Annotated in this window: 47 protein-coding genes, 3 tRNA genes and 3 pseudogenes; 30 read left to right on the top strand and 23 right to left on the bottom strand. The window is 64.8% G+C overall.

Annotation, left to right across the window (positions count from 1 at the left end):
• Nucleotides 1–108: 108 nt before the first annotated feature.
• The 4 genes from ACFRMQ_RS06320 to hrcA form a co-directional block, all read right to left on the bottom strand.
• A complete protein-coding gene (locus tag ACFRMQ_RS06320) occupies nucleotides 109–3,372 on the bottom strand; it encodes a PDZ domain-containing protein (protein WP_380727518.1) in 3,264 nt (1,087 codons plus the stop codon).
• Nucleotides 3,373–3,479: 107 nt separating this feature from the next.
• On the bottom strand, nucleotides 3,480–4,229 hold the full coding sequence (locus ACFRMQ_RS06315; RefSeq protein ID WP_380727516.1) for a 16S rRNA (uracil(1498)-N(3))-methyltransferase: 750 nt from the start codon (nucleotides 4,227–4,229) through the stop codon (nucleotides 3,480–3,482).
• A gap of 77 nt (nucleotides 4,230–4,306) precedes the next feature.
• Nucleotides 4,307–5,446 (bottom strand): molecular chaperone DnaJ, encoded by a 1,140-nt coding sequence (gene dnaJ, locus ACFRMQ_RS06310; protein ID WP_380727514.1) that lies wholly within the window; start codon nucleotides 5,444–5,446, stop codon nucleotides 4,307–4,309.
• A 75-nt stretch (nucleotides 5,447–5,521) separates the two neighbouring features.
• Nucleotides 5,522–6,556: a heat-inducible transcriptional repressor HrcA gene (gene hrcA / locus ACFRMQ_RS06305; RefSeq protein WP_380727512.1), complete on the bottom strand. Its 1,035-nt coding sequence runs from the start codon at nucleotides 6,554–6,556 to the stop codon at nucleotides 5,522–5,524.
• A 284-nt stretch (nucleotides 6,557–6,840) separates the two neighbouring features.
• Here hrcA and htpX point away from each other — a divergent pair, with 284 nt between their 5' ends.
• Nucleotides 6,841–7,761, top strand: a complete 921-nt coding sequence (gene htpX / locus ACFRMQ_RS06300) for a zinc metalloprotease HtpX (protein ID WP_380727510.1) — start codon at nucleotides 6,841–6,843, stop codon at nucleotides 7,759–7,761.
• A gap of 22 nt (nucleotides 7,762–7,783) precedes the next feature.
• Entirely contained in the window at nucleotides 7,784–8,371 is a 588-nt protein-coding gene (locus tag ACFRMQ_RS06295; protein ID WP_380727508.1) for a hypothetical protein, read from the top strand.
• A gap of 249 nt (nucleotides 8,372–8,620) precedes the next feature.
• On the opposite strand, the gene ACFRMQ_RS06290 is transcribed toward ACFRMQ_RS06295, so the two are convergent.
• The 19 genes and pseudogenes from ACFRMQ_RS06290 to ACFRMQ_RS06200 form a co-directional block, all read right to left on the bottom strand.
• The gene (locus ACFRMQ_RS06290) at nucleotides 8,621–9,310 is read right to left on the bottom strand and encodes a deaminase (RefSeq protein ID WP_380727506.1); all 690 of its coding nucleotides are present in this window, start codon (nucleotides 9,308–9,310) and stop codon (nucleotides 8,621–8,623) included.
• Nucleotides 9,222–9,467: a hypothetical protein gene (locus ACFRMQ_RS06285; RefSeq protein WP_380727504.1), complete on the bottom strand. Its 246-nt coding sequence runs from the start codon at nucleotides 9,465–9,467 to the stop codon at nucleotides 9,222–9,224. Before ACFRMQ_RS06285 ends, ACFRMQ_RS06290 begins: the two co-directional genes overlap by 89 nt.
• 123 nt (nucleotides 9,468–9,590) lie before the next feature.
• Nucleotides 9,591–11,387, bottom strand: a complete 1,797-nt coding sequence (locus tag ACFRMQ_RS06280) for a DNA polymerase (RefSeq protein WP_380727502.1) — start codon at nucleotides 11,385–11,387, stop codon at nucleotides 9,591–9,593.
• 94 nt (nucleotides 11,388–11,481) lie between these two features.
• Nucleotides 11,482–11,664 (bottom strand): hypothetical protein, encoded by a 183-nt coding sequence (locus ACFRMQ_RS06275; RefSeq protein WP_380727500.1) that lies wholly within the window; start codon nucleotides 11,662–11,664, stop codon nucleotides 11,482–11,484.
• 323 nt (nucleotides 11,665–11,987) lie between these two features.
• Nucleotides 11,988–12,674, bottom strand: a complete 687-nt coding sequence (gene thyX, locus ACFRMQ_RS06270; protein ID WP_380727522.1) for an FAD-dependent thymidylate synthase — start codon at nucleotides 12,672–12,674, stop codon at nucleotides 11,988–11,990.
• A gap of 100 nt (nucleotides 12,675–12,774) precedes the next feature.
• Nucleotides 12,775–13,293 (bottom strand): hypothetical protein, encoded by a 519-nt coding sequence (locus tag ACFRMQ_RS06265; protein ID WP_380727498.1) that lies wholly within the window; start codon nucleotides 13,291–13,293, stop codon nucleotides 12,775–12,777.
• Nucleotides 13,294–13,369: 76 nt separating this feature from the next.
• Nucleotides 13,370–15,394, bottom strand: coding sequence for a ribonucleoside-triphosphate reductase, adenosylcobalamin-dependent (nrdJ, locus tag ACFRMQ_RS06260; RefSeq protein ID WP_380727496.1), 2,025 nt, complete (start codon nucleotides 15,392–15,394; stop codon nucleotides 13,370–13,372).
• 18 nt (nucleotides 15,395–15,412) lie between these two features.
• Entirely contained in the window at nucleotides 15,413–15,964 is a 552-nt protein-coding gene (locus tag ACFRMQ_RS06255; RefSeq protein ID WP_380727494.1) for a hypothetical protein, read from the bottom strand.
• Nucleotides 15,957–16,769 (bottom strand): metallophosphoesterase, encoded by an 813-nt coding sequence (locus ACFRMQ_RS06250; protein WP_380727492.1) that lies wholly within the window; start codon nucleotides 16,767–16,769, stop codon nucleotides 15,957–15,959. The genes ACFRMQ_RS06255 and ACFRMQ_RS06250 overlap by 8 nt, the downstream gene beginning before the upstream one ends.
• Entirely contained in the window at nucleotides 16,766–16,975 is a 210-nt protein-coding gene (locus ACFRMQ_RS06245) for a hypothetical protein (RefSeq protein WP_380727490.1), read from the bottom strand. The genes ACFRMQ_RS06250 and ACFRMQ_RS06245 overlap by 4 nt, the downstream gene beginning before the upstream one ends.
• On the bottom strand, nucleotides 16,972–17,193 hold the full coding sequence (locus ACFRMQ_RS06240; protein WP_380727488.1) for a DUF3310 domain-containing protein: 222 nt from the start codon (nucleotides 17,191–17,193) through the stop codon (nucleotides 16,972–16,974). Before ACFRMQ_RS06240 ends, ACFRMQ_RS06245 begins: the two co-directional genes overlap by 4 nt.
• Complete coding sequence (locus tag ACFRMQ_RS06235; RefSeq protein ID WP_380727486.1) at nucleotides 17,190–17,891, bottom strand: toprim domain-containing protein; 702 nt, start codon at nucleotides 17,889–17,891, stop codon at nucleotides 17,190–17,192. Before ACFRMQ_RS06235 ends, ACFRMQ_RS06240 begins: the two co-directional genes overlap by 4 nt.
• 28 nt (nucleotides 17,892–17,919) lie before the next feature.
• Nucleotides 17,920–18,105 (bottom strand): annotated as a pseudogene (locus ACFRMQ_RS06230) (CHC2 zinc finger domain-containing protein); the annotation flags it as partial.
• A gap of 112 nt (nucleotides 18,106–18,217) precedes the next feature.
• A complete protein-coding gene (locus tag ACFRMQ_RS06225; RefSeq protein ID WP_380727520.1) occupies nucleotides 18,218–18,601 on the bottom strand; it encodes an endonuclease VII domain-containing protein in 384 nt (127 codons plus the stop codon).
• Between the two features lie 34 nt (nucleotides 18,602–18,635).
• Nucleotides 18,636–18,986: a hypothetical protein gene (locus ACFRMQ_RS06220; protein ID WP_380727484.1), complete on the bottom strand. Its 351-nt coding sequence runs from the start codon at nucleotides 18,984–18,986 to the stop codon at nucleotides 18,636–18,638.
• A 24-nt stretch (nucleotides 18,987–19,010) separates the two neighbouring features.
• Nucleotides 19,011–19,826 (bottom strand): AAA family ATPase, encoded by an 816-nt coding sequence (locus ACFRMQ_RS06215; RefSeq protein WP_380727482.1) that lies wholly within the window; start codon nucleotides 19,824–19,826, stop codon nucleotides 19,011–19,013.
• A 122-nt stretch (nucleotides 19,827–19,948) separates the two neighbouring features.
• Nucleotides 19,949–20,722 (bottom strand): RecB family exonuclease, encoded by a 774-nt coding sequence (locus ACFRMQ_RS06210; RefSeq protein ID WP_380727480.1) that lies wholly within the window; start codon nucleotides 20,720–20,722, stop codon nucleotides 19,949–19,951.
• Entirely contained in the window at nucleotides 20,719–21,021 is a 303-nt protein-coding gene (locus ACFRMQ_RS06205) for a hypothetical protein (protein WP_380727478.1), read from the bottom strand. Before ACFRMQ_RS06205 ends, ACFRMQ_RS06210 begins: the two co-directional genes overlap by 4 nt.
• 279 nt (nucleotides 21,022–21,300) lie before the next feature.
• Complete coding sequence (locus ACFRMQ_RS06200; RefSeq protein ID WP_380727476.1) at nucleotides 21,301–21,798, bottom strand: hypothetical protein; 498 nt, start codon at nucleotides 21,796–21,798, stop codon at nucleotides 21,301–21,303.
• A gap of 393 nt (nucleotides 21,799–22,191) precedes the next feature.
• On the opposite strand from ACFRMQ_RS06200, the gene ACFRMQ_RS06195 reads away from it, so the two are divergent.
• The 28 genes and pseudogenes from ACFRMQ_RS06195 (at nucleotide 22,192) to ACFRMQ_RS06060 (ending at nucleotide 43,511) form a co-directional block, all read left to right on the top strand.
• On the top strand, nucleotides 22,192–22,521 hold the full coding sequence (locus tag ACFRMQ_RS06195) for an HNH endonuclease (protein WP_380727474.1): 330 nt from the start codon (nucleotides 22,192–22,194) through the stop codon (nucleotides 22,519–22,521).
• A 39-nt stretch (nucleotides 22,522–22,560) separates the two neighbouring features.
• Nucleotides 22,561–22,633, top strand: a tRNA-Pro gene (locus ACFRMQ_RS06190).
• Nucleotides 22,634–22,664: 31 nt separating this feature from the next.
• Nucleotides 22,665–22,739 (top strand) — tRNA-Trp (locus tag ACFRMQ_RS06185).
• Nucleotides 22,740–22,795: 56 nt separating this feature from the next.
• Nucleotides 22,796–22,869 (top strand) — tRNA-Ser (locus tag ACFRMQ_RS06180).
• A gap of 66 nt (nucleotides 22,870–22,935) precedes the next feature.
• The gene (locus ACFRMQ_RS06175) at nucleotides 22,936–23,109 is read left to right on the top strand and encodes a hypothetical protein (protein WP_380727472.1); all 174 of its coding nucleotides are present in this window, start codon (nucleotides 22,936–22,938) and stop codon (nucleotides 23,107–23,109) included.
• On the top strand, nucleotides 23,106–23,534 hold the full coding sequence (locus ACFRMQ_RS06170; protein ID WP_380727470.1) for a hypothetical protein: 429 nt from the start codon (nucleotides 23,106–23,108) through the stop codon (nucleotides 23,532–23,534). The genes ACFRMQ_RS06175 and ACFRMQ_RS06170 overlap by 4 nt, the downstream gene beginning before the upstream one ends.
• Nucleotides 23,535–23,893: 359 nt before the next feature.
• Nucleotides 23,894–25,126: a hypothetical protein gene (locus tag ACFRMQ_RS06165; RefSeq protein ID WP_380727468.1), complete on the top strand. Its 1,233-nt coding sequence runs from the start codon at nucleotides 23,894–23,896 to the stop codon at nucleotides 25,124–25,126.
• 9 nt (nucleotides 25,127–25,135) lie between these two features.
• Nucleotides 25,136–26,578, top strand: coding sequence for a phage portal protein (locus ACFRMQ_RS06160; protein ID WP_380727466.1), 1,443 nt, complete (start codon nucleotides 25,136–25,138; stop codon nucleotides 26,576–26,578).
• Between the two features lie 39 nt (nucleotides 26,579–26,617).
• The gene (locus ACFRMQ_RS06155) at nucleotides 26,618–27,139 is read left to right on the top strand and encodes a hypothetical protein (RefSeq protein WP_380727463.1); all 522 of its coding nucleotides are present in this window, start codon (nucleotides 26,618–26,620) and stop codon (nucleotides 27,137–27,139) included.
• A gap of 74 nt (nucleotides 27,140–27,213) precedes the next feature.
• The gene (locus ACFRMQ_RS06150; protein ID WP_380727460.1) at nucleotides 27,214–28,302 is read left to right on the top strand and encodes a hypothetical protein; all 1,089 of its coding nucleotides are present in this window, start codon (nucleotides 27,214–27,216) and stop codon (nucleotides 28,300–28,302) included.
• Complete coding sequence (locus tag ACFRMQ_RS06145) at nucleotides 28,302–28,679, top strand: hypothetical protein (protein WP_380727458.1); 378 nt, start codon at nucleotides 28,302–28,304, stop codon at nucleotides 28,677–28,679. The genes ACFRMQ_RS06150 and ACFRMQ_RS06145 overlap by 1 nt, the downstream gene beginning before the upstream one ends.
• The gene (locus ACFRMQ_RS06140; RefSeq protein ID WP_380727456.1) at nucleotides 28,655–28,981 is read left to right on the top strand and encodes a hypothetical protein; all 327 of its coding nucleotides are present in this window, start codon (nucleotides 28,655–28,657) and stop codon (nucleotides 28,979–28,981) included. The genes ACFRMQ_RS06145 and ACFRMQ_RS06140 overlap by 25 nt, the downstream gene beginning before the upstream one ends.
• Nucleotides 28,978–29,325 carry a hypothetical protein gene (locus tag ACFRMQ_RS06135; protein WP_380727454.1) on the top strand — a complete coding sequence of 116 codons (348 nt, stop codon included), beginning with the start codon at nucleotides 28,978–28,980 and terminating at the stop codon, nucleotides 29,323–29,325. The genes ACFRMQ_RS06140 and ACFRMQ_RS06135 overlap by 4 nt, the downstream gene beginning before the upstream one ends.
• 134 nt (nucleotides 29,326–29,459) lie before the next feature.
• On the top strand, nucleotides 29,460–29,705 hold the full coding sequence (locus tag ACFRMQ_RS06130) for a hypothetical protein (RefSeq protein WP_380727452.1): 246 nt from the start codon (nucleotides 29,460–29,462) through the stop codon (nucleotides 29,703–29,705).
• Between the two features lie 90 nt (nucleotides 29,706–29,795).
• Nucleotides 29,796–30,716: a hypothetical protein gene (locus ACFRMQ_RS06125; protein WP_380727450.1), complete on the top strand. Its 921-nt coding sequence runs from the start codon at nucleotides 29,796–29,798 to the stop codon at nucleotides 30,714–30,716.
• Between the two features lie 77 nt (nucleotides 30,717–30,793).
• Complete coding sequence (locus ACFRMQ_RS06120) at nucleotides 30,794–31,075, top strand: hypothetical protein (RefSeq protein WP_380727448.1); 282 nt, start codon at nucleotides 30,794–30,796, stop codon at nucleotides 31,073–31,075.
• A 68-nt stretch (nucleotides 31,076–31,143) separates the two neighbouring features.
• Nucleotides 31,144–31,485 carry a hypothetical protein gene (locus ACFRMQ_RS06115; protein ID WP_380727446.1) on the top strand — a complete coding sequence of 114 codons (342 nt, stop codon included), beginning with the start codon at nucleotides 31,144–31,146 and terminating at the stop codon, nucleotides 31,483–31,485.
• Nucleotides 31,486–31,498: 13 nt separating this feature from the next.
• Nucleotides 31,499–36,169, top strand: coding sequence for a hypothetical protein (locus ACFRMQ_RS06110; protein ID WP_380727444.1), 4,671 nt, complete (start codon nucleotides 31,499–31,501; stop codon nucleotides 36,167–36,169).
• A gap of 13 nt (nucleotides 36,170–36,182) precedes the next feature.
• On the top strand, nucleotides 36,183–37,181 hold the full coding sequence (locus ACFRMQ_RS06105) for a phage tail domain-containing protein (RefSeq protein ID WP_380727442.1): 999 nt from the start codon (nucleotides 36,183–36,185) through the stop codon (nucleotides 37,179–37,181).
• Between the two features lie 5 nt (nucleotides 37,182–37,186).
• Nucleotides 37,187–38,413 (top strand): siphovirus ReqiPepy6 Gp37-like family protein, encoded by a 1,227-nt coding sequence (locus ACFRMQ_RS06100; protein ID WP_380727440.1) that lies wholly within the window; start codon nucleotides 37,187–37,189, stop codon nucleotides 38,411–38,413.
• A 3-nt stretch (nucleotides 38,414–38,416) separates the two neighbouring features.
• A complete protein-coding gene (locus tag ACFRMQ_RS06095; RefSeq protein WP_380727438.1) occupies nucleotides 38,417–39,472 on the top strand; it encodes a hypothetical protein in 1,056 nt (351 codons plus the stop codon).
• A gap of 129 nt (nucleotides 39,473–39,601) precedes the next feature.
• The gene (locus ACFRMQ_RS06090; protein ID WP_380727436.1) at nucleotides 39,602–40,249 is read left to right on the top strand and encodes a hypothetical protein; all 648 of its coding nucleotides are present in this window, start codon (nucleotides 39,602–39,604) and stop codon (nucleotides 40,247–40,249) included.
• Entirely contained in the window at nucleotides 40,242–41,069 is an 828-nt protein-coding gene (locus ACFRMQ_RS06085; RefSeq protein ID WP_380727434.1) for a hypothetical protein, read from the top strand. The genes ACFRMQ_RS06090 and ACFRMQ_RS06085 overlap by 8 nt, the downstream gene beginning before the upstream one ends.
• 30 nt (nucleotides 41,070–41,099) lie before the next feature.
• A complete protein-coding gene (locus ACFRMQ_RS06080) occupies nucleotides 41,100–41,639 on the top strand; it encodes a hypothetical protein (RefSeq protein WP_380727432.1) in 540 nt (179 codons plus the stop codon).
• A gap of 9 nt (nucleotides 41,640–41,648) precedes the next feature.
• On the top strand, nucleotides 41,649–41,915 hold the full coding sequence (locus ACFRMQ_RS06075) for a hypothetical protein (RefSeq protein ID WP_380727430.1): 267 nt from the start codon (nucleotides 41,649–41,651) through the stop codon (nucleotides 41,913–41,915).
• A 7-nt stretch (nucleotides 41,916–41,922) separates the two neighbouring features.
• Nucleotides 41,923–42,582: pseudogene (locus ACFRMQ_RS06070) on the top strand (CHAP domain-containing protein); the annotation flags it as partial.
• A 114-nt stretch (nucleotides 42,583–42,696) separates the two neighbouring features.
• Nucleotides 42,697–43,224, top strand: a pseudogene (locus ACFRMQ_RS06065) (peptidoglycan-binding protein); the annotation flags it as partial.
• A 131-nt stretch (nucleotides 43,225–43,355) separates the two neighbouring features.
• Entirely contained in the window at nucleotides 43,356–43,511 is a 156-nt protein-coding gene (locus tag ACFRMQ_RS06060) for a hypothetical protein (RefSeq protein WP_380727428.1), read from the top strand.
• Nucleotides 43,512–43,543 lie beyond the last annotated feature (32 nt).

Raw genomic sequence — 43,543 nt, 5'->3', positions numbered from 1 at the left:
CCTGGCGTGGTTCCCCCGTGAGCTTTTGAAAAACAAACACCCCCGCATCCTACCCCCCCCCCCTGCCCCGGTCGCGGGATTGCGGCCTGGCCCACTCCCCGCTCCCGGTCACTGCTGCCAGGGCAGCCGCGGCCCCGTGCGGGCCGGGGTCCCGGCGAGCGCGGCCAGGGCCAGCCGGACGCCCTCGGACAGCTGCGGGTCCTCGCCGGCCGCCCAGTGGTGCGGGGCGTACGGCACCTCGACGTCCGGGTCGACGCCGTGGTTCTCCAGGCCCCAGCCGTAGTTCTCCACCCAGAACGCGTACTTGGGCTGGGTGACCAGGGTGCCGTCGACCAGCCGGTAGCGGCTGTCGATGCCGATCACCCCGCCCCAGGTGCGGGTGCCGACCACCGGACCGATGCCGAGCGCCTGGACGGCGGCGTTGACCACGTCGCCGTCCGAGCCGGAGAACTCGTCGGCGAGCGCGACCACCGGCCCGCGCGGGGCGTCCTCCGGGTAGGGCACCGGGTGGTCGGTGTCCCGGGCGACGTTCCAGCCGACGATCCGGCGGGCCAGCTTCTCGATCACCAGCTCCGAGGTGTGGCCGCCCCGGTTGCCCCGGATGTCGACGACCAGCCCCTCCCGGGCCATCTCGGTGCTCAGGTCCCGGTGCAGCTGGGCCCAGCCGGCCGTCTGCATGTCGGGCACGTGCAGGTAGCCCAGCCGCCCGCCGGACAGCTCGCGCACCGCTGCCCGCCGCCCGGCCACCCAGTCGTGGTAGCGCAGCGGCTCCTCGTCGGCGAGCGGGACGACCACCGGGTGACGGCGGTCGGTGCCGTCCTTCCCGGCCACGGTCAGCTCGACCGGCTGCCCGGCGGTGCCGGCCAGCAGCGGGGCCGGGCCGGTGACCGGGTCCACCGGGCGGCCGTTGACGGCGAGCAGCGCGTCGCCCGGGCGGATCGCGGCGCCGGGCGCGGCCAGCGGCGAGCGGGCCCTGGGGTCGGAGGACTCCCCGGGCAGGATGCGGGCGATCCGCCACTGCCCGCCGTCCCGGATCAGGTCGGCGCCGAGCAGGCCCTGGCGCCGGGCGGGCTCGGTGTACCGGCCGTACGGCAGCACGTAGGCGTGCGAGGTGCCGAGCTCGCCGTGCACCTCCCAGAGCAGGTCGACCAGTTCGTCGTGCGAGCCGACCCGCTCGACCAGCGGGCGGTAGCGCTCCAGCACCCCGTCCCAGTCGACGCCGGAGAGGTCGGGGCGCCAGAAGTTGTCCCGCATCAGCCGGCCGTTCTCGGCGTACATCTGCCGCCACTCGGCGGCCGGGTCGACGGTCACCCGCAGCCGGGCGAGGTCGACGGTGGTCTCCTCGTCGTCGCCGCCCTTGTGGTCGGCCGGGACGACCCGCAGCTCGCCCTCGTCCAGCACCGCCACCCGGGTGCCGTCCCCGCTGACCGCGAAGTCGTCCAGGCCGTGCACCAGTTGCTCGACCCGGCGCTTCCTCAGGTCGAACCGCTCCAGCACCGGTCGGGGCCGGTCGTCGTCCAACGAGGCCGCCTCGTCGCCGAGCTCGCCCAGCAGCGGGGCCCTGGTCCAGAGCACGCCGTCCTTGGCGGCGGCCAGCTCCTCGAAGCGCCCGCCCTCGACCGGGAAGGGGACGATCCGGTCCGCGATGCCGTCCAGGTCGACCCGGGTGACCGACGTGGCGTCGGCCGACTCCTCGCCGTCCGCCTTCCGGGCCTTCGGCTCGTCCTCCTCCCCGCCGAGCGGTCGCCCGGCCCGCTGCGGCCCGAACGGGGAGGGCGTGTCGGCGGCCAGGGTGACCAGGTAGGGGCGGCAGCCGTTCGGGAAGGCCAGGTCGAAGACGTGGGCGTCGTACACCGGGTCGAAGTTGCGCACCGACAGGAAGGCCAGGTAGCGGCCGTCCGCGGTGAAGGACGGCGAGGTGTCCACGAAGCGCGGCTGGGTGACCTCGCCGACCGTCCGGGTGGCCAGGTTGGCCAGCACGATCTGGCGCAGCGAGGACGGCCCCATCCCGCGCACCGGACGCGACCAGGCCAGCCAGGCCGAGTCCGGGCTGAAGGCCGGCCCGGAGACCTCGCCGTCGGCGCTGCGGTCCAGCTCGTGCACGGCGCCGTCGGCGAGCGTGACCAGCAGCACCCGGCCGTCGTGCGCGCCGATCGCGGCCTGCTTGCCGTCCGGGGAGACCACCAGCGCGTTGACCCGGCCGAGCTGCCCGGCGGCCAGCCGGCGGCGCTCGGCGCCGTGCGGGTCGGGGGCGAACTCCAAGGCGTCCTCGCCCTCGGCGTCGGACACCCAGAGCACCCCCTGGCCGCCGTCCTCGCCCGGCACCACCCGCACCAGGCGCCCGCGCACGCCCGGGGTCTCGTCCAGCACCCGGGCCGGGCCCTCGCGGTGGGTCAGCCAGTGCACGCCGCCGCGCACCACCACGGCGCTGCCCCGGCCGGTACGGTCGGGGGCGACCGAGTCCAGCCAGTGCGCGGCGGGCACCGGTCGGGGGCGGCGCCCGGCCCGCGGACCGGTCAGCCGGACGTCCAGCCGGCGCGGCTCGGCGCCCGCCAGGTCGTCCAGCAGCCAGAGGTCACCGGCCCGGTGGAAGACCACCCGGGTGCCGTCGGTGGCGGCGCCGCGGGCGTAGAAGCCGTCCGGGTCCGAGGTGTGGCGGCGCAGGTCGGTGCCGTCCGGGAGGCTGGACCACAACTCGCCGACGCCCTCGTGGTCGGACAGGAAGGCGATCCGGCCGGCCCGCCCGTCCTCCCCGGCCAGCCACATCGGCGAGTCCAGCTGCCCGTCCAACTCCGCGTGCACGCGGGCGAATTCGTCCCGGCCGAGCCACAGCTTGCCGGCCCGGCCGCCGCGGTAGCGCTTCCACCAGGCCGGGTCGCGGCCGTTGACGCTGCCCAGCAGTACCCGGTCCCCACCCGGCTCGAAGGCGATCCCGCCGACCGGCCCGTACGGCAGCCGCCGCGGTTCGCCGCCGTCCAGCGGCACGGCGTGCGCCCAGGTGCGGCGCGCGCTGGCCTCACCGGCGGCGGTGACCGCGATCGGACGGCCGTCGGCGGTCCAGCCGAGCACCCGGGTCTGGTGACTGCCCCAGTGGGTGAGCCGGCGCGACGGGCCGCCGTCCACCGGCACCACGTGCACCTCGGGGGCGCCGTCCCGGCTGGAGGTGAAGGCCAGGTGCCGGCCGTCCGGGGAGAACCGCGGGTGGTGGACCGGCAGGTGGTCGGCCGTCAGCCGCCAGGCCCGGCCGCCGTCCAGCGGGGCGAGCCAGAGGTCGTCCTCGGCGACGAAGGCGACCAGGTCGCCGTGCAGGTGGGGATGGCGCGGGTAGGCGCCCGCCGAGCCGGTCAGGGAGGTGCTCAGGGAGTCCGTCACCCGGTCAGCCTAGGCAGGTGCGCGTACGATCCGCTCCGATTTTCGCAGACTCCCGGCGCCGCCCGCGGACGGCCGTGACGACTGGTGCGGGCGGTGCCGCCGAGCCGTCACGACCAGCGGCCGGTGCGCCCCAGCAGCAGCGCGCCGGCGGCCACCCCGGCGGTCGAGGTGCGCAGCACCGAAGGGCCCAGCCGGTACGGCCTGGCGCCCGCCTCGGCGAAGGCCGCCAACTCCTCCGGGGAGACACCGCCCTCCGGACCGACCACCAGCACGATGTCCCCGGACCCGGGCAGCGCGGCGTGCGCCAGCGGCTCGGCGCCCTCCTCGTGCAGCACGGCGGCGAACGCGGCCTGTGCCAGGAGGGGCGCCAGCTGCCGGGTGGTCATCGGCTCGCGGACCTCGGGGAAGCGCACCCGGCGCGACTGCTTGCCCGCCTCCCGGGCGGTGGCCCGCCACTTGGCGAGCGCCTTGGCGCCGCGCTCGCCCTTCCACTGGGTGATGCAGCGCGAGGCGGCCCACGGGACGACCACGTCCACGCCGACCTCGGTCATGGTCTCCACGGCCAGTTCGCCGCGGTCGCCCTTGGGCAGCGCCTGGACGACGACGATCCGCGGCGCGGGCCGCGGCTCCCGGCGCACGGCGGTGACCGTCACGTCGATCGCGTCCTTGCCGAGCACCTCGGCGACCGTGCCGTCCACGCCCAGCCCCAGCCCGTCGGCCAGGGTCACCGCCTCGCCCGGCTCCAGCCGCTTCACCGCGGCCGCGTGCCGCCCCTCGGGGCCGTCCAGGCGCACCACGGCCCCGGGCTCGGCGGTGGCGATCCGCTCGGTCTCGACGACGAAGACGGGCGCGGTCATGACGGGTACCTCCAGGAATGGGACGAAAACGCGGAGGAGGTGCCGGGGTCCGGACCCCGGCACCTCCTCACGGACGGCTACCGGCCGTTGAAGGCGTCCTTCAGACGCGAGAACAGGCCCTGCTGGCCCGGCGCGAACTGGCCGGACGGCCGCTCCTCGCCGCGCAGCACCGCGAGGCGGCGCAGCAACTCCTCCTGCTCGGGGTCGAGCTTGCTGGGCGTCTTCACCTCGACGTGCACTATCAGGTCGCCCCGGCCGCCGCCGCGCAGGTGGGTGATGCCCCGGCCGTGCAGCGGGATCGACTGGCCGGACTGGGTGCCGGGCCGGATGTCGACCTCCTCCAGGCCGTCCAGGGTCTGCAGCGGCACCTGGGTGCCGAGCGCGGCCGCCGTCATCGGGATGGTGACGGTGCAGTGCAGGTCGTCCCCGCGCCGCTGGAAGATGGCGTGGCTGGTCTCGGCGATCTCGACGTACAGGTCGCCGGCCGGACCGCCGCCGGGGCCGACCTCGCCCTCGCCGGCCAGCTGGATCCGGGTGCCGTTGTCGACACCGGCCGGGATCTTGACCGTCAGCGTGCGGCGGGCGCGCACCCGGCCGTCGCCGGCGCACTCCGGGCACGGCGTCGGCACCACCGTGCCGAAGCCCTGGCACTGCGGGCAGGGGCGGGAGGTCATGACCTGGCCCAGGAAGGACCGGGTGACCTGGGAGACCTCGCCCTTGCCGCGGCACATGTCACAGGTCTGCGCCGAGGTGCCGGGGGCCGCGCCCTCGCCACTGCAGGTGGTGCAGGTGACGGCGGTGTCGACCTGGAGTTCCTTGGTGGTGCCGAAGGCGGCCTCCTCCAGGGTGATCTCCAGCCGGATCATGGCGTCCTGGCCGCGGCGGGTGCGCGAGCGCGGGCCGCGCTGGCCGGCCGCGGCGCCGAAGAAGGCGTCCATGATGTCGGAGAAGCCGAAGCCCGCCGCGCCCGCGCCGAAGCCGCCCGCACCGCCGCCGCCCGGGGACAGCGGGTCCCCGCCGAGGTCGTAGACCTGGCGCTTCTGCGGATCGGAGAGCACCTCGTAGGCGGCGTTGATCTCCTTGAACCGCTCCTGCGTCTTCGGGTCCGGGTTGACGTCCGGGTGCAGTTCGCGTGCCAGGCGCCGGAACGCCTTCTTGATCTCGTCCTGCCCCGCATCCCGTCGGACGCCGAGTACCGCGTAGTAGTCCGTGGCCACCAAATGCTCCGCTTGTTCCGCCTGTAGTAGTGCTGCGACTGGTAGCCGCCGTCAGGTTCCGACGACGGCCGACTGCTAGGACTCGGCCAGGATCTGGCCCACGTACCGCGCCACCGCCCGCACCGCCCCCATTGTGCCCGGGTAGTCCATCCGGGTCGGACCGATCACACCCAGTTTGGCCACGCTCTCGTCGCCCGAACCGTAGCCGACCGAAACGACCGAGGTGGAATTCAGCCCCTCGTACGCGTTCTCCCGGCCGATCCGGACCGTCATCGCGGCGTCCCCGGTCTCACCCAGGAGACGGAGCAGGATGACCTGCTCCTCCAGGGCCTCCAGCACCGGCTGGATGGTGAGCGGGAAGTCGTGTCCGAAGCGGGTCAGGTTGGCCGTGCCGGCCAGCATGATCCGCTCCTCGTTCTGTTCGGCGAGCGTCTCGAACAGGGTCGCCAGGACCGTGCTGACGGTCGGCCGGTCGGCCTGTTCGAACAGCGCCGGCAGTTCCTCCAGCAGTCCGGGGACCTCCGGGAGGCGCCGGCCGGCGGCTCTCGTGTTGATCCGGGCCCGCAGGTCCGACAGGAGCGTCTCGCCGACCGTGCCCGGGCAGTCGACCAGCCGCTGCTCGACCCGGCCGGTGTTGGTGATCAGCACCAGCATCACCTTGGCCGGGGCCAGCGCGACCAGTTCGATGTGCCGGACGGTGGAACGGGTCAGCGAGGGGTACTGCACCACCGCGACCTGCCTGGTCAGCTGGGCGAGCAGCCGCACCGTGCGGGCCACCACGTCGTCCAGGTCGACCGCGCCGTCCAGGAAGTGCCGGATGGCCCGGCGCTCGGGGGCGCTCATCGGCTTGATCTCGGCGAGCTTGTCGACGAAGAGGCGGTACCCCTTGTCGGTCGGGATGCGGCCGGCGCTGGTGTGCGGCTGGTGGATGTAGCCCTCCTCCTCCAGCGCCGCCATGTCGTTGCGGACGGTCGCCGGGGAGACCCCGAGGTTGTGCCGCTCCACCAGGGCCTTGGAGCCGACCGGCTCCTCGGTGCCCACGTAGTCCTGCACGATCGCGCGGAGCACGGCGAGCTTGCGTTCGTCCAGCTGGCGGACCTCACCGGCCATGGGGCACGCACCTCCGTCTTCGCACGTTGTCCGTCTGTGTCCCTTGCTGCGGACCGCTCCCGGCGGCCCCGGCCTTGGCACTCTGAACGCGCGAGTGCCAGAGCCGTACCTGCCAGTGTAAGGCCCGGGTCCTACGGCAGGAACGGCCCGGCCGGGGTGATCCTCCCCGCAGTTCCGGACCGGGCCCACTGGGTACGGCAGTTCGATCCTCCTGGCGCGGGGGTGGTGCCGGGAGGCCGTCCGGGTGGCAGCATCGAAAGCGACGGCGAACGGAGGAGCAAGCGATGTCGAGCTCGGGCCAGCACTCCCGATTCGCGCCCGACCGCGGCCTGACCGGCCGCATGGTCGCGACGATGTTCGTGATCGGGCTGCTGTACGTGGGTTTCACCGGCCTGCTGATCGTGCTGCTGCGCGGCGCCTGGCCACTGATCGTGCTGATCTCGGGCGGCCTGTTCGTGGCCCAGTTCTGGTTCAGCGACAAGATCACCGAACGGGCGATGGGCGCCCACCAGGTGTCCCCGGAGCAGTTCCCCCAGCTGCACGGCACCGTCGACCGGCTCTGCGCGCTGGCCGACATGCCCAAACCGCGGGTGGCCGTCGCCGACAACGACATGCCGAACGCCTTCGCCACCGGCCGCAACCCGCAGAACGCGGTGGTCTGCGTGACCACCGGGCTGCTGCGCCGGCTGGAGCCGGAGGAACTGGAGGGCGTCCTCGCCCACGAGCTGTCGCACGTCGCCCACCGGGACGTCGCGGTGATGACGATCGCCGGGTTCCTCGGCGTGCTCGCCGGGGCGATGACCCGGATCGCCGTGTACGGCGGGTTCATGGGCGGCGGACGCAGCAACAACGACCAGAACGCGGCCGTCCTGGCGCTGATCGTCCCGCTGGTGTCGATGCTCGTGTACGCGATCAGCTTCCTGCTGACCCGGCTGCTGTCCCGCTACCGCGAGCTGGCCGCGGACCGGGCCGCCGCCCAGCTCACCGGGCGGCCCAGCGCGCTGGCGTCCGCGCTCACCAAGGTGACCGGGCAGATCGCGGCCATCCCCAGCAAGGACCTGCGCCAGGCGCAGCCGTACAACGCCTTCTACTTCGCCCCCGCGCTGAGCGCCCGGGAGACCGCCTCCCAGCTGTTCTCCACCCACCCGACGCTGGAGAAGCGGCTGGAACAGCTGGCGAGGATCTCCGAGCAGCTGGGCCGCTGAGCCCCTTCCCGAAAGGACCGCCGTGGGATTCCTGGACACCCTGTTCGGCCGCAGCAAGCCCGTCAAGCCCGACCTCGACCAGCTGTTCGGCGTGCCGTCCGCCGCGCTGACCCTGGAGGCCGGGGCCGGGTTCACCCCCACCGGGCTCGGCTCGGTCTGCTTCGCGGCCGTCGAGGGCGCGGCCTTCGTCCAGGTCGAGCAGCAGGTCCGGGCCCTGCTGGACGCCGACACCGAGCGCGGCGGCGTCCCGGTGGAGGCCTCCAAGGACGGCTACGGCTACTCCTGGCTGCTCGCCCGGCACCGGCCCGAGGAACTGCCGGAGCTGGTGAACGACCTGCACGCGGTCAACAGCGAGCTGGAGGCGAACGGCTTCGGGCCGCAGCTGCTCTGCTCGCTCGTGGGCTTCCGCGACCCGGAGGGGCAGTCGCTGGCGCTGGTGTACCTCTACAAGCGGGGCACGTTCTACCCGGTGTGTAAACGCCCTGACCAGCAGGAACGGGACAACGCCTTGGAGATCGAGCTAGCTAACTTGCTCAAGAACGATCTTCGCATCGAGCCTGACCTCTCACGCTGGTTCCCGGTCTGGGGAGCCCCTGGGATGGAGGAGTAGGCGTGTTGACCCCCGAGAGCGAAAAGCTGCTACGAGTGCTGATCGAGCAGTCAGGCATCACCCCTGACCAGCTCCATGAGGCCTTGGGCCTCCTCACCCCGTTGACGTTGCCAGAGCTTCCACGGCAGAAGCCTCGTACGGAGGCTACTTGGCGGGCTTCCCCGCTCTATGACGAGATCCCCGTCATACGGGTAATAGAGGAAGGGTAGAAACACGTAGACGGACCCCCGCCTCGGCGGGGGTCCGTCGCTACCTCTGCATGAGGTGTTCGTGTTGCAGGCCAGCGGAGTCCTTCCAGACCACGCGGGTGATGCCCACCCCCGTAATCAGCTTTGTGCAGTCTCCGCAGGGTTCGAACGTCACGTACAGCGTTGCGCCGGCCCGGTCCTCAGGGCGGGACCAGAGGATTGCGTTCCACTCGGCGTGGTACTCGATGCAGTTCGCGTAATCGAAGCCTGGAGGGGCCGCTGAGAGGCACCGATCGCACCCACCCGCCTTGCAGCTCGGCTGTCCCGGCGCAGAGCCGTTGTAGCCCGTACCCAGGACCCTGCGGTCCGGGCTGACCAGGACGGCCCCCACCACCTTCCGCATGCAGTCCCCGCGGGTGCTGACAGCCTGTGCCAGGCCTAGGAAATAGCAGTCCCAGCAGGGACGGTGGTGGCAGCTCAAGGCCTCTCCTCGTATCGGTCGCAGACGGTCACTGGGATCAGTTGCACGTGGGTCTGCCCTTTCGGGCCTGCTACGACGGTCGTCATCAGGGTGGTGTGGGTTGCGAGACACCTCCGGTCGTCGCAACCCACCAGGGCCACCGCAGCGAGAGCCACGGCAGCCCCGATCAGGAGCGGTCGTCTCACTCCTCGTCGGCCTCCGGCTCGGCGCCGGCGGCCTGACTGGTCTCCGCGTCCCAGTACTCCGCCGCCATGGCCTGGGCCAGGTCATGCGGTACACCGGAGGAGACGGCTCGGGTGTAAACGAGGCCGGTAGCTTCGGCGGCCTGCGCGGCTGCGATTGCACGCCTCTCGAATAGAGCCTGACCGAACTCGGCCTCGATGCCGCTCAGAATCTCAGAAAAGGCGTTGTCCGGGTTCTCACTCATGGAAATACTCCTCAGCATCGGTGTCTTCAGCGCACTCGGCACACAGGCCGGTGTCCACGTCGTCAAGCCAGAAAAGCCCGATGGCCTCGGAGTTCTGGCAATACTCGCAGTCCTCGATATCGGTCAGTGCTTGCTCTCTTCGAGGTCCAGGATTGAGCCCCAGGACCGGTCGCCGATCTCGGCCTCGGCTGGCACCCGGACCCCCTTGACAGTGAATTCCATGATCCGAGCCGCCTTCTCAGCCAACTCGACTGCCCGCTCCTTCGGGAAAGAGAAAACGATCTCGTCATGAATTACCAAGCGAATCCAGGGGGTGTATCCGGCCCTGTGCAGTTCCAGCACGCCCCTAACCGTGATGTCCCGGCTCCCGCTCTGTACGTAGTAGTTCTGGGCCGCGTAGTCCCGCCCTCGGTCGACAGGGAGGCGTCGGCCGGTGGCGGTGAAGATATGGCCGTACTTACGGGCCTGCTGGGAAAGCTTGTCAGCCAGCTCTCCGACACGGACATAGGTTGAGTTGAAGGCGTCCAGGGTTCTCTTGGCGACCACCGAACTAATTCCGGCCTGCTGGGATAGGGCCTTCACACCTCCACCGAAGACCGTCAAAAAGTTCGCCATTTTGCCGATCTTGCGGGACACACCGGCGGCATCGCCGGTGATCTGGTGCAAGTCCTTGTTGTGAGTGAACGCGTCGATCATGGTCGGGTCTTCGGATTCCGCTGCCAGGAACCGGAGTTCCATGTTCGCGTAGTCGATAGAGACCGTGACATGGCCCTCTTCCGCGAGGAACATGTGTCGGACGTAGCCGGTCCCTGCGGGGAAGGTCTGTGCCGCGATGCTCCCGGAAATCGACATCCGGGCCGTCCGCGCGCCGACCGAATTTATCGACCCGTGCACCCGCCCTTCCGAGTCGCGCCCGTTAAGGGCGTTCTCAAACCAGGTACTCCGCCACTTTCCGGCCTTGGTCGCCCTCTTCACAGCCTCGGCGAGAGGGTGATCGATCGTGTCCAGGACTTCCGCATCCATCGACCAATTCCCCTTGGGGGTCCTCTTCGTGAGCTTGAATCCGAGCCCCTGGAAGGCCTCGATTAGCTGCCGGTCAGAGTTGACGTTCTCCACGCCATAGCTCCGGGCAACTTCCTTCCACTCCTTTTCCTCAGCGAGCAGTTCGGCGATTCGAGCCCTGGCGTACTCCTCGTCCACCAGATACCCGGTCCGCTCAACGAGGGCCATGACGAAGGCAATCCGGTGTTCCCAGCTAAAAAGACCCTTTCGCCGGCTGCGGAGCGGCATCAGTGGATAGAGGATATGGAATAGCCTGTAGGCGAGCACAGGGTCCATACCTGCGTACAACAGGTACTCGTAATCGAAGAGCTCCACCACCGGCCAGATATCGGCCTTCTTGGTCTTGTAGCGCTGAGCTATTCGAGTCATGGAGCCCTTGACTTCTTCGGCCAGCTCCGAAGAGATGTAGAACTTGGTCAGCTCTTCGAGCTTCAGGCCAGGGCCCTTTTCCTTGACCTGGCGCGGGTCAACGAGATGGGCGGTGATCTTCGTGCAGAGGAGCTTGGGCGCGAGTTCTTCGAGAGGAATTCCGAGCGCTACCTCAGTCACGTGGGCATCGAAATTCGCATTGTGGGCGATGACTCGCTCAGCCCTTCGCAGAGCCCAGGCCGCAGCCTCGCGGTACTCCTCGCTCAGCTCGGCGGGAAGGACCCAGGATTCATGGGCGTTTCCGAACTGGGCGAGGCGTATTCGGAAGCCCCGATCTGAATCCCACCAGTTTAGGCCCGAGGTCTCGGTGTCATAGCCCATGACCGGGTTGGCCTCTACCCAGTCGATGAAGCCCCAGAGGTCCATCACCGTTTCGACGACATTGATCCGTACCTCCTGCCGCCGAATCTTGTAGGTGATGACCTGCATGGCGCTCCTTACTTTCGGGATTCAAGGTAGATGTGCGCGATCAGATAGACCACTGCAAATGCGATCACTGCCCATGTGACGATGGCGCCGGCCATCAGCCGAGGATTCCCTCGTAGACGACCGAGACAATGTCGTCGTCGTACGCTTCGGGGTAGTGCCGAATATCGTTCTCGTCGGCATCAAGCCGTGCAGCGGCGTGCACGTCACCACATCCCGGGTAGTCCTCCATGTCCGGCGTGTACTCGTAAACGACGGTCACTCGGATCTTGTCAGCCACGCGTTTGCCCTTCACAGAGATGGTCTTTGGAGGCCTGTACGAGGTCGAAAAGGCGCACCATTTGCCCTTCACAGCAGGTGCACCCTCCGGAGGCCAACGGCTCCTTACAGGGGCCGTGAGTCAGCTCTACGCCCCCGTTTTCCAAGCCTTCGACGTAGAAATTCATGAGCCGACTCAACGGGACGACTCCATGAGGCAGCGTGCCGGCGTGTCGCCTGCCCGGGTCCAGGACCACAGGGAGCATGGGGCTGCCGCCCAAATCCAGAGAGCGACCACGGGAACCGCGAGGACGGCGACCAGGGCCACGAATGCGGCCAGGAGCTTCACGGGGCGACCCTTCCGTGCTTGTTGAATGCCTCGTAGGTAACGGGCATGAGCGTCTTGAACTGCTCTTCCATCTGCTCTGCGACCATCTCGATTTCCCGCTGTGGGAAGGACGGGACCTTGGCCGCGGAGTGCTTCGTTCGGAGGCTCAGGAAGTGCATCAGCGAGCGCGCGTTGCACGTCGCGTAGAACGAGGTATAGACACCGACGGGGAGTGCTGCCCGCGCTATCTCGCGAGAGATCCCACGATCGATCAGCAGCCAGTAGTGCCGAGAGGCCCAGGAATAGGCCGACGACAGGTGCGAGCGGACAGCAACTCGCTGTTCTTCCGTGCCGGCCTCGAACTCGTATGCCCCCGGCTTGCCGACCTGAATCAGCTTCCGGTGCTGGTCGGGCACGTAGAAGACCGGCTGAATTTCCTTATATCGACCGGACTCCTCGTTGTAACTCCACCCCGCTCGGTGCCGCATGAATTCACGGGCGACGAAAATGGGGGCCTCGATGTAGAAGGTCATGGTGGCGTGCTCGAAGGGGGAGCCGTGGCGGTCGCGCATCAGGAAGTTGATCAGGCCGGCGTCTTTGTCGGTGGCCTCGACGTACCGCGTCTCGCCTCCCAGGGTGGAGACGCGAGCGGCGGAGGTCACGTCAGCATCTTCGGCAGCGTGCTTGATAAGGCTCACGTGCATGTCGGAGCGGATTTCCACGACTCTCCAGGGGCCAAGGGGCCGGGCGCGAGGCCCGGCCCCGAGTTGCAAGTAAGAAGGCAAAAAAATAAGGCCCTACGGCCTACTTGGGCTTGAAAGTCCCGTCCTTCTGTCGCCAGAGTGGTGGGCACTGAGAGGACTTATCTCGGGCCTGGCAAAACATCGCCGCCCAATCGTCCTTCTCGAAGAGCTTCCGACCGTGCGGGCAGTCCATGGCATCGCCGGAGCTCTTGGGAGTTACCTTCCCGCCCTCGAATCGCTTCGGGGTCGTACCGCTGCCAGTTCCTCCCTTGTACTGCTCGCGGGTGTACTCCGCCGCCTTACTGGCCAGCTCGATCAGGCCGGCGGCCTTCATCGAATTCAGCAGCTCGGCGCCACGCTGAGCTGCCTCCTCAGCGGTATGCCCCTGGACTCGGGGCGTGAGCCATTCGGCCTCAAATCCGCTGGCCGCCTTCAGGGTGAACCCGATCGTGAATGGAGCGGGGATTGGGGGGGTAGTCACAGGCGCCTCCGAGGCGTTGGGGGTAGTGGGGTTCGTGGTGTCCGGCTGCGGCTCGTCCCACGGGGAGGTCTCATCAAAGGGGTTCGGGTAATTACTCACCGAATCAGTTCCTTCCCTCTATTAGCAGTATCGCTTGCGGATTTCCCCGAAGCAACTTGATAACTGGTGATGACCTTCACACAGGGCATGCGCCCGATGCGCAGATTTCGTCATAGCCGGTGTCCTCGACCTCAATGCCCAGGCGCTTCGCGTGGGCCTCGTACTCCATGGGAGAAATGCGCTCGTAAGGCGCCTGGTCCCGGGACACCTCCGGGAAGATCGTGGCTCCCTTGAGGGTGTCGAGGTATCCCTCTAGGGTCTGCATGAGGTCTTCGACGGTGTACCGGTCGGGGTCGATGTTCACGGTGTACGACACCGCCTGATCGGCCCAGGCCTGCTGATAGAGGCGCTGGACGCCCAGCATGTCTTCGATGGTGAGGTCGCCGGCGTCCTGGACACCCTCCTCCCCGACCTCCGCGACAAGCGGGTCACGGGTCGGAATCTCCACCACCGTTGTGTTCGCGGCGTACTGGCAGGGCTCCGTGTGATAGCCCCGAGCCTTGTAGTCCTTGACCTGTGCGACCTCACGAGGGTCCAGGTCCGAGAAGCGAATGCGGCGGAGGAAGTAGCGCCCGAAGACCGGATGAACGGCCTCGCCCGAGCTGCCGGCCAGCTTGCTGATGGTGCCGGTCGGGGCGATGACTCGCTTCTTCACGGGCGTCGGGATGCGGAGCTGATGCGCGTACTCCGCCGCGGCCTGGTCTACGACCTCGGCCAGCTCCTCCAGGTCCTCGATGACGTTCAGGTTGAACGCTGCCGCAGCGTATGGGACTCCGAGCCGGGCAAGGTAGTCGGCGAAGCCCAAGTGTCCGAGGCCGATCCGACGCATCCGGCTGATGGCCTGCTGAGACTCTGGGTCAGCCACCGGGGCGAAGGTCGCCCTGATCAGGTACCGGGTCATCAGGCGGTGAGCTTCGACCAGTTCGGCCCATTGAACACCGGTCTCCGTGTCCACGAAGGCCCCGAGATTGATGCTGCCGAGATTGCAGGGCTCTGCCGGTGTCAGCAGGGCCTCCGCGCACGGGTTCACGGTGAATACCCCGTCCGGTTCGCCTACGGCGCTCAGGGAGGAATTCCAGAACCCGGGCTCGCCGTCGTGGAGCATGCCTTCGCACAGGGCCCGGTAGACCTCTCGGGCGCGCTCCTCGTGCTCGAAGACGTTGGGCTTGTCTTCCAGGGCCTTGACGAACTCACTGTCGGTCTCAACCGAGATGTTGGTCGTCCAGTGCTTTGACATGTCCCGCTTGCAGGACAGGAAGTCGAAAATCTCGGGGTCATCCCAGTGCATGAGGCTCATCCGCGCAGACCGGCGGACGCCACCAGAGACGATGCACTGAGCGATTTCGTGATCGATCTCCATGCACTGGATACCGGACAGCCGGCGACCGGCCGGGGTGCCCTGGACGATCCGGCCGATGGCTCGGAGCATCTGGGCGAAGGGCTGGGGACCGCTCGCGGTGCCGCCGAAGGCCTTGAGAGCGGCGCCCTTGCGCCGGACCCGGCTCACGTCGTAGACACGAGCCGAGTGCTTGGTGCTCGGGTCATGAGCGGTGCGGATCAGGTCCGACAGCGCATCGGCCCATCCCTCGCGGGAGTCTTCGACGGGGAAGGCGCCGGCCCACTTGTGGCTGTAGGTGTCCGAGAGGAGGCCGGCCTTCTCCAGGTCCCCGTGGTCGGGGTGCTCCGGGTCGCACACAATGTGGACCTCGGTGGACACGGCCACGGCTGGCATATCGTCCAGGTAGCGCCCGGAATAGTTGGTCCCGACCCCGCCGCCTTCCGCCAGGCGCATCATCGTGAACGAGAAGTGCCGGGCGACGTCGTCTGTGTCCCACGGGGCCGCCCAACAGTTGTTCAGTGCGAAGTCGGCCACTCCGGAGGAGCGAAGGTGTCGACCTGCCGGGAGGGCCTTGAAGTCGAGCAGGAGCGCCGTCAGGGCCTCCCGCTCGCCAGGCTCGATGTAGCGCGCGGCGACCAGGGCGAGGTTACCGTCCACAACCCGGGTCACGGTCTGCGGCCACGTCTCCGACGTACCATCTGGCAGCTCGCGGGAGTAGGTACGCCGGAACACGGTCTCGGCCGTCTCAGTCTTGAAATTCATGCAATCTCGCTTCGTTGATTACTTCTTGCTGCGGATATGGCTATTCATTGCCACTGCGAGGGCATCGGCAGCGCGATACGAGGTCCGTCGCTCGGCATCGTCCCGAGGGGGTAGGCCCTGAATATAGATCCGCGTGAGGACTTCCCGGTATCGGTCGGTCAGCTTACGGAGGCCAGCCGACGCGTCCATTCGGGCCGCGAAAATGTTGTCGGAGATCCGGCACCGGGTGAGGTCGTCCTTCTTCCCGATCAGAGAGGAAATCTCTTCGTCGGTGTGCAAAAAGGACCGGAGTGCGGTACGGGCCTCCTCCGGCGTGTAGTAGTACTGGTCATCGAGCAAATCGCGCTGATTCTGCTCTCGACTGGCATACGACTTCGCGACCCGCCAGGAGAGCTGACGAATGAATTCGTCGTCATCGGCTCGCTTCGCCACGTGCTCGGCCTGCTCAACGATGTGCATCATGATTTCCTGGCGAACATCGTCAGCCTCGACCACGGGCCACTTCAGTGCCATTTCTCGGGCCACCTTGTGAGCGATCGCGTTCAGGCGCTCCCAATCCAGATCAGCCACTCTTGTTCTCCCCCTTGGCGAACTTCCCACCAACTCGCTTGATTGCCCCAAAGCGCTCGCCCTCGAAGACGAACGAGCCGTCATTCTCAACCGGAATAGCATGTGGAGTTGCCCCATGCTGACCGACGTAGAGAACGCCAAATCCCCGCTGCCAGTTGGCTGGGCCATTCCGGAGGTATCCGGCCTGTCGCACGTCCATGAGGTGGCCAACCTCGAAGCCGTAAAGGGTCTTGAGCTTCCCGCCATACCCGGTGGATTCTGGGGAGATGGCCAGCCGGTGAGTGTGCCCCATAATCACCGAGGCTCCCGCCTTCTTCGCCTTCGCCGCAGCAGTACGGCCCGCAACCTGATTCAATCCTGGGCTCTCATGGCCGTGAATCGCCACCCAGCCAGGCGCAATGGGGTGGTACGGCTCCACCCTCCGAATCCCGTACCCGTCGAAATCGAGAAGGCTCTCGAACCGGTAGAAAGAATCCTCCGCCGCGAGGGCCGGCGCACGGCTCTGGAGGTACTTCCGCGGCCTCTCGTCGTGGTTCCCCTCCAGAACCTCGACAGGGCCGTCATAGACGGCACGAAGGGGCTCCAGGAAGGCCTTCTTGCAGTACTCCGAGTCCCGGATCACCCCACCCTCGTACTCGGCCCGGGTGCCGGCCGTCCACCGGGACGGGGCCGGGTAGTCCATCAGGTCTCCGATCTGGAGAACCGAATCGGGCTGGTACTCCCCGACGAAGGCGAGGACGTTCCTTAGCGCCCGCTTATCCTCGTAAGGGATCTGGGTATCGCTGATGATGACAATTCGCTTCACGCATTCTCCTCTATTCGGTGGATGGCCTTCTTGAGCTCTCGGCGGAGCTTGCGCGCCTCCTCGACTGAGATGTTTGCCAGGCCGTGCTTCGGGCCAAATGGGCCATCTTCGACCAGGTCGATGCCGATGAAGGAATTGCCGTACGTCTGGATCGTGAAATAGCAGTAATCGGCGAGCGGGACGTCACCAAACTGAATGCGCTTCACTTCTGTTCCTCCAACTGACTGATCTCGTAATTGATGTACCAACGTGCCTTCTGAAGGTCCTGAAGGGCACTGCCCTTCCGACCAGCCCTCAGCAGGTATTTGAGGGCATTTCCCCGGACAAAGTTGAAATGCCGAGTGATCTCGATGACCTCGACCGGGAGCCAGGTGTAGTGATCGGGGTGGTTTACCGCGTCCGATTTTTCACGTTCAGGCGTCACAGACCCAGCGCCTTTCGGTACGCCTCAACCCCTTGGCTGTGGATGAATGAATTGATGTCGGTGCCCGGGTCACCGAGAATGATCACCTTGCCATTTGGCAGCTCGCTGGCGCGCTTGTCGGCTGCCGCGATCCCCGGTTCGTCGTGATCCGCGACAATGAACACAGTTTTGTAGCCGGCCAGAGCTGGATTGAAATGGGGGCGCCATGCGGAGGTTCCCTGAGACGCGATACACGGGACGCCAGCCAGTTCTGATGCCTGGGCGTCGAATTCACCCTCGCTCAGCACGATGTACGGGCTGGGGGCGATCAGGGCGGGAGTGTTGTAGAGACGAGGGTAGTCACCGGGAAGGCTCTGGTATTTCCCGTGCCCCTGGTGATTCTCCTTGCGGACCGGGGCCAGGTACTCCCCGTTCTCGTCCTTAACGCATTTGTCGGATATGCATCGGAACCGCATTGTCGCGACGCCGTGTTCTCCGCCTGCCGGCCGGGCGTACGGGATCACCAGCATGCCCCGGTAGCGTTCATGGCCCGTTCTGGCCGAACCGACGTAGCCGATTCCGAGCCGGCTCGCCACCTCCCCCAAACCGCGGGCTTCCATATACTTCTCGGCCGGGCTGTCGGCGAACTGCTGGAAGTAGTCCTTCGCTGCCTCCACCGAACCGGCTATGTGCGAGCTCTTGAGCTTTTCTGAAGCCAATTCCTTCCTCTCTTTGGATTACGTCGTAGCTGTCTTCGGAGACGTCACAGACGAAGCAACTCCACCGCTGATTTTCAGTGTTTGCACTTGCGCTCGGGTTCTCCTCAGGGTGGCGGGGGCAGAGGATTTTCTGCCAGCCTCCCCGGTCCCTGAGGGTTATGCCGTAGTAGTGCTGTAGGACTTCACTTATCGGTGGCTTCGGACTGGCGCTCATCCCCGACCCTCCGAATCGTCACCGGGAAGTCGTACCGCCGGAATGACCCGTTCTGGGTTTCGCGCTCTCCGCGCCACTTCCGGTAGTCAAACTGAATGCCTCTGGGCATGCGTCAGTCCTTGTCGAATGTGAACCTCGGCCCGAGTACCCTCCAGGCCGGATAGTCTTCGAGGTAATCAGCCGCCCTCCGAAGAACCTCCGGGCGGTCCCTCGCACCTCGGGCCAGGAGCTGTCCATTGCAGCGCTGACAAAGAAGGCCGCGGATTGCCTCTGTCTTGTGACAGTGGTCCACGGCCAAATTCGTACGGCGGGTTTCCAGGCAGATCGCGCACCGGCCGTCCTGAGCCTCGTAGAGGGCCTGATAGTCGTCGGCGCTGAGACCGTAGGTCGCTTGTAGCCGAGCGGCCCGAGAGGAGGCGCGACTAGTGGCCTTGCGGCACGTCGCACAGACCCGGCCTCTCGGGCCGGTGAAGAACCGAGAGGCCCGGCTCTTCATGCACTTCGAGCACTTCCGGTAGCCCTTGCGGGGCTCAGCCACGGGCCCTGAGCGACGATTCCAGGCGGAGCATGCGCCGCATGTCGTCCATGCCGTAGACCAGGTTTTGGAGGTAGTCCAGGCTGACGATGCGCCAATCGGTGTCTCCGGCCTGGTCCGCCAGGCCCACCGCCGCGACGTGGACACCTCGGCCCCCCGACTGGCTCAGGTCCCGCAGCATAGTCCTCAGGTTGAGCCGGCGGGGGTCCTGGACCTGGAGGACCACGGCCACGACTCCGCCGCCGGCCTCTTTGACCTCGTCGGCCGTGATCGCCGGGTTCTCCATCAGGAAGAGGTCCAGGATTTCCCTCTTGATGCTGTAGCCACCGGTGCAGGCGTAAGCCATTGCGCTTATCTCTCTCATGGTTGCTTAGAAGGCGAGGTCAACGTCCGTCAGGCGCATATTCGCCTTGTTGAAGTCGTAAGACGCGAAGGTCTGGCCAGAGGAGTCTTCGAACCCCTCACGGTTTTTCACCGGACTCACGTGGAGCACCCTGCCGTCCATCCCGTCGATTTCCTTGTGAATGGTCAGGATCAACGACGGGACGCGGCCGATCTTGCCCTTCACGCCGCTCAGCGGAATGGGGTTCATGCCGTCCGAGTGCTCGCCGGTCACATGGTGAAGAGCGAGGACATGAGCCCTGGTTTCCCGGGCCATCTCAGCGAGGTATTCGCAAAGACCCTCCAGCGAGAAAGTGAAACTCTCGGCATCTCCTACGCCCCCCACATCAATATTCGTGATGTTGTCGATCACGATCAAGTGAGGGTAGCAGCCGAAAACCTCGAAATATGCCGCAATGGTGACCTCAAGGTCGGCCAGTGTGGGCCTAGCCTCATAGACGAACCGGACCCACCACCTCTTTCCGAGGACTTCGGCGTAATCTTCGAAGTCATCTTCCAGCAGCCGGTGCTTGACCTCTTTCACGTCGGACCCGGCGATGATGGCCGTAGCCCTGCTGAGCTGCGTTGCCGCGCCGGAGTCCGCCGAGAAGTACAGGGCTGGGATGTTCCCGTGGAGCGCCAGATTCAGGGCGAACAGACTCTTACCGGTGCCAGGTCCCGCAACCACGAGGGAGAACGTCCCGCGAAGGAACTCAACCTCAAGCCGACTGAGCCCCTTGAATGGGTGCGGGAGCGGTTCACCGGCTGCACCTCTGATGTCCACTGACTGTGCCAGCGAATACATAGAACCCCTCTCCCATAACACTCCCCCAGTTGCAAGTAAGCGGAGAAAAAATAAACCCGCTTCAGCGGGCCATCTCTCACTTTGATCTTACGTCGGCAACTCCCCCAGTTGCAAGTTAGAAGTTAAAAAAAATCACACTTGTGCTTCACATCACAAAACCGACAAAGAAAGCCTGGCTTCGCCTCGAACCGTCCGGCCCTCACGCCAGCGTCCATGGCCGCGTAGCGCTCTCCCACTTGGTCCGCGGTGACCTGCCTGAGGTCTACGGGATTGGACAGGCCACCTTTCTGTGCGAGGTACCAGTCCCCCTGATTCACCGTGACGCCGAAGGCCTGGCGAACCGCGACCCCATACGTCTCCAGCTGGAACCGGCTCTTGGTACTCCCTGTCTTGAGGTCTCTGACTCGCACGGCGCCGGCCTCGGCGATGAGCTGGTCTATGTAACCCCTCACCATGACGCCACCCAGCTCGACCTGGAAGTACAACTCCAGGGCCTGCTTCTCCTCGGGCGTCCTCCAGATGGCCGGCTGGTGCTCCTGGGCCCACCTGACGTACTGGGCCGTCTGCTCCTGGCCCAGGACGTAACGCCGCTCGATGTCGTCGGCGCCAGATCCCGAGGCCGAGAGCCATCGATTCGTATCAGACTCCTGGTCCAGGGCCTTGTTCACCAGGACGCTGTACTCGTCGGAGAAGAGCTGTACGGCCGCCTCTTCGGTCATCAGCCGGCCCGAGCGTTCAACGGCCTCAGCCGCGCTGTGGAAGGCCGTCCCGTGGTGGCTCCAGGCCGCCGGCAGGGGCGTGACGCGCTCGATGCGCTGCAAGTAAAAGCGCCAGCCGCACTTTTCATACTGCTCAGTCTGGCTGACGCTTCGAGGCATCTTCTCAATATTGGTCACAAAGCCACCTTCGGGCAGAGTCTAGAGTATGTGTGGGATTTACTGCCAGGAAACCATGGATGCGGGTAGTCGTTCTCCTCGCGCGTGACAACCATATGTTCGGGACGGATGCCGTAGCGCATGAAGATCTGCTCCTCAAGATCCACCAGCTCCGCGATCTCCTCATCGGTAAGGCAGGGGGCGTACACGATGTCCCAGTATTCGGTCACCACCGTAGCTGTGTGGTGTGCGATCACCAGATTCTCCGCCTGGGTCAACCTCACCTCGATGGTCTTACTGTCCGCAATCTGTGCAGCCACTTCCTTCACCTTGCTAGGTGAGGTAAGGCTAAGCATTGCAGGCATCCAAAGCCTCCCCGACGCGGCCTCGCCAATAGACAGTTTGCGAGGTCATGGCACAACATATCCCATCCATATGGATAGTTCTCCCGAATAAATCGTGAGCTAAGTCACGTCCACGCGTCCTCAACATTTTCGATATCAAGTTGTGATCTGAGCTTCTTTAATGAATCGTCAGAAACACAAAACAGGCCCCGCTTCCTGTGCGGAGCCTGTGAAGTTCAGGGCATTGAGATTGAGTTAAGAGGTAGGCGCGTCAGGAAGGCTCAGGTACTTCTCAGCTTCGGGATCGCGCACGCCATCGGAGGTGAGGGCCGGCCACCTAACCACCAGTCGACCATCCTGAGGCTCCCTCTGCACGTAGGAAAACCCCTTGCTATTTGAAGGGTCGTACTGTAGGACAGTCCCCTCCCGCCGTATGCGCGCCTCGAAATTGATGGCCTCGGTTCTCTGTCTCGCGCTAAGGGAATCGTCTCCGAGACGTAGTCGCACCCATACTCTCAGCACCTGGATCGGATTCTCGTCCTGATGCCCTGTAGAGGTCTGCACTCGCCAGACGGCACCGATCAGGCTGTTTGCCCTATTGGAATACGGCCGGCGCGTGTACTTGAGCCTATTTCGCGCCAGGTTGACCGCTTGCCTGGAGCAGCCGTACTCCTCGGCGATCTCCTCATCGGTTTTGCCCTTAATAAATCTCTCACTAAGCACGCTGTCGCCCGGCAGCTTGTAGTCAGGCATCTGGAAACCTTCCTGCTCTGTCGGCCTCAGTCATTTCTGTTAATGATCAAGCTGAAGCGGAGTTTACGGCCCAATCTCCCCAGTTGCAAGTACCGTACCGTTCAGTCTGTTTGTTCGAACCCCAGTTCGAACTCTAGCTGTGAGCTGGGTCTCACTTCAATGAAGCATGGCCTACCTCCTAGGTCGTGGACACATACATCTTTAGTGAGAGAGCGAGTGAAACGATCGATCGAACAAGATCATAATCACTCTGTGTTCAAACTAGAGACTCATCTCCTAAGAAGTTTCCTCCAACCTTGTTGAGTACCTAATTGACTCCAAGGGACGCATGGAGGACGGCCCCGGCTGCCAGACCAGCATCCGGCCGGGGCCCTCACTCGACCACCCAGGGAGGTGCCCGTGCCCAGAGCCAAATCCATCTGTCTGAAGAGCGGCTGTACCTCCCCGACCGTGCGGGACGGGCGCTGTGAGGTTCACCAGGTCCGCCGGGCCTGGGATCGGGTCTCGCCCCGGAACGCCAGCCGTCCGAGTGACTGGGCGAGCCGGCGGTCCCGGGCCCTGGCTCGCGATAGGTTCACCTGCCAGCGGTGCGGGGCTCGCCAACACCTAGAAGTCGATCACCTGATTCCCGTATCCCGAGGCGGGTCCTGGGAGGCAGACAACCTCTGGACCCTGTGTCGTGACTGTCACCGCCACAAAACGCATAGCGACCGGCAGCTCTGATGTGTTCCCCCTCGCCGGCCGGAGTTTCCGGCCGGCCTCCTGGTCGTAGCGCAGTTGGTAGCGCACCCGGTTTGGGGCCGGGATGTCGCAGGTTCGAGTCCTGCCGATCAGACGAGGTGCCCGTGCCGCGTAACACGGGATTCAGGGGTGTAGCTCAGTTGGTAGAGCAGCGGTCTCCAAAACCGTGAGCGGAGGTTCGAGCCCTCCCATTCCTGCCATGCGGGTCGCTCCCGCAGGTCCCCGAACCTCCCCCTGATCAGGGGCCGGAAGGGCGGTGCTGGTCGTCCAGCGGCCTAGGACTCCCCCGTGAAGGGGGCAACGCCGGTTCGAATCCGGTCCAGCACACCACCACCACGTTCCCGGCCCGCTCCCCTTTATAGGGGAGCGGGCCTCACTCATTCTCGGAGGCCTGCCATGTCGTCTACCCGCTGCACTGGGGGCTGTGACGACTGCACGGCCAGTCGGTCGGCTCCGGCCTGGAACTCGCGTGCGGTCCGCCGGCGCGACTGGCGCCAGGACGCGCGTGACGAGCTGGAGGACCTGGCCGACCTCTACGAGGTCGACGTGAGCCGGGTGAGGCTCCAGTGACCCGAGGCCCCCGCCCCAAGGAGAACGCGGTTCGCCGCAACAAGCACGAGCACGCCCAGGAGCTCACCAACGAGGCCCGGCCCGGCCGGGAACTCCCCCGCGGCCTCGGGATCACCACGAGTGGTGCCCGCCGGTTCTGGAAGACCTGGGCCTCTGCTCCCCAGACCTCTGGTTGGACAGAGACCGACTGGGCTGAGCTGGAGATCACGGTGAAGCTCGTGGATGCCTTCTACCAGGGTGACGTGAAGTTGGCCGGGGAGATCCGTCAGCGAACTGCCAAGTGGGGCGGAACGGTTGAGGATCGCGCCCGCCTCCGCATGTCCATCAAGGACGAGGACCAGGACCAGGACGCCGACCAGGCGCCGGCCGAGATGACCACTCCCGCAGACCTCGATGAGGAGCTGTTCCGACTTTTGAACTCGTGAATGAGGTGAGCCCTTGCAGACAGGGAATCTGCCCGCAGGGGTACCTGCCCCACACGAAACGCTCGGCTACCAGGTCATCCGCTGGTGCCAGCGATACATCGTCCAGCCGGACGGTGAACGAGCTGGCGAGCCTTGGGAGTTCACTCCCGAGCAGCTGAGATTTGTACTCAACTTCTACCGAATAACCCCGGATGGGGGGTGGGTCTACTCAGCCGGCACGCTGCGGCGCGCAAAGGGCTGGGGCAAGTTAGACCCCACTCCTGGCGGCCCTGGCGATCGTTGAATTTATCGGCCCGTGCAGATTTTCCCACTGGGATGCCTTTGGGCTCCCGGTAGCCAAGAGAGTTCCGCTGCCGACGGTGCAGATCGGCGCTACCGCGCTCGACCAGACCGACCAGACCATGGAGATGATCCGTGGAATGCTGTCGGAGTCTCCTGCCGAGAAGGAATTCAATCTCGACATCGGCAAGGCCGTCATCCAGTTCAAGAGTGGCAAGCCGGGAACGATCCGTCCGAAGGCGACCGCCGGCCGCACCAGTGAGGGTAACCGACCCACTTTTTGCTTGATGGACGAGTGCCATCACTGGGTTGGTTCAAATGGCGGTCCGGATTTTTTCCAGACCCTTAAGCGGAATATCGAGAAGACCACTTCCGCGGGCTCTCGGTGGGTCTCAACGACCAATGCGTATAACCCGAATGAAGACTCCGTTGCCCAGCAGATCCACGAGTCAGACATGGTCCGTCAGGGCTTCTGGCTGTACGACTGCCTTGAGGGCGACATCGAGGCCGGCGAGCTCCGCGACGAGGAAAAGGTCAAGGCCGCCCTGGTCGAGGCGTATGGGGATGCCGCCTGGGCCGACATTCCCGGCCTGACTCGGACGATCCTTTTCGACCGCACCACCCCGGATTCCACCTACCTCCGGTTCTTCTTCAACGCCATCGCGGAATCCTCCGATGGCTGGATGAGCAAGTCGGAGTGGGAGGCGTGTGAGTCCGACGACGACCCGATTATGCCGGGCGATCAGATCGCCTTGGGCTTCGACGGAAGTATCCGCGGTGACGCGACAGGGATTGTCGGCGTCCGCCTCCGGGACGGCCGGCTCTTCATTCTCCATCTCCAGGAGAATCCCCGAGATCCCCGACAGCCTGACTGGGAAGTCGACGTTCTCGCGGTTGAAGCGGCCGTGCAGAAAGCTTTCTCCACGTACCGGGTTGAGTGGATGTACTGTGACCCGCCGTATTGGCAAGAGGCCATCGGCCGGTGGGCCCTGGGGCACAACGACCGGGGCCAGGATTACGTCTTCGAATTCTGGACCAATAAGCCTACTCGGATGGTCCAGGCAATCGAGCGGTTCCGGACCGCTGTAACGGTCCAGGACCTGTCCCATGACGGTAACGAAGACCTGAGCCGGCATGTCCTTAACGCGGTGACGAGAGAAGTCCCGCAGGGAATCCTCATCACCAAGGACTCTCCCCGTTCCAAACGTAAAATCGACCTGGCCGTGTGCGCCATTCTCGCATTTGAGGCCAGAGCTGACGCAATCGCTGATGGACGTCTCAAGGTGCGACGGAGGCGTGTAGTCGGCTTTTAGCGAGGCTGCATGATCATCCCCCCAACTGGCTACAGCGCCATAGGCCCTCCGGATAGTCCCGTCCAGTGGCTTGCCTATCTCCACTCGAAGTTGCCCGGTCCCGGCTCACAAATGCTGCGATTCGCCGAGTACTACGAGGGGAATCAGCAAAAGCTTGCCTTCTCGCAGATGCGATACAAGGACGCTTTCCGCGAGGTCTTCTCAGAGTGGCGAGACAATTTCTGTGGCATGATCATCGACTCTGCCGCAGAACGCATGCACGTCGATGCCTTTTCCCTTCCCGGTGACTCTGGAACAGATAAGGCTGCCCGGGAGTGCTGGCAGCGATCCAGCATGGATGCCATGTCCAATGCGGTCCACCTGGACGCGATGATTCAGGGCGTCTCCTACGCGAAGGTGTGGCCGAACAAGGCCGGCGAGCCCATCATCACGCCGGCCTCGGCAGAGCGCATGGCGGTGCAGTACAAGGCCGGCTCGCTGGTAGAGATCGAGGCCGCGGCCGAGTTTAACGCGGACTCGTGGGGCCGCGTCGGGGCAACCCTCTGGACCGAGGAATACGTCTACGAGGTCCCGTTCGGAGAAACCGACTGGGAGGCTGGCAAGCTCGCCCGGAACCCGCTCCGAGCGGTGCCTGTCGTCGCATTCAACAACCGTGCCCGCATCCTCGGAGATCCCTTCTCGGACCTCGCCAACTGCGTACCCATTCAGGACGCGATCAACAAGACGATCATGGACGCCCTGACCGCATCCGAGATGGCGGCCTTCCCCCAAAGATTTGTGACAGGTCTTGAGATCCAGGAGGACGCCAACGGCGTCCCGATCGAGCCCTTCCAGGTCGCGGTGGACAAAATCCTTCAGGCCGAGGACCCCCAGGCCAAGTTCGGCTCCTTCCCGGCCGCCGATTTGGGGAATTACGTCACGTTGGTATCCATGCTCGTCCAACACCTTAGTTCTGTATCCCGCCTCCCCAGCCACTATTTTTTGGTGAACGGCGGTTCCTCGCCTTCCGGCGAGTCGATCACTTCGGCAGAGGCCGGCCTAGTTGCAAAGGTCCGAGAGAGAATGCTCCACTTCGGCGAAGCCTGGGAGCGGGTAATCCGCCTGTGCTTCGCCATCAAGGGCGATAAGCGCCGGGACGCATTCAGCCTGGAAACGGTCTGGAAGGACCCCGAATACAGGACTGAAGCCCAGCATATCGACGCCCTGTTGAAGCTGAAGCAGCTCAACGTGCCAGAGGAACAACTCTGGTCGGACGCCGGTTACTCCTCCGCCCAGATCGAATCCTTCCGCGAAATGCGGAAGGAAGACGCGAAGGCTGCTGCGGAGGTCGAGAAGCTCGGCCCCAAGCCGCAGCAGGACCCTGCTGCCCTCGCCGCCAAGAAGGCGGCCGGCAAGCCGCCTCAGGGTAATGCGGGGAATGCGAACCGCAAGATCCACGAAGTGAAGAAGTAGCCCCCGAAATGGCGGGCCTATCCGAAATGGAGATCACCCATGCCTGAGCCCGAGAACACTCCTACTCCCGAGCCGCCCAAGCCGACCACTCCCCCGGAGACTCCGCCGGCCGAACCGGCCACGGAGGCCGAGAAGTGGAAGGCCCTGTCCCGCCAGAACGAACAGCGCTGGAAGACGGCTTCCAAGGAGCTGGAGGAGCTGCGGGCCGCGAACATGACCGAGCAGGAGAAGGCTCTAGCTGACGCCCGTGCCGAGGGCCGACAGGCCGCGCTTTCCGAGGTCGGAACCTCCCTCGTGCAGGCTGAGATCCGCGCCCAGGCCGCCTCTGCGGGCGTGACCGTGCCCACTGAGTACCTGGACCTCAGCCGCTTCCTGGCGGAGGACGGTCAGGCCGATGCCGAGAAGGTGAAGAGCCTGATCGAGTCCTTTCCGAAGCCTTCGCCCGAGCCGAAGTTCCCTGACCTTCAGGGCGCCGGCTATCACCGAGGTAGCGGCGCCGGCGTTTCGAGCATGGACCCCAATGAGCTGGCCGACCTGATCGCCGGCGGTCGTTTCCTCTAACTCCCCTCTTCATTCTGAGATAGCCCTTCAGCGCTTCTGCTGGAGGGCTTTTTTCATGCCCTCTTGGAGCGCCTATGGCCACCACCACCCATCATTTCAATCTTGACCCCAAGCAGGTCACCATTGCAGCTCTCGGCCTCCTGGACCGACAGCTGACCCTTGGCGGCATTCCCGCCCGGTACTCCGAGCTGAATTTTACTGGTGGCATCGGCGACGTGATCAACGTTGACCGCGAGGCCCGAGGTATTCCGGTCCAGTCGGCCGGCATCACTTCCCCAATCACCAACCCGATTACCGGCGACAAGAACGTGTTCGCGGCGGCGACGGATCGGCCCCTTCCGACTGCTGACCGTCGGGCGCCTACCGGCTTCGTGAATGAGAGCCGTTTTCCGGTTCAGCTCACTACGCTGGCCCAGAACTCCACCGTCCTCTCCATGGAACAGGTGGCGTTCGACCTCCGCCAGTTCGGTTCTCAGGTCCTTTCGAAGCTGACTCGGGGTTTTGCCGAGTATTTCGATGACACCACCGCGGCCTTTATCAAGGCGAACATCACCCGATCCGGTCTGAGTGCCGCGCAGTCCAAGGCGATCGGTGGCGACGTCGCCGTTACGATTCCGGCCCCGGACGGCACCGCCGCAAACATGTCCGCGCGCGCCCTCGGTATTCGTACCGCTCTGGTGGATGCCCGGATGTCTCTCAACCTGGCGAATGTCCCGACCTCTGAGCGATACCTGATCGCCGGCCCCGAGGTCGAGGCGATCCTCCTGAAGGACCCGGAATTCGTCGCGGTTGACTACAGCGGTGACACCAACGCGCTTCGCCGGGCGACTGTGGGCCGGATCTACGGTTTCGATATCGTGATCCACAACTCCTTCGGCCTGGAGCTGTATCTCTTCCACCGGTCGGCCCTTTTCCTGGTTTCGGCTTGCCCGGCCATTCCGATGGGTGCCGTAAACGGCTCCATCCAGAACATCAGCGGCATTGCTACCCGAATGCTGATCGATTACGACTTCGGCAAGAAGGCGGACACGATTGGTCTGGACACCATGTACGGTCTGGCGACCGTCAAGGAGGACCCGGACTATTCGGTTCGCGGTACCTCGATCGGCGAGAAGTTCGTGCGCGGGCTGAAGATCAGCATCACCGAGAAGCCGGCGGGCTGATGACGCTCGCCTCCGTTGAGGATGTGGCCGCCCGTCTTGGGCGGCCTGTCCTGGACGACGAGCGCCCCCGGGTCGAAGCGCTGCTGGACGACGTGTCCGTGCTTATCGCCGAGCACTGCACCGGCGCCTGGAATCCGCTCGACCCGCCGGCCTCCTTTCGGGTGGTGGCCTGTGCCGAGGTGATCCGGTGGCTCGCCGTGACTCCCGGCGTGATCTCGGAGCGCACTGGCGAGCTGGAGGTCCAGTTCGAGGCCTCCGCCGCTACGTCCGGTCTCTCCGAGGCCGCGAAGTCCGGTCTCCGCCGTTACCGGCGGGCTCTCTCCTCTATACCGCTGACTCGGGAGGTGCCACCGTGCCCCGGTACACCGAGCCCGTAGAGGTTCACCGCGCCGCCCTGGTGGCGGACGCGTACACCAACCGGCGGGACTGGGAGCACGCAGAGCGGGTGTGGTCAGGCCTCGCCTCGGTCCAGCCCGGCAAGCCGTACACGGTCAGAAGTCCTGAGCGCGAGACGACAGTTGACCGGCTCCTCGTCTACCTCCCGCCCTCTGCTGATGTCGACTCCGCGGACCGCATCACGGTCAAGGGCACCGCGTACCAGGTCGAGGACGAGCCGGCCCGCTGGCCCGCTGGCCGGCTCAGCCACATCACGATCAAGGCAGTGAGGGTGAGGCGATGAGCAAGTTCACCTTGCGCATGGATCGGAACTGGGAGCGCGAGATCCTGGCTCTCCCCCAGGCCCGAGAAGTGGTCGAGCTGCACACCGCCGACGTCGCCGCTCTGGCGATCAAGGAGGCCCCGAGGGCTTCCGCGACTCGGAACAACTGGAACGCCTCGAAGAGGAACATCGAGGCGCTGGTCACGCTGTACCGAGACGGCTGGTACGGCCAGGTGGTCATCGAGTTCGATCACGACGTTCGGCACACCATGCTCCAGGAGCGCGGTTACCGGGACCGGAAGGGCCGTCGGCACCCGGGCCGCTTCTTCTTGAAGGAGGCCTTGGAGAAGGCGAGGGTCGAATGATCGATCCCGTCAACTCCCTCTGGGAGTACCTGAGTTCACGTCCTGACCTACCTGAGGGCTCCGTGACCGGGGACCTGGTGGGCCGCGAGGCCGGCGAGACAACCGTGTACCTGAATGAATCAGGTGGTCACCGCATGGTCCGGGACCGCATGGACCGGGCGGACGTCGAGTACGACGTGTATCACCAGGAGCGGGCAGAGGCGAAGCGCCTGGCCCTCCTGGTCCGCCGGCTCCTGCTTGAGGAGCTGCCCGGCCAGGAGGCCGGCGGCGCCCTGGTGCTCGACGTCGCCGAGATCTCCAGACCCCGGTACTACCCGGACTCGGTGAGCCGCGAGCACATGTACGGCGGTGAGGTCAGCATCTTCTATGTAGAGGGTTAGGCCCTCCGACTCCCCCATATCTTCCATTCTCATCCAAGCCCTGAGGCCCTAGTGGCCTCGGGGCTTTTTTATGCCCGGAGGCCAGAGCCTATGGCTAATGACGCCCAGAAGATTCGATTCGCGCCGAATGGCGGCGTGTTTGTTGCACCTGCCCCTAACGGCCTTCCCGGCGGTACTCAGCTACCGGTAGATGTCGGTGACGGCAAGGCTGTCCCATCCGGCTACAGGGCATTCGGCTATGTCGACGAGGGAGGTGTCACGATTACGCCATCGATTGAGACGGACCCGGTTAACGCCTGGCAGTCGGCGACCCCAATTCTGTACAACGTCAAGTCTGCGAGTATGCAGATCAAGGCAACTCTTCTGGAGACCAATCAGCTCACCAGTGAGCTTTTTTGGGGCGCCCCGTGGGTGGCTGTGAAGAATGAAAAGGGTGAGGGCACCAGCACCTATCGGCTGGACCTTTCCTCGACCCCGGACCTTCAGGAGATCAGCCTGGTGGTGGACTGGTCTCAGAAGGGCACTCTGTATCGCTGCGTGATTCCGCGGGCCATGATTTCTGACCGAGGCGCTATCACGCTCCAGCGCACCGAGGCCCAGAAGTACGAGCTGACCATCAGCGCCCTGGATGCCAATGGCAGCCTGGGCTACGTGCTCACCACTGACAACGTGACGGGTACTGGTGGTGGTGTTACTCCGCCGGCTCCATTCGCTTCCACGGTCGCCGTTCCGGGTTACACCTCGAATGATTCGGCAGCGTCCTCCTGGACTGCCCGCGTGACTGCTACCGGAATTACTAGCCCGGCGACCATCAAGCTCCTGAATGGGACTGGCGCCGCTTTCCAGCTCCAGACCACGCTTGCCGCTGACGGCAATTACGACGTGACCATTCCAAAGGGTCAGGCCACGGCGGAAATCAAGGTAACTCACGCCGGTGTGGATTACTGCTACAGCGTGACCGACAAGACGCAGACGGGCGTATCGAAGGCCTGCACGGTCGTTACCGGCTAATAGCCGATGGCCCCTGCCGGGGAGGGCTCATAGTCCCCGGCCCCCATTCTTTCCCTTTAGATGCTGGAGTTCCCCCCATGGCCGTTGCCAAGAAGACCACCGCCCCGAAGACTGCCGCCGCGAAGGCGGAGGCGACCGAGACCCCAAGCACCTTCGAGCATGCCGGTGTTACCTTCACGATCCCGACCCCGAAGGACCTCCCGCTGGCCCTGCTGGAGGTCCAGGATGAACTTGAGGCCGTACGCCTGATCGTGGGCAAGGGGTCGTGGGCGGAGTACTGGGCCACTGAGCCGACCATCGGCGATTTCCAGGAACTTTCCGACAAGATCAACCAGGCTCAGGCCGGCCAGGGAAACTAATCCAGGTCGTTGGAGTCATCCAGGAGTATCCCGAGGAACTTGAGGCCGATCTCCTGGAGCACTTCGGCGTGGATCTCCTGGACCTGTGGCGCGGCCGGCTCTCTCTTCGCCGTGTGCATGTGCTGATCAGCTCGCTCATGCGCAAGCCGGGCCGTTCAACTCTCCTGGCGGCCATGGACGAGACAGCTCAGTGGGGCACCGCGGAACACCTGCTTGCCCGGGTGAGCGATTCCCTGGAGCTCTCCAACTACCTCTTCATCAAAGCAAATTCGGAGTCTTCAGCCGACCTGCCGATCCCTCAGCCGATTCCCCGGCCTGGCCTCGATCCTGTCGACCTGGCCGCCCCTGAGCCCGACTTCGCCAGCGGGGCGGAGGTGGCCGACTTCTTCACCCGCATGAGCACTCTCTGACCTTGGAGGCCGCATGGCGCCATCCACTCGCGGCCCGATCAAGGTCGGCAGCGGCTACATCGAGATCAACACCAGTCTCAGCAATGAGTCCGTGGCCAAGTTCCGGGCTGAGCTGGTCAAGCAGATGGAGAAGGCGGGCGCGGAGGCCGGCAAGGCCTTCGGCACCGCCACGACCAAGGGCTTTGCTGACCTCCCGAAGGCAGCTGCGACGGCCGCGAAGAAGGCCGGCCAGGCGGTGGAGTCGGAGGGCAAGGATTCCGCTGAGACGCTGGCCCGGATCGAGAGAGAGCTGACGGCCCAGTTCGGGGCCGAGGCCACACGCCGGTTCAAGGAAGCCAGGCAGCTCGAAGAGCGGAAACAGGCGCTCGCCGAGGAGACCTCGACCGTCACCCGTGCAGCTCTTCGCACCGCCGTGCAGCAGGAGACCGAGGCCGCGACGGCTCGCAGTCGGCTGACTCAGCAGCAGGAGCGAGAGCGGGTGGCGAGCCTCCGCCGGCAGGCCGAGGAGGCGGCTCGGACTGCCCGCCAGGAGCGGACCCTTAGGCAGCAGGCTCTAGAGGATGAGGCCCGTATTGATCGGGAGATCGAGGCCACCCGTCTCCGCCTTGAGCGGGAAACTCAGGCAGCAATCCGGGAGACCGCCCGAATTCGCCAGCAGGCCCAGCAGCAGGCCATCCGGGACCAGATTTCCCAGACCACCGCTATGCGGGACGGTCTCCGCCAGCAGCTTGCTGTCACCCGCACCACTCTGGCCGATATGGAGACCTCCCACACATCGGCCATGACCCGGATACGTAACGGGTACAAAAAAACTTTCGAAGGTATCGAGAAATTCGGCACCGGGATTTCCGAGTCCGGGCACCTGGTCACCAATAATTTGGTTGCGCCTCTCGGCCTCGCGGCTGCCGCTGCGACGACTTTCGGTGTCAAGTCCGCGGATGCCATGATCTCTGCCCAGACCGGCCTCAAGGGTATGGGTGTCCAGCTAGCGGACGTTAACGGTCTCCTTGAGCAGATGACGCAGTACGGTATTGAGACCCCGTACAGCGTCACCGATATGCTGAAGTACGGCACCCGATATGCGCGTGCCAACGCGGCTCACAACGAGAAATTCAATTCCACTGATCCGGCTAAAAAGGCCGAGGGGTCTCGGGAGGTCGCTCAGCGCTCCGTCGACATGGTCAAGATGATCGGCGACAGTGCCGCGTACGGCGGTGTCCTCGACCCGACCATGGTGTCTCAGGGCATGTACGCCCTGGAGGTCATCCAGGATATGGGCCGCGCCCCGCTGCGTAACGTTAAGCAGTTGGAAAGGGCCACTGGTATTCCGGCCCAGTATCTCGCCAAGCTGGTCGGTTTTCACGACCGCCCGTTCACCGCAGACGAGATCAAGGAGCGGACAAAAGCGGCCAAGGACGCCGGCGCAGTCCTTGATCAGCCGAAGACTTACGAAGCCAGCGCCCAGATGATGGACTTTATGGCGCGTGCCAAGGACACGGGCGGTATTTCCGGCGAACAGCTTATCGTGAAACTTCTCGAACATTGGCGAGAAGACCCGAATATCAACGGTGCCGCTAAGCGCATGGGTGGCGCGACAATCTCGGGCCGCATTGAGAACATGAAGGAACAGACCCAGTTCAAGCTTGGCCAGATGTTCTACACCAAGGGCGAGAACGGCGAGTTCGAGTACTCGAACCTTGGCAAGAAGATCATGGGCGAGAAAGTCCAGGATGAGAAGGGGACGCGCTTCGAAGGCGGCCTCCTCAATGACGCCATGGACATTGGGAAGTCTCTCTTTCCGACGCTGAAGGTCACTGTCGAGAAGTTCATCGACACCCTGACGAAATTCACGGGCTGGATCAAGAAGGCGTCGGAGTTTCTGGAGGAGCACCCGGGGCTGCGGGACATGGTGTTGAAGGCGACTCAGCTCGCTGCCGTCCTCGGGCCTCTGGCGATTGCGGCTGGTGTAGTCCTCAAACTCTTGGGCAAGGCAGGCAAGCTGGTCGGCACGGCGGCCTCGGTCGCCACCGCCCCTGTGCGAGCTGCTGGTCGTGGAGTCCGCGGAGCTACCCGGGTTGTCCGACAGACCCGTGCCGGCCTGCAAAGTCGGGGTACCGAGGACGGTTTCCTCCGTGGCTACCGGAACAGGCGCATCGAACTGTCCGGTGGCACCTCTGGAGATGAACGACGCACCCGGAATGAAATCCGGGAGCTGGAGCGCCAGATCCGTGAGGCCGACGCCAGGACGGCCGAGCTCCGCCGCGACCTCCAGCAGGTCAACAGCACTCAACTCCGCGCCATCATCGGCGAGTTGTCGGGTGGGGCTCATAGTGTCGAGGGCGCCGCGCAGTCCGCGAGGACCGAGGTCCACCAGGTCCAAACGCAGGGGATCGAGCCGCTAAACCGGGCCACCCTTTCCGGCCTCCGCTCGGAGTTCACCAACGCCCACCAGGGCGCCGAGCGCCTGGTCTCCTCCCTGAAGGACGCCCAGCGCGAGGCGGGTCAGCTCGACGGTAAGAAGTTGGTTGCGCTCAAGGTCCAGCTGGACAGTGCGCATGGCGTCGCCAGCGATCTGAAGAACAAGATCGACGCAACCTCGTTGGCTGTCGGTCAGCTCAACGGTAGGACTCTCACCGGCCTTCGGGCCGAGTTCACCCAGGTCCACGGTGCGGCTGATCAGCTCCACGAGAAGATCGGTCAGGGAACCGGTGCGACCTCCGTCGCCGGTCGCGTCGGCCTGCTCAACCAGCGGAGCCTTTCAGGCCTCCGTGGCGAGTTCGATCAGACCACCTCAACGGCTGATCGACTCCACGAGAAGATCGGTCAGGGAACCGGTGCGACCAGCGTGGCCGGCCGTGTCGGCCTGCTGAATCAGCGGTCTCTGTCGGGGCTGAAGAATGAATTCGATCAGGTCCATAGCGCCGCCGAATCGGTCTACACCAAGGTGGGCCAGGGCACCGGTGAAGGGTCCCTGGCGGGCCGGATAGGCCTTCTGAATGGCCGTTCTCTCGCGGACATCACGAAGAAGGTCAACGATCTAGGCGACGCCCTGAGCAAGGCTCACGGTCATGCCGAAAAGCTCGATGCCTCGATCAACAACATCAGCACGAAGGCACCGGGTGGGCACGCCGGGAGTTCTTCTAATCCGTCCAAGCCGGACGGCAAGAAGAAGTTCGGGACTGGTGGCGTCCTTCCGGGATATGCGCCGGGCGTTGACTCTATTCCGGCGATCCTCTCCCCGGGTGAGGCGATTCTCCGCCCGGAGGTCACCGCGGCTCTCGGGCCGGCTCTGATCCACTCCTGGAATTCTGCTGCCCGAAAGGGTCAGCTCAGCCGGTTTGCCGGCGGAGGCATCGCGGGCCGCCTCGGTTTCGATGAGATCCGCAACGCGATTCAGCTAAGCAACGTTTTCCCGTACGCCTCGGCGGCGGCCAACGTCATGACCTATTCCAAGGCCAGTGACGATATCGGCGGCGAGGCTCAGGGCGGGCTTCTGCGAGTTGGGTCGAATGCCTCGAAGTGGGTCGGCAGCGGCGTCGCGGACCGGTTCCGGGACATCTATCGATTTGTCACTACGGATTCCTGGAGCATGCTCCGCCGAGTCCCTACAGCTCTCGGTCAGGTCGCCGGAATTGTCGGCGGCTCCATCTCGCCGGTGCTCGGGCAGTACTTCTGGGACGACGTGTGGAAGGGCGATGGAAACATCATCCAACGCGGCAAATCCTTCCTCGGGGATACCTTCTCAACGCACACCCTGAAAGAGATCGCCTCGAATCTCGGAGGAGGCCTCTGGGAGTCGATCAAATCGCTCGCCGGGAATGCCTACGACCTGGTCACCGACCCAATCGGGACTGTGAAAGAGGGGATCAACGGAGTCTGGGACATGGCCTCTGCCGAGGTTGACCAGGTCGTCGACATGGTTCAAGCCGTGAAGGACATCTACGACGCGCCTGGCGATTATGCCTGGTCAGTCCTGGATGATGTCATGAGCACCGCCAAGGAGGCCCTTCCGAATACGGAGGGCCTTTTTGATTTCAGCTCGGGTTCGAAGGTTTCGGCCAGCATCCCGGTCACGGATCTGGATTGGCGGGACATGGTGGGCGGGCATCTGGACCCGACCGGAGACCAGGTTACCCGGTGGCGTCCGACCGTCCAGCGGGTGCTTTCCGAGCTGGGCATCGACCAGAGTTACACGGATCTGGTTTTGCACCGGATCAACGTGGAGTCCGGCGGTGATCCGAACGCGGTGAACATGTGGGATTCAAATGCCCTGAATCCCAACATCGGCCCGAGCGCGGGCCTCATGCAGACGATCCAGGCAACGTTTGATGCCTACGCCGGCCCGTACGCGTACCTCGGCCGGCTGAATGGTCTCGCCTCGATTTATGCGGGCCTGAATTATGCCACCCACCGCTATGGCGCCGGGTGGCCACAGGCCCTCTCCGGGAATTCCGGGTACTGGTCCGGGACGTTGTCTGCGTCTCCGGGGCTTCGCCTTGTCGGTGAGCACGGGCCGGAGCTGGTGAGTTTCCGTGGGGGTGAGCGGGTGCACGATTCCGGGGACACCCGGCGAATGCTCCAGGGCAAGACCTATGAGATTCACATCCACGAGGCCAAGAGCGAGGACACCACCAGCGCCGTTCTACGCGCCCTCCAGTACGCGGAGGTTATGTCAGCCATGTAGTCAAGGAGGCCCCATGCCAATTCCGGCGAGTAAGCCGCTGGTCCAGGATCAGCAGCCGGCACCGCTGCCGCTGCCACCTCAGCCGGTGGCATGGGGCCATACCCACGTGACGATCACGGGCTCGAACGGTCAGGGGGAGGAAATCCCCCTGACCGCTTTCGCAAACCGAGAGTGGCCCGTCATCCTCATTCAGGCCGGAGCTACCGGGCTGGATATGCCACCGGTCGAACTCCATGCGGACGACAGCCCTAACCTGGACGGGAGCATTTACCGGGGTTCAAGGGTTGCCGCCCGGCAGATCATGATTCCGGTGTACCTGCACGGGGTTGACCGTCGCACCCTGAAGGACCTCAAGCGCCGGCTGATCGCAGCCCTCAACCCGAAGAACGGCTATTGCGTCCTCAAATTCACGGAGGGCGATTCCCTCACCCGCACTCTCTACGCCTATTACAAGGACGGTATGCAGGGTGATGAGGGCGTGGACAACGCCGGGGTCCGGTTTATGAAGTACGGACTCCAGTTCACGGCCTTCGACCCATGGTTCTACGGGCCCGACACTCAGGTTGCCGAGTGGCAGTTCGGTGGTGGAAAGCCCCTCCTGAAGACGGGTAAGGCCCTGTTCCCGCTCTCCCTGAGTAAGGGGATTCTGTCCAGCAAGGACATCCCGATCATCAACCCTGGCGACGTCGAGGCCTGGCCCGTGTGGCAACTCACCGGCCCTGTCCGCGGATTCAAGATGACCGGCCCTGACGGTAAGACCTTCGGCATCTCCGCAGGCCCCGCCGGGGCACCTGACGCCGTGCCGGCGGGACGAACTCTCGTCGTGGACACCAGGCCCGGGGTGAAGACCCTCAGGGACGACCAGGGCACCAACTACTGGGCCCGGGTGGACGCCTCCCCCACGCTCTGGCCCATCCAGGCCGGAAAGTCATCCATCTCTGTGGCCCTCACAGCGGGCAGCTCCGCCGCCTCACTCAAGCTCACGTTCCGCCCTCGCTATGAAAGTTACTGACGCCTATGAGTTACCGAATAGAGGTCCGAGACCGGGACCTGAATCGGGTCGGCGTCATCGATACGTGGATCAAGCTCGATTTCATCGTCCGCTTCTGCCAGCAGGGCTCTTTTCAGCTTCTCGTCAAGGCTGGCACCGATCAGGCGAACCTCTTGCAGAAGGGCGGCGGGATCGCCATCTTTCAGGAGGGCGTTCCTGAGCCGCTTCTGACGGGGCAGATTGAATTTTTTCAGCAGTACTGGACCGTCGAGCAGCACACGGGCCCGGGAAGTCTTTACATTGGCGGGAAGTGCGATAACAAGATCGCCTATTCCAGCCTGTCTTTCCCAGAGCCCACGGCGCCCGTTGCTGAGCAGTACAAGGCGCGTGCCACCCGCCAGGCCTCCGGCTCGGCGAGTAAGGCGCTGTGGTGGGAACTGGAGCACGCTGTAGGAGCGTCCGCTCTCCCCGACCGCCGGATTCCTGGCCTGAAGATGCCAGCGCCGGACGACCTCGGGGCCCAGGTCCACGACAGCTTCCGCTTCGATGGGCTCGGGGCCACTTTTGAAAGGTGGACTGAGGGTAAGGATTTCGGGTACCGATTCCTCTACAACCCCGACACGAAGACGATCGACCTGCGCGTTTTCAGGCCCCGGGACCGCTCCAAGGAAGTGCGATTCAGCCCGGAATTGGGAAACCTGAGGGAGTTTATCTGGACGCTGACTGCACCCCGTGTTACCCGCGTCATCGTGGCGTGCCAGGGTGAGGGCGAGGATAGGTACCTGTACCAGAAGGTCGACGCTGACGCCGAGGCGGAATGGGGCGTGCAGATCGAACAGTTTTTGGACCGTCGAGACCTCCCGCTGAAGACCGACCCGGCAGGTAAGCCGATGAAGGCACGCGAGGACACGACGGACGAGGAGTTCGCGAACGCGAAGAAGGCCGTCGAGGATGCGGCGGACGGCCTTCTCCAGCAGGGCGAGAAGAACGGCAATTTCCAGATCTACCCCATCGACACCGAGCAGATCCGATTTGGTCGTGACTATTTCGTCGGGGACCTGGTGGCGGTCTCGATCGATGGCGTTGAGTACGTGGATATCGTCCGCGAGGTCACCATCTCGGTTGAGGATGCCGGCAAGAACCTCACCATTCGCCCGAAGGTCGGCGAGCAGGGATCGGGCGACCCTCTGAATTTGTACAAGACCGTGTCGGAGCTTCGAGAGAAGCTGAGGAAACTCGAAGCGAGGATGTAACTCATGGCAGAAGTCAGCTACCCGTTTTCCCAGGCAAATTCGTCTGGTGGAACCGAAATGGTCTCCCAGGTGCAGTGGCAGCAGATGGCACACCTTTGGGGAGGGGACCGCGTTGATTACCAGCTCACCAGCTCGACCCTGGACCCGGGCGCGCTCCCCTTTGCCTGGCGAGTGATCAACGGCCGCACGATCTCTATCGACGCCGGTAATGCGTGGGTTGGAGGGTTCTACTACCAGAACACTGCCCCTCTGAATGTCGAGATCGATCCTAACCCCACTGACCGGGCCCGAAAGGACACGATCGTGATCCGGGCGGACGTCGTAAAGGGATCGGTAAACATCGTGGCGGTGAAGGGGCAGCCTTCCATCTCCCCTATCGCTCCGCGGCCTCAGCGCTCGCCGGGCGGCATCTGGGAAATGGTGCTCCTCGAAGTCGACGTACCGGCCGCCAACGGTGCTCTCTCCGTCTACTCCCGCGCTAGCTATGACCTCCCACGTCCCGTGGCAACGCCCTGGAATACCCGCTCTACGGCTGACTTCATCCCCAAGGGCACCTTCATCTACGACCTCGACCAGGACGGCGGAGATAGTCCCTACGAGGCGTTCGCGGGCCGTGACGGCTACATGGTGACCCGCCACCTAGGAAAGGCCCGGCCATACACCCCAACCCTCTGGGGTGTGAACAACCAGCCGGCCGAGGTGGATCGCGTCTGCTGGTGGCGCTGGATCGCGCCCAATGCGTACCACTTCAATATGAAGCTCCGGAACTCGACATCAGCTGACATCGTGACTACCGGCTGGTATATGCAGGCCTCTCTGCCGAATACGGCGAATGGCCGGACGGCGCAGGTGTTCCAGGGTTACATCGACAACCCAGCAGGTGGCGCCGGTAAGGCGTGGATGACATCCGTAACGGGCGTCACCTGGGAGGGCCCGGGAACCACTGCCGTGAATTTCTACACGCCTGCCGGTGACTCCTTGAATGTGCTCCAGGGGATTCCCGCCCACTCCACCCTTTATCTGTCCGGCACGGTCGAATCCGACATTTTCACTCAGTAAGGAGGCACCCTCTTGGCTCGAAATCTCTTCGGCGGAACGGCCTCTGACGTAGCCGAATCCGTTTCCGGCGCACGAATCCCGGGCGCTGTCGGAACCGTGTGGGACGGGCCCTCGGAGGGCGCCCGGCAGGTGACCGACCTGACCGACACGACCGGTGCCCCGATCATCCAGCTCGTTGCCGATGTCCGAGGCATGATCCCCAGTTTCTACGGCCCGCCCTCCGGCGCTGAGAGGGTGTGGGTCGACTTCGGCGCCGGCCGTACCGGCCTCGTCTCCGTGACGGCCGGCGAGCGCCTGGTCCAGCACCAGGCAGCCCCCGACCCTCACCAGGACCGGGCTTACGTGGACGAGAAGTTGGTCAACTACCTGCCCCGCACAGGCGCTGACCTCCAGGTCCCGGCAGGCACGGACTGGGCCCGGTGGATTGTGCCGAGCGCGGTCGACATCAACGGGTCTGCGTGGAAGCTCAAGACGTCGGATGGCACCGACTACACCCGGCTCCGGAACTCGGGCGCTCTCCTGATCGACACCATCGGTGTGCGGGCCGCGCTCTGCATCGGCGCCCCTGCGTACGGCGCCAACCAGGCCGTGATCAACGTGACGAACTCGAAGGCGACCACCACCACGACCGCTTCGGTGTTCCGAGTCCAGGGCGATGGATCGGTGGTCAGCTCGGGCACCGTAACAGCAACGAACGTGGGCAACGCCCGCGTCTACAGCGGCCCCAACGCACCGTCCAGCCCTCGGGCTGGGGACGTGTGGGTGCAGTATGGCTAACCAGCTCAAGGTCTGGGACGGGTCGGCCTGGGTCGACAAGACCCCACAGGTCTGGGACGGGACCGTGTGGGGTCCGCGGCCTCCCCTGTACTGGGACGGGGCTGCGTGGATGAGCGCGGCCCCGGCGGTCCGTGAGTTCCCGGCCTTCGTGGCCAGCACCCGCGCCCTCGTCGTGGACCAGGCCCTCGCCGAACTGGCGCTTCCACCAGTGCGCACGAATGATTTCATCGTCTCGATCTGCGTCAGCTCGACTCCGGCGCCCCGGCTAGTGTCTCCTGCGGGTGCGATCCCAACCCAATACACCCTGACAAGCGGACTGCTGGTAGCTGTGGCGGTCTGGCCCTGGGAACCGTCCCGAGGGGCCTCGGTGGTCTGGGATGTGGGCGGTGCCCGAAGTGCGGCCCTGATGAACCTGGCGTACCGCAACGGGGACATCTCCAACACCGGGCTCACGCCCGTGGTCGGCATCCAGGAGTACAGCAATACGAGTTCCCTGCCGCTGATGCCCTCGACTGGCTACCGGAATCTCTACGCGGCTGTGACGATCTCCAGCACCCTCACCGGTCTGTCCTGGCCGTCCGGCATTTCTGCCCGGGACCAGCAGCTCGGCACGTTCGGATCGAATCAGGTCAGTTTGATGGCAGCCGATACGCCGGGCGCCGGCGGCGGAACTCCCGGAACGGTACAGCTCGACACCAAGGTCTCGTCTGCGGCCGTGGTTCTCATCTCGATTCCAGGAAAGTCAGACGGAAAGTCTACCTGGATTCTGGGTGACTCCATCGCTTCTGTTCTCGGCACTACTACTATCCTGGAGCTCTAATTGATCTCACTCCCTGCCCTGAAGAGCTGGGTGTCTCGTCAGGTGATCGGCCCGGCCGACATGAATTCTCAGGTGTACGACGTACACAACGCGCTGTATACGGTGGCCAATGACCATGAGGCGTCGATCAACCAGCTCAAGGCAAATCCGGTCCTCTCGGTCACTCTTCAGAATCCTCTTTCCCTGCCAGCAAACGCGTCGTCCGTGGCCTACTGGAACACGTCCAACCCCCTGGCCAGGGTCGGGACCTGGGCCACCACGGACGGCGGGACTATCAAGGTCCCCGAAGCCGGTGTCTACCGTTTCACCATGTCATCGGGCGGGTGGTCGGTCACTGGCCTGTCCAAGGTCCGGGCCTGGATCATCACCCCGACTGCCCGAGGCGGCGGCTTCTACTACCCGCCGCTCAACGAGCCGGCCACGAATTCGTTCACTCTCACGGCGCGGATGAACGCCGGCGAATCGTTCACGGCTTGGGTTGTCAGCTGGTGGAACGGATTCCGTAGTGACAACGGCCTCGGAGACGATCGAGATTCGTGGAATCTGACCGTGGAGAAGATTTCCGCCTAAGGAGGGCTCATGACTCCCACTGACATTTTCGGCTATGCGGGTGCCGCGGCCTCCGTTGTGGCCGCTTTAGTCATTGTCCGGGCCGCATGGCACATCAAGACTGCCGAGGTTTGGCGAGGCGAGGCCGAGGCGCAGAAGACGCGTGCTGACCGTCTCCAAGACGACATGAGTGAAATCAAGGACCGGCTGACCCGAATTGAGGCAGAGAACAGGCGACTGGTCGAGCTGATCACGACTCTGGACCCTTCCCGGATTCGGTCCGGAATTAGCCCATAGGAGGCACATGAATCAGGTATCCGATGTATTCCGAGTCGCCTCCGCTGAGGTCGGCTATCAGGCCGAACGCGCCCCCGGCGAGAGGCCGTCTGGTCATCAGAAGTATTCCGGGCAGGTTCCCGGCCTGGAGTGGTCCAACTACCAGCCGTGGTGCGCTACGTGGTGCTCCTGGGTGGCCCTGAAGGCTGGCGTCCCGAACCTCTACCCCCGCACTGCATCCTGCCCCAACGGCGTCGAGTGGTTTCGGGAGCGAGGGCGTTTCTCTGCTTACCCGGCAATCGGGGCCCAGGTTTTCTACGGGCCCGGTGGCGGTACTCACACCGGGATTGTCTACGCGTATGACGCGAATTCCATCTACACCTATGAGGGAAATACTTCTCTCACTAATGACGCAAATGGCAATAAGGTGATGAAGAGGGAAAGGCGTCGCCGGGATGTGTATGTCTACGGGTACGGTCTCCCCCAGTTCTCCGAGGGCGTCACCACATCGGACCCGGCGCTGAAGGGCCGGCCAGGCTTCACCTACGCGGCCGTCGCGTCCGGCCCGGTCGGGGCCTCGGGCTCGACGTCCAGCTCCTCGACCCGCACCGTGACCGTGCGGGCCGGCCAGACCGTCACCGCCATCGCGGCGGCGGCCGGTATCAGCGTGGCCGCCCTGCTCTCGCTCAACCCGAGTGTCCAGGACCACCCGGACCAGATCCACCCGGGGGACTCGATCACCGTGCCGGCCAGCCCCGGCGACGTCCAGGTGCCGCCCGTCGATCCGGTCGCCCCTCCCTCGACCTCGACTTCGTTCCCGGGCGCGGACAAGTTTGGCCCCGGGGCCAACAACGCCTCCGTCACCAGGCTCGGCCAACTCCTGGTCCAGCGCGGCGCGGGCCGCTTCTACTCCGAGGGGCCAGGTCCTCGCTGGAGCGAGGCCGACCGCCAGGCCGTGAGGGCTTTCCAGCAGGCTCAGGGCTGGGCAGGCAGCTCCGCGGACGGCATTCCCGGCCCGCAGACGTGGGCTCTCCTGGTCAACCACCAGGGCCGCGACATTCCGGCCGCCAGCTCGGCTTCGTCGAGTGCGGCGCAGGCCTTCCCGGGGGCTACCCGGTTCCGGCCGGGCTCGGTGAACCAGCACGTCACGAAGCTGGGCCAGGCCCTGGTCCAGCACGGTTACGGCCGGTTCTACGCCGTTGGCCCTGGGCCTCGCTGGAGCGAGGCCGACCGACGCGCGGTGCAGGCCTTCCAGCACGCTCAGGGCTGGTCTGGCACGGGTGCCGATGGCTACCCGGGACCGCTCACCTGGTCCCGCCTCTTCCGATGAACTAATCAATCCTACAAGGGAGTTCAATGAATTCATTCATCAGTACGCACGCCGTGCGCGTCGTTGCCGCTGTCGCGGCCCTGATCCCGCTCCTGACTGCCTGGTACCCGTCGATCCCGTGGGAGGCTCTGGTGGCCGCTGCTGCGGCCCTGCTCGGTGTCGGTGAACTGGCCCAGCGCCACGAGAACACCAAGACGTCGGCTGCCCTGCACGAGACTTCTCCTCTGGACGTTGCGGCTGGCCTCCAGGCCGAGCTGACCCGCAAGGAGCTGGAGCTGACCTCCTGACCTTGAACGCAAAAAAGCGCCCTCCCCGAAAG

Source organism: Kitasatospora sp. NPDC056783 (genome assembly GCF_042789895.1).
GTDB lineage: Bacteria > Actinomycetota > Actinomycetes > Streptomycetales > Streptomycetaceae > Kitasatospora.
The sequence above is the reverse complement of the archived record's forward strand: the minus strand, read 5'-3'. Positions and strand labels throughout refer to the sequence as shown.

Coding starts and splice junctions, on each gene's coding strand:
- ACFRMQ_RS06160 (WP_380727466.1), top strand. CDS start 25,136: ATGATCATCCCCCCAACTGGCTACAGCGCCATAGGCCCTCCGGATAGT.
- ACFRMQ_RS06135 (WP_380727454.1), top strand. CDS start 28,978: ATGAGCAAGTTCACCTTGCGCATGGATCGGAACTGGGAGCGCGAGATC.
- thyX (WP_380727522.1), bottom strand. CDS start 12,674: ATGCACGTGAGCCTTATCAAGCACGCTGCCGAAGATGCTGACGTGACC.
- ACFRMQ_RS06225 (WP_380727520.1), bottom strand. CDS start 18,601: ATGAAGAGCCGGGCCTCTCGGTTCTTCACCGGCCCGAGAGGCCGGGTC.
- ACFRMQ_RS06155 (WP_380727463.1), top strand. CDS start 26,618: ATGCCTGAGCCCGAGAACACTCCTACTCCCGAGCCGCCCAAGCCGACC.
- ACFRMQ_RS06095 (WP_380727438.1), top strand. CDS start 38,417: ATGGCAGAAGTCAGCTACCCGTTTTCCCAGGCAAATTCGTCTGGTGGA.
- ACFRMQ_RS06200 (WP_380727476.1), bottom strand. CDS start 21,798: ATGCCTGACTACAAGCTGCCGGGCGACAGCGTGCTTAGTGAGAGATTT.
- nrdJ (WP_380727496.1), bottom strand. CDS start 15,394: ATGAATTTCAAGACTGAGACGGCCGAGACCGTGTTCCGGCGTACCTAC.
- ACFRMQ_RS06105 (WP_380727442.1), top strand. CDS start 36,183: ATGCCAATTCCGGCGAGTAAGCCGCTGGTCCAGGATCAGCAGCCGGCA.
- ACFRMQ_RS06120 (WP_380727448.1), top strand. CDS start 30,794: ATGGCCGTTGCCAAGAAGACCACCGCCCCGAAGACTGCCGCCGCGAAG.
- ACFRMQ_RS06075 (WP_380727430.1), top strand. CDS start 41,649: ATGACTCCCACTGACATTTTCGGCTATGCGGGTGCCGCGGCCTCCGTT.
- ACFRMQ_RS06110 (WP_380727444.1), top strand. CDS start 31,499: ATGGCGCCATCCACTCGCGGCCCGATCAAGGTCGGCAGCGGCTACATC.
- ACFRMQ_RS06290 (WP_380727506.1), bottom strand. CDS start 9,310: ATGACCTGGCCCAGGCCATGGCGGCGGAGTACTGGGACGCGGAGACCA.
- htpX (WP_380727510.1), top strand. CDS start 6,841: ATGTCGAGCTCGGGCCAGCACTCCCGATTCGCGCCCGACCGCGGCCTG.
- ACFRMQ_RS06220 (WP_380727484.1), bottom strand. CDS start 18,986: ATGGCTTACGCCTGCACCGGTGGCTACAGCATCAAGAGGGAAATCCTG.
- ACFRMQ_RS06215 (WP_380727482.1), bottom strand. CDS start 19,826: ATGTATTCGCTGGCACAGTCAGTGGACATCAGAGGTGCAGCCGGTGAA.
- ACFRMQ_RS06125 (WP_380727450.1), top strand. CDS start 29,796: ATGGCTAATGACGCCCAGAAGATTCGATTCGCGCCGAATGGCGGCGTG.
- ACFRMQ_RS06175 (WP_380727472.1), top strand. CDS start 22,936: ATGTCGTCTACCCGCTGCACTGGGGGCTGTGACGACTGCACGGCCAGT.
- ACFRMQ_RS06280 (WP_380727502.1), bottom strand. CDS start 11,387: ATGCAGGTCATCACCTACAAGATTCGGCGGCAGGAGGTACGGATCAAT.
- ACFRMQ_RS06315 (WP_380727516.1), bottom strand. CDS start 4,229: ATGACCGCGCCCGTCTTCGTCGTCGAGACCGAGCGGATCGCCACCGCC.
- ACFRMQ_RS06130 (WP_380727452.1), top strand. CDS start 29,460: ATGGTCCGGGACCGCATGGACCGGGCGGACGTCGAGTACGACGTGTAT.
- ACFRMQ_RS06145 (WP_380727458.1), top strand. CDS start 28,302: ATGACGCTCGCCTCCGTTGAGGATGTGGCCGCCCGTCTTGGGCGGCCT.
- ACFRMQ_RS06100 (WP_380727440.1), top strand. CDS start 37,187: ATGAGTTACCGAATAGAGGTCCGAGACCGGGACCTGAATCGGGTCGGC.
- hrcA (WP_380727512.1), bottom strand. CDS start 6,556: ATGGCCGGTGAGGTCCGCCAGCTGGACGAACGCAAGCTCGCCGTGCTC.
- ACFRMQ_RS06085 (WP_380727434.1), top strand. CDS start 40,242: ATGGCTAACCAGCTCAAGGTCTGGGACGGGTCGGCCTGGGTCGACAAG.
- ACFRMQ_RS06150 (WP_380727460.1), top strand. CDS start 27,214: ATGGCCACCACCACCCATCATTTCAATCTTGACCCCAAGCAGGTCACC.
- ACFRMQ_RS06285 (WP_380727504.1), bottom strand. CDS start 9,467: ATGAGTGAGAACCCGGACAACGCCTTTTCTGAGATTCTGAGCGGCATC.